Here is a 57671-nt window from a genome sequence, read left to right on the forward strand (position 1 = left end):
TGGATCATCAGTCGCAAAATCACCATAATCATCCTCATCATAATTCTCCATGGTTATGGCTAGTTTTTTACTAACCTTTACTAAATATTTAGTATCTTTAGTCGTTACTTCAACAGCCTCAATGATCTCATTACTAGCGTTTTTGAATGATATAATTTGATCTTCGTCATAACCATCAGGATATTTTTCAACCAATAAAGCCAAAATTTCTGGGGTTAGCTTTTTAAAGTCTACGATAACTCGCTTTAAATTGTCGTTTCTGTTTTTCATTTATCAAAAGTTTGAATATAGCATTTTTTTTACATACCCAAAAGGTAAGCAAATATTAAAGGAGCCACAATAGTTGCATCACTTTCTATTATAAATTTTGGGGTATTGATATCAAGTTTTCCCCATGTAATTTTTTCATTTGGCACGGCACCAGAATAAGATCCGTAACTTGTTGTAGAGTCGCTAATCTGGCAAAAATAACTCCAAAAAGGGATGTCGTGCATTTCCATATCTTGATAAAGCATTGGCACAACACATATTGGAAAATCACCAGCAATACCGCCGCCAATTTGGAAAAAGCCAACACCTTTCCCTGTTGAATTTTTTGGATACCAATCTGACAACCACATCATATACTCTATCCCGCTTTTAGTAGTAGATGCTTTAAATTCCCCTTTAATACAGTAAGAAGCAAAAATATTTCCCATAGTACTGTCCTCCCATCCTGGCACTATAATGGGCAAGTTTTTTTCGGCTGCAGCAACCATCCAAGAATCTTTCGGATCAATCTCATAATACTGTTCTAAAACACCCGAATTCAACATTTGATACATAAACTCATGCGGAAAATAACGTTCTCCTGATTTATCCGCTTTATTCCAAATATTATATAAATGTGATTGTAATCTTCTAAATGCTTCTTCCTCTGGAATACAGGTATCGGTAACGCGATTATAATGATTTTCCAATAAATCCCATTCTTCCTGCGGCGACAAATCCCTATAATTAGGCACCCGTTTATATGAATTGTGTGCTACCAAATTCATTATATCTTCTTCAAGATTGGCACCTGTACAAGATATAATGTGAATTTTATCTTGACGAATCATTTCTGCCAACGACTTACCTAGCTCTGCCGTACTCATGGCGCCTGCCAAGGTGACCATCATTTTTCCACCTTCTAGCAAATGTGTTTCATACCCTTTTGCTGCATCAACCAAAGCCGCTGCATTAAAATGTAAATAATGATGTTCTATGAATTGTGATATGGGTCCTTTAGTAGTCATCGTCTTCTTCAAATTTAGAATTACTACTCTTATTTACAAATGAATTATCGAATGAATTATCGTAGCTATCTCCTGCATCTTCATCCTGAAATTTGTAACTAAGCATTTTATTATAAAGTCTGGCCACTAAAGCATCCGACGCTTTGTTATGTTCATTTGGGCAAAATTCCATAATATCAAAACCTACAACATTTTTTTCAGCAAAAACTTGTTTTAAGAAATCCAGAGTTTCGTACCAAAACAAGCCTCCAGGTTGTGGGTTTCCACTATTTGGCATGATGGAAATATCTAAAGCAGATACATCAAACGTAATAAAAACATTATCGGTCATTTGGTCTATAGCACTGTCCATCCAAGTATCATCCACAGCCATTTCATGGGCAAAATATGTTTTTTCCTCATCCATGAATGTTTTTTCCATAACATCCATAGAACGAATACCGACTTGAATTAAATTCGTTGTTTGACTGGCTTCGTAAGCTGCGCAAGCACTATTAAATGAAGACCCTTTATGGGTTTTATTTAAATTGGCATGGGCATCTAAATGTAAAACCGTTAAATTATTGAACGTTTCATTAAAAGCTCTGATAGTTCCAATGGATACGGAATGCTCACCACCAAAAATGGTTACGAACTTATTTCTTTTAATGTATTTTTTAGTGATTTCATGAACTGCTTTTACCATAGCTTCAGTAGAGCTATTTTCTTTAACGGCATCTGCTAAAAATATACCTTGTTTATAAACTTCAGTAGCTGTTTCAATATCATAAAGCCCCATGTTTTCTGAAGCCTCTAAAAATGCTTCTGGGCCTTTACTTGCTCCACTTTGCGAAGCACCTGTTCCCTCATAAGGCACTGGTATTAATACTACTTTTGCGCTTTCTAATTTTGCGAATTCTTCTGGAATTCCCGCGTAGGTTTTAATTTTCATTGCTAATTATTTTAATTTATTGGCTAATTGCATGTTACCATTAACAGATGCCGCTAATACGTCGGTTTCATAAGTTTGGCTAACATCATAACCTAAAATTTTAAGTAAGTCTTCACTTTTTTGTTGTTCACTAAATAATTCTGTAGTTAAATTGCCATCTTCATCCCTATCAATCAAAATATGTTTTGGTGCAGGAATTAAACAGTGTTGTAATCCGCCAAAGCCACCTATGGTTTCTTGATAGGCGCCTGTATTAAAAAACCCAATATACAAAGGTTTTTCCCTATTATACTTTGGTAAATAAATAGCGTTCATGTGTTGTTCACTATTGTAATAATCATCACTATCACAGGTTAAACCACCTAATAAAACGCGCTCGTAACTATCGTTCCATCTATTGACCGGCAGCATGACAAAACGTTTATTAATGGCCCATGTATCTGGCAACGTCGTAATAAAAGAGGAATTAATCATGTTCCACTTTTCCCTATCATTTTGTTGTTTTTGGTAAAGCACTTCATATATGGCACCACCACTTTCACCTACTGTAAAACTACCAAATTCAGTAAAAATATTTGGCACTTCTACTTCTTCTTCCTCACACATTAATTTTATTTGGTTGATAATTTCATCAACCATGTATTGATAATCAAAATCGAATGCCAACGAGTTTTTAATAGGGAAACCGCCGCCAATATTTAAACTGTCCAACGTCGGACAAATGCGTTTCAAACTTGTATAAACCTTTAAACATTTTAGTAATTCGTTCCAATAATAGGCATTATCCCTAATACCTGTATTGATAAAGAAATGAAGCATTTTAAGTTTTACCCTTTTGTTTTCTTTTATCTGAGACCTGTAAAAAGGCACGATATTTTTGTATCCAATACCTAAACGTGAGGTATAAAACTCAAATTTTGGTTCTTCTTCTGAAGCGATTCGAATGCCTATATTAAAGCGTCCTTTGATCTCCTTGGAAAGTAAATCAATTTCTTCGTAATTATCAATAATGGGAATACAGTTTTTGTGGCCGCCGTTTATTAATTTAGCAATGTTTGTAACATATTGCTCCCTTTTAAAGCCATTGCTAATCACATAAGTTTTATCGGTAATCTTTCCTTCTTTCTTTAAATTCTGAACTATATCAATATCAAAAGCCGATGATGTTTCAATATGGATATCATTTTTTAAGGCTTCATTTAAAACATGTTTAAAATGAGAACTTTTTGTACAGTAGCAATAATTGTATTTCCCTTTATAATGGTGCTTTTTTAAGGCACTGGCAAACCATGATTTTGCTCTATTTATATTGTTCGAAATTTGCGGCAAATAGGTAAACTTTAACGGCGTTCCGTAGTCTTCTACCAACTGCATTAAGTCAATGCCGTGAAATTGTAAATTTTTATCTTCTAGTTTAAATTCTTCTTGTGGAAAATAAAATGATTGATTTATTAGATCTATATACTTAGTATTCATCCGTTTTTTCGATATAATAGATTTATATTAATTTTTTAAAGTTATGAAACATATGTTTCTAATCAAATAATATTTTCTATTTATCAAATTTGAATCTGACTTTGGGTCGTAGGAATAAAGGCATATTTATGTTGGCTACCAACAATAGAATATACAGAAGTCAGCTTTAAATTTCGGTTACTTTCCCTGTAAGCAGCCTTTGAAAACAACTTCTTAATTTCCAAAAGCCCGAAGATACAAACACGTTTCAATTTGTTCAGCATTTACTTTACAAATGAAATACATTTTTTTTTATTTCATTTAAAAAAATGTTATTTTTTATCATCTTTATTTAAAGCATTTTGAGGGTGTTTAACTCTTGCTCGGTTAGGTGTTTCCAATGCCCACGAGGTAGGTCTTTTTTGGTAAGATGCCCAATAGCAACACAGTCTAAACTCACAATCTCATATTTTAAGTAATCAAATATGGATCGTATAATCGTATTACCTGTATTTTTTATTTTTAAGCCTATTTCATTTTTTGAAGCACCATCAATATAGCTGATTTCTTCAACTGCTATCAGTTTTCCTTCAATTTTAAAACCAGCTTGAATCTTTTTTAAATCTTCAAGCTTTAAATTTTTATCAAGTTCGATATGAAATAATCTAGCAATCCCATTTTTGGAATTTGTAAATTTTTCTACGATAGCATCATCATTGGTGAACAATAACAAGCCTAATGAGTTCCTGCCCAAACGTCCGATGGGTTTAATACGTGATGTTGTGGCATTGGCAACCAAATCCATAACAGTTCTTCCTTTGCCTTCACTGGTTGTGGTGGCAAATCCTTTTGGTTTATTAAGCAAAACATAGGCTTTTTTTTCTGGATTTACACGTGCGCCATCGTATTTAACCTCATCATCAAGCTTTACTTTATAACCCATTTCTGTGATCACCTTGCCGTTAACAGTTACCAAACCTGTAGCAATGTGCACGTCGGCTTCCCTTCTGGAACAAATACCAGAATTCGCAATATATTTATTTAAACGAATTTCATTCGGGTTCGATTTATGGACCGATGTAGCCTTAGTTGGGCTAGATGGTTTTGTGTAGCCTCCTTGATTTTTTAAAGGCGCGTTGCCTCTTGAATAACTACTTTTGCGACTAGATTCACCTCCTCTTCCCGAAATTTTCCCATTGCCTTTATCGCCTTGATGCCTACTCATAACTTAATTATTTTTTGCAAAGATATGTTTAAATTTATGATTGACGATTTTTTGGATTGATGATTTGTTACATGAAAAAACACTCTTCTTATATATGTTTTAAAATCACATTTACATCTATTAATAAAATACTTAAAACGCCCGAAAGAATAATAAGTTTTAAGATGTTATGAAGTATTAAATAATGCATTTTAGTTTTAGATTTCCATACAAACAGTATAAAAAACAACAACAAAATAAGGCTTAAATAAAAGTAAATATCCATACGTCCCACTTCAAAATTATACAATAAAAGATATATTGGAATTAACGTTAACCATGTTAAAATAGTCAGCATTATTTTTGATGCTTTTTCACCATACACAATTGGTATAGTTTGGTAACCAAGTGCCAAATCCCCTTTTATATTTTCCAAATCCTTGGTCAACTCCCTCATAGAAATGATTAAAAACAAGAACATGGCATGCACGAAAATAACAGGTTCAAAATTTTTATAGTAAATAAATATAATAAAAAAGGGCGTAATCGTTAAAATAGCCGATGTGATATTACCTATAAAAGGCATTTTTTTCAATTTGTGTGAATAAAACCAAATACCAAAAATATAGCCCGAAAAGAAAATCACGGCATTAAAAGACACGTAGCTTGCCATAACCGCAGCCATAAAATTCAATACAAAATATAGCGATAATTTTGTGTTTTGGCTCACCAACCTGTCAATCATGGATTTATGTGGCCTATTGATCAAATCCTTTTCCGAATCGTAAAAATTATTGATGATATACCCTCCGGCTATAGTGGCAGCCGATGCCAAAACCAACATTAATAAATTAACATCAAAAACAACTTGGCGGACTGGCTTATCGTGTGCAAAAATGTAAATAGATGTAACATATTGAGCCACAACAACCACAAGTATATTGTAACCTCTTACCACAGAAAACATACTAAAAAATTTAAGTAGAATATGTTTCTGTCTTCGGCTTAGCATAAGAAAAATTTAAATATACCCTTCGACTGCGCTCAGGGTGACAGAAGTTTAGAAGTTGTAAACGACCTCTAATTTATAATCTTTAAGGACTTGTTTCGCTTTATCTATATCTTCAGTAAAACCAAGTATATAACCACCGCCGCCAGAACCGCAAAGTTTTAAATAGTAGTCATTGGTCTTAATACCTTTTTCCCAAAGCTCATGAAATTCCAGTGGAATCATCGGTTTAAAATGGTTGATAACCACTTTTGATAATCGTTTTGTGTTTTTAAATAACGATTTTATATCCCCTTTTAAAAAATCATCAACACAGGCATCCGTATGTTTTATAAATTGGTCTTTTAGCATGTTACGGAATCCTTCTTGTTTCATATTTTCCATAAAAATACTTACCATTGGGGCAGTTTCCCCTATTATGCCACTATCTAATAAAAATACAGCATTTTTACCTTCGCTTTTTTGCGAAGGAATACCTGTAGCTTCAATATTATTTTGAGAATTTATAAGTATAGGAATGCTTAAATAACTATTTAAAGGATCTAAACCGGAAGATTTTCCATGAAAAAAAGATTCCATAGCCGAAAAAATGGCTTTAAGTGTCAATAGTTTTTCACGAGTTAAATTCTCTAAAACAGTGATCTTATTACTAGCATATTTATCGTAAATGGCAGCTACCAAAGCGCCACTACTACCAACGCCATACCCTTGCGGAATCGAGGAATCAAAATACATTCCTTTATTAACATCTTGCCGAAGTTGTTCAATATCAAATTCCACCAACCCAGAATCCATAGTCTCTAAGTAACCAACAAAACGTTTTAAACTTTCATTGGATTTTATGGCAATTTCTGAAGGATGCTCGTCTACTTTTAAAGCCCCATTATAAAAATTATAAGGAATTGATAAGCCTTTGGAATCTTTAATGATTCCATATTCTCCAAAGAGTAGAATTTTCGAGTAAAATAAAGGTCCCTTCATAAATTAATTAATAATATGCAATGAATAATCTACAATTATTTCGTTTTAATACTTTAATATCTATCTGAATACTAAGATACTCCGAATTATTTAAATATCCTGTTTCTCATAATAAATCTCGAGGCAAAGATATAACATTTGGTTTTGCTATGTTATCTTTATTAAGTAAACAATTAACACTAATCCATTTAATCATTCATCGAAATTCTACTTGCCTAGCTCCTAAACCAATTTTATCGGCAATATATTGTCCATTCTCGATATACGCAACTAACTCATTATTAATAAATTCAAGAATCCGTGCATGTTCATTTTCTGGGTACAACACATGTACATTGGCGCCAGCATCTAAAGTAAACCCTACGTGCAGTCCGGTTTCTTTTCTAAACGACCATATTTTATTAATAATTTCAAGTGTATTAGGTTTCATTAAAATAAAATACGGCATGCTGGTCATCATCATGGCATGCAATGTTAGTGCTTCACTTTCAACAATGGCTATAAATGCATTTAAATCTCCAGACTCTAAAATGCCCATTAACGTATTTAGATTATTATGGGCTTGTTTGAACCGTTCTTGAGCAAATGGATGGTTGTGCATTAAATTATGTCCCACAGTGCTGCTTACTTGCTTTTCTCCTTTATCAACCAGCAAAATAGTATCTTGGTAATTCCTGAAATTCTCATGGACTTTGTAAGGATATTTTACACCGAACAAATCACTACTTCCTTCAATGTTGCCGTGTTTTCCCCAAACCACCAAATCACCTTCTATGCTTCTACAGGCACTTCCTGAGCCCAATCGTGCCAAAAATGAGGCTTTATTGTTAAAATAGGTTTGCTCCATATCGCCAACCAACTGCTTTTCCATGCTCATTAAGCACAATGCCAAAGCACTCATACCAGATGCGGAGGACGCTATGCCAGAGCTGTGTGGAAAGGTATTGGTCGTTTCAATTTTAAAATGGTAATCTTTTAAGAAAGACAAATAAAGCTCTATCCGTTTGAAAAATGTTTCGATTTTTGGTTTAAAATCGTCTTTCGGTTTGTTATCTAAAAACACGTCAAATGAAAACACATTGGTATTTTCCTTTTTATAAAAATGTAATGTCGTAATGGTTTTACAATTGGTTAACGTGAAACTTATGGAAGGATTTTCTGGAATTTGGTCTTTCTTCTTTCCCCAATATTTTACCAAAGCAATATTGCTAGGCGATTCCCAAGTAACTTTACCGCTTTCAAGGGTTTTGGCATCGTCCTTATAGCTATCTGGATTAGGAATGAATTGTTGTTCGGTCATTTAATCAATTTCTCCTGACAAAGATAATAACTTTACCATTGTGTTGTAATTTCTTGAGGTTCCTATCACATTTAACTTTCGCTCAAACGTATTCATGTTGAATTTTGATTGCCCATAGCCTGTTGAACAATAAAAATAAAGAGCGTCTTTTTTGATGATGATTTCCTCATTTTCATAGGTAAGTTGTTGAACTTCCTTAACCAATGGCGTATCGGGAATTTTACTTAAGATAACAAAAAAGCTTTTCTCCATTTTGTCTTTTGGAAACGGACAGTCATTTAAAATAGTTTGTAATTCATTTGGTGTTTTTATAATCACGAAAACCTCAAATCCAAAATAATCCAAAATGCTTTTTTTAATGGTTTCCTCTAATTCGTGAGCTTCTTCTTGAGATTTAAAGATAACGTTACCACTTTGTATATAGGTTTGAACTTGTTTAAGCCCCGATGTTGTGAGTAATTCACGTAATGTTGCCATGGGCACTTTTTTATGTCCACCCACGTTAATACCCCGTAAAAGTGCGATGTATGTTTTCATTTTTAAACTTCCCTCCTAAAAAGGAGGGATTGAGGGAGGTGTAAAATCATTCTCTTCAAATTTAAAAATATAATCTTTGCATGAGTATATCCATATTTGGGTTTCCCTCCTAACAAGGAGTGACTGAGGGAGGTGTACCACCATTCTCTTCAAATCTAAAAATATAATCTTCAATCGCCCTTAAAACATTATCCATATCATTCATAATTTGATAATCCGAAAATCTCAAAACATGAATTCCTAACGCATTTAAGCGATTAGTTTTCTTTACATCTTTCTCAAAAACTTCCAAGATTTCATGAGAATAACCATCACATTCAATAGCTAATTGTAGTTGGTTACAAAAGAAATCTACAATGTATTCATCAATAGGCTTTTGTCTGTGAAAATCATAATTGTGCATTAGATTTCTTCTCAAAAAAGTCCATAATTTAATTTCAGACTTTGTTGAATTATTATGCAGTTGCCTTGCTAGTTCTTTAAGTTTTGGATTGTAATATATTTTCATTTTTAAACAACTAATTTATAAAAACACACCCCTTAATCCCCTCTTATTAGAGGGGAGACTTACCGTGACATATTTTGAGCGGCAATAAATGCACTGGTCCATGCATTTTGGAAATTAAAACCACCTGTAATGGCATCAATATTCAAGACTTCACCAGCAAAATACAATTGAGGAACCAATTTACTTTCAAAGGTTTTAAAGTTAACTTCTTTGAGTTCAACACCCCCTGCGGTTACAAACTCTTCTTTAAACGTGCTTTTCCCTTCTACATTAAAAATGGCTTGCGTTAATTGCGTTGCCAAACTCTCCAACTGGTCTTTATTTAAGTCAGCCCAACGGGTTTCATTGTCCATTTTAGAAGCCAAAACCAATTTTTGCCAAAGCCGTTTGGGCACATCGAATTGAGCGGATTTATAAACTGTTTTTTTAGCTATCTCAAGCTTTAATTCTTTTAAAACATCCAAACAGTCTTCAAAAGAGGTGTTTATAAAATTTATGTCTATTTTAAATTTATAATCCCGTTTTGCTAATTCCAAAGCACCAAAAGCCGATAATTTTAATATGGCTGGTGCGCTCATACCCCAATGCGTTATGAGTAATGTACCGCTACTTTCTAAATGGCTATCTGCAACTTTTACGAGAACATGGTTAACCACAACGCCTGGGATATCTTGAATGCGGTCGTCCTTTATGTTGAAAGTGAATAACGATGGTACTGGATTAGAAATGGTATGCCCTAAATCTTCTAAAAGCTTCCAGATTTTTGGATTGCTCCCTGTGGCAATCAATACTTTTTTAGATGTAAATAGGCCTTGATTGGTGTCCACTACAAATACATCTGATTCTTTTTGAATGGATTTTACCGAATGATTCATTAAAATGTCCACCTTATTTTTTTTGGCTTCGTTTAAAAAACAATCGATAATGGTTTGTGAAGAATCGGTTATGGGAAACATGCGTCCATCATCCTCCATTTTTAAAGGAACGCCACGTTTTTCGAACCAGTCTATGGTATCGCCCGTCATGAATTGATGAAACGGTCCCAATAATTCCTTTTCGCCTCTTGGATAATTTAATACGAGTTCCTGTGGAATAAACTCGGCGTGCGTCACATTGCACCTGCCACCACCAGACACTTTTACTTTGGTCAACACGTCTTTACCGCGCTCTAAGATGGCAACTTTTAACTTTGTGTTTTGCTCTGCTATGTTAATGGCAGCAAAAAACCCAGCAGCTCCACCGCCAATGACAAGCACGTCTTTTTCTGTCATAGTCTATCTGGAAAATCGGAGATAATACCATCTACCTCATACGATTTTATACGCTTTATTGGTTTTAAGTTGTTTACCGTCCATGTAAACACTTTAAATTGTTCCTTTAAATTGGCAACAATCTCTTGGGTTAACAGGGTGTAATCTGGATGTATGGAATAAGCGTTTATTGTTTTTGCGAAATTAACCGCCTCTTCCAGATTTGTATCGGTAATCACGCCCAAAGGAATGTTACTGTTTGTTTTATAAACCGTTTCCAATAAATCCTTTTGAAAACTGGACACAATAATATTGCTATAATCCCATCCCTTTTTTTCAATATAAAAATCGATTAATCTACTCGTTTCTTTTGGGGTGTCTTGTCCTTTTAACTCTATATTCAACAAACATTTGTTGTTTACAAAGGCCATAACTTCCGACAAGGTTGGGATTTGGGTATGTCCCTTCACCTCAACCTTTTTCAACTGTTTTAAGGTGAATTTTGAAATTTCGCCAGACGTATTCGTCATCCTATCCAAGGTAAAATCATGAAAAACCACCAACTCCCCAGACGCACATCGGTGCACATCTATTTCGATACCATCCACCCCTAATTGCAATGCTTTTTTAATCGATTCTAAGGTGTTTTCGGGTGAATGCCCTTTGGCGCCGCGATGTCCTATTTTTTTCATCTTTTTATATATATTTTTCTTTGGTAAGATAGAATACACATAGGATTTATTTGCTTATTTATTAAAATATTCAAAATATGCGCATTTCATTTGGTAAAAATACGAATATAGTCAGACGTTTAGGATAGCATTTTTATTACATGTTACATAATTTTTAATTTGTATAAAAAATATGCTAGATTTGATGTAATAGTAAACGGACGATGTGGGGTAAAGTTCTTCATATTATCCGTTAGAAATAATTTGAAAAAACATAATCGATGAGCGAATTAAGCCAAAAAGAATTAGAAGTTGTTACTTCAAGAGCAAGAGCTGATAAAGCAATCAACTCATTGAAAGGAATCTTACTTGGAATAAATTTAGACGAGCAGGTAAACCAAAAGGAAATCAATGAACTAAAAAAATGGGCAGAAAACCATAGGAGTTTAATAAACCGAAATCCTTTCAAAGAATTTATGACCATTATTGAAGAAACAATTTCTAGCAATATTCCTGCAACGGAAACAATAGAAGATTTATTCTGGCTTTGTCAGAAATACGAAAATGACAGCTACTATTATAATGCAGTGACAACTGATTTACAAACTCTTCAAGGAATATGTCACGGAATTTTAGCAGATGGAGTTATAAATGAAAAAGAAATTCATGACCTTAAGGAATGGCTTGAGCAAAATATTCATTTAAGTACATACTATCCTTATGACGAAATTAGGAGTTTAATTCTTTCTATAGTATCGGACGGAAAAATTGAGGAAGAAGAAGTTTTGATTTTAAAAGCTTACCTAAATCAATTTATAAATATCGAAAACAAGGATATTGCTGAAAAAATTGATAATGAAACTGCCAATATAAATATTTCTGGCCATTGCACTAGTGACCCAAATATAGACTTTGACGGTAAAACATTTTGTGTAACTGGAGTTTTGAAAAGTGGTAATCGAACTGAATTAGAAAATCTTATTTCCGATTTAGGAGGAATACCGACAAAATCAATTACCAAAAAAACTGACTATTTAATTGTTGGAGATAACGGAAACCCAGCTTGGGCTTTCGCCTGTTACGGACGGAAAGTAGAAAAAGCTTTGGAATTGAGAAAAGGTGGACATCAGATTTGTTTAATTCATGAATTTGACTTTATGGACGCAATAGAAGATTTGAAATAAAACTATTCCTTCACTAGCAAACGTTTAAATTTATGTTTTCCTATCTTAATTCTTAAACTACGCAAATGTCTGTTATACTAAACAAACTGAACCCATATAGAAAATGAAAGCATTTTTTAAGGAATTATTTCAATACAATCATCACTCAAACCAAAAATTATGGCATGTTTTTAATGAACATCCGGATAGAATTTCTGAAAAATCGATCAAGTTATATAACCACATACTCAATGCCCACCATATTTGGAATAGCAGAATTAATCAAATTCAAAACACGTATGGCGTTTGGGACATGCATCCCATTCAAAACTGCATGAATATGGATAAAACAAACTATGAGAATTCATTGCTTATACTTGACACCTTTGACCTAAACGACATGATCAATTATAAGAATACGAAAGGACTGGTTTTTAACAACAGTATTCGCGACAATCTTTTTCATGTCATAAATCATTCAACTTACCACAGAGGACAAATTGCAACCGACTTTAGGCAAAATGGCCTCGACCCTTTGGTGACTGACTACATTTTTCACAAGCGATGATTATTAGGTAATATATTTATGTGATATCAAAATAGCTTACGAAGTAGCAAAATAATGTTCCCATTCAAACTAAAAGCTTAAACCAAAACCAAACGAAAACCGAAGACCTTCAGCTCCCTGAAACAAATTAAAAGTACCTGATAATGTTTGGGCTGCCGTTACCCAAAAGCCACCTCCATAATCGTTGTGCCATGTTTTTGAAGGATCGTTTTCCAACCAAACCCTACCAACATCCAAACCGCCAAAAACCCCTAACTGTAAAGGCAAAACCCTGGTTTTAAATGATGGGAAACTATACCGTAAATCAGCACTACCGGTCAATGCATTTTTACCTGTAAAACGCTCTGTTCTATACCCTCTCATCCCATTATTACCGCCAATATTGGCTGCTTGGTAAAAGATGAGATTATCACCAAACCTTAGTTGACCTCTAACATCTGTTTTAAGGACTAATTTTTTGTTTGTGGTTAAAGCATTATAAAAACCCCATTCGGAATTCACAAAACCATACGTGTTTTTAGTTTCCTTAAACTCTGTTTTTCCACCAACATTTAAAAGAAACGTCATCCCTCGTGCTGGGTTTGTGGCATTGTCAAAACTTTTATAATGGTATTGTGCTTGAAGTCCGCCAAAAAAACGTCTTGTATAAAAATCATTGTTTGCAAGAGGCATAAAACTAGAAATATAACGATCTGGAGTATCTTCAATCTCAATCCCTTCAAAAAGGGCTTTAAAACCATAATCGCTTCCGAAATTTCCTTTTTTAATGACGCCTACATTAAGTGCATAGATTCCTGTTTTCACTCGATTATAATCAAGTCCGAAATCGTCATCGCTATTAACGGTTTCATTGCCATAGCCAAAGAAATTATTAGTAAAATTTTCAGATGTAAATCTTCCAGAAACCTGTAAGTTCCAATCTTGATGTATGTTAGCAAACTCGCCTTCATAATTTAGCTCATACCCATTAGTTGCAAAAAAATACCCCCCTTTAAAATGGTGTTGTTGTGAAAACGGATTCCGTTGAAATCCTTTTACCGTTTTAACAAAAGAAGCCCCTATTTTAAAACCATCGTCTGGGTTAAATCCAAAACTTGGCGTGATGGTGGCTGTTTTGGTAATGTTCTTTTGAAAATCGAAGAGGTTTAAGTTATAAATATCGGTGAATTTTATTTGGGCGCCATGATTCTGTTCTATGGTGTTCTTTTTCGATTTATGGTCATACACCTTGATGCGCCTACTATTTTCAATGACATAGGTATCATCACCTTGCCCACCGATAAGGCGCGTATAAATCATATTATTTGCCTTTCCTGATACCTGAAAAACATCTTTATCATCCAAGCCATACACCCAAATTTCCTTGGTAACCTCTCTATTAAAGGTTTTATCTACCAGCACATCAGCTTTTTTACCAGCTTTAATCCTTGATATTTTTATATGGGTTTCTTTATCACTTGTTCTAGTCACTTCAATGTAATCATCCTTATCGGTTCCCATCAAAATTACCAGTTCATTCATATGCTTGTAATACCGTGTCGCAATATCCAAAAGGTTGCTTCGTCTTCCTTTCAGATTTGTTTTAATGGCATCCAATGTTTCATCCTGTACTTCTTTGGGTACTTTTAAAAATGCCTCGTCAATTACGGCATCTGTGATATGTTCTTGTAGAAATGCCGCTTCCTGCAGCCAATCCTCTTGACTGGCTTTTTGGATTAAAACCCTATCTAGTTTAATACCGGCACTGTTCATCCAGTCAATATCCTTTAATTCTGAATCATAAACTTGCAGCTGTTTTGTTGGACCGGATATTATTTTCATAACATCCAATAATGCGCCATCAAAATTTGAAAATGCTTGATCTCTATCCCTTGGTATGGGCCTAAAAACCTTGTTGCCATTATCTACATCAAACTCCGCCCATTTCCACTGGTCTTGATGCCTATCCCAATCGCCCACCAACATATCAAAAAGACGGGCTTTAATAAAAGCATGTTCATCTATTTTATATTTCTCATCTTCACGAACCTTTTTAATGACATCGTAAGTGCTTCTAATATCATCGGCATTTTCCAGATGTTGCTCATTAAAAGAAATATCTTCGGGACGTTCTTCAACCATATACAATTCGTCTCCGAATTCATCATTATAATTCCCTAAAGCTTTGTGCTTAGGAATGTAAAATAACTTCGGATTGGTGTGGACTATTTTTGCGGCATGCGACAGATCTGGGATCACTGCAAACGCATACGGATGTGCGGCGGTATAAAAATCAAGAACCAAGTTTTCAACAGCCGTTTTCTCAAATTCATCTACAATATAGGTGTCTTTAAATAATACCGTTTGAAGGTATTGTGTTGCACTTTTACGGAGCGCCCGCATGCTAAGTTCCTTGCCCTCTTTGGTCTTTAAACGTAAGGAGCGTGTTTGGTGTCCGCCACCCTTTCTAATAACTTCCAATCCTCCATAAAGCGTATCTAAAGTGGCGACCTTAACCTTTATTTTTGTGCTGTAAACGTCTCTATAGTGACCGCCCCAAACCGATTCAAAAAAAACTGTTTTATCGGTTTCTTCTTTGGCGTAAATGGATGCCTCAACTTTTTGGGGAAAAGCGTCAGGCAGTTTGGAATAATCAAAAACCTGATTTATTTTTTGTACTTCTTTCTGAAATACCAATTTTGCTTTCCCGTTTTCCGCAGCAAACATATTAACCCAACTACTGCCATCTTTATAAATGACAAACTCAGCAAAACCTTGTTTGCCATAAGCAAACAGTCCATCTTTCCCTAATACAACGGGCGACTCTTTAGAACCTGAACCGGACACTATTTGCTTAATGGATTTATTTTCTATGTATTGCAACGCATGCTCATGTCCTGAAACAAAAACAACATTGCTTTCACCTAGTGCAATGGTTTCCAAACGGCTCATCAATTCATGGTAACGCTCGTTGTAAAGGTCTTGTGGTGAAACACCACCTTGTGTTCTTATTTGCGTCATTAAAGACCCAATTATGGGTAATGGAATTTTTTGTTGGAACGGAAAGATATGCTTACTTGCCGCAACATGCCCACCATGAGAACCATTAGTGTACATAGGATGGTGCATAGCGAAAACCACTGTTTTATTTTGGGCTTTTTTTATTTCGCCTTCAATGTCTTCAAAAAAGCGCTCTCGGGTTTTAATATCACAATCATCATTAATGGTTGGAGCATAGTCCCAATTTTCTAAATACCACTGGGTATCAATGATGATTAATTGAATCGTGTCACTAATGTCAATACTTTCCAAAGGACAACCATTTTCTGGTAAAAAGGTATTTTTACCTAAAGCGTCTTTAATATAATTTTCTTCACGTTTTAAGCCTTTTAACCCGTTAGCATACCAATCATGGTTTCCTGGAATAAAAACAGTTTTACCCTTAAAATCCCTTATTGATTTTATTTGGGCATTTAAACTATTTTCAGCGTTTGCCCTGCCATTTTCGTCTACATCGGGTAAGCCTGACGGATAAATATTATCGCCTAAAAAAATGACATAATCGCCTTCTGTATTTTTATCTGAGATATAATTTTGAAACGCTTGTAAACCATCGGACAATCCGTTGGTAGGTGATAAACCGGCATCACCTATCAAATAAAATGTTTTATCTACGTCTTTGTTTTGAGATTCACCAAGACTTGAATATTCATGGGCATATTGTGCTTTGTGAGTTGCACAAGCATTAACAAGCAGTAAAGTTAACAAATGAGGGATTAATTTGAATTGCAACTTCATGTAATGATTCGTATTTTTAACATAAATATACAAATTAGCAAATCATCTTTTTTAATAAATTTTTCAGTAATTTGTATTATTATTTACAAATGCAAAATATGCCAGATATTTTAAAAAAAACGCAGGAATTCGTTTTTAATTTATTTAAAGAAAAACTTCCAAGTACATTTCTATACCACAATTACACCCATACAGAATGTGTTTGCAATGGTGTTGACGAAATTATTGAAAACACCAATCTTAACGAAGAAGATCGTTTAGCCCTAAAACTAGCAGCACTCTTACATGATACCGGCTATATTAAAACTATTGAAGGTCATGAAAATGAAAGTGTAAAAATAGCCACTGGTTTTTTAAAAGAACATGGTGTTGACAACAAAACCATCGACAGTGTAAACCTTTGTATTTTGGCGACAAAGCTTGATAGCAAACCAAATACCACACTAGAAAAAATTATAAAAGATGCCGATACATCTCATTTTGGTAAAGACAATTTTAACGACGCTAGCGAATTTTTAAGAAAAGAGCTTGAAATATTGGACATTAAAAACTACTCTCCAAAAGAATGGTTGGACGAAAATATAAAATTACTTTCAGAGCAACATCAATTTTATAGTGATTATGCTCTTAAAAACTGGCAACCACAAAAAGAGAAAAACTTATCTAAGCTTATAAATAAAAAGGGGAAACTGACTTTGAAATCAAAAACCGAGGATCTTAAAACCCAATTCAAAAATGAAAATCCAGAACGTGGTATTCAAACATTTTTTAGGGTTGCTTTAAAAAACCACATAAAGCTTAGCGATATTGCCGATACAAAAGCCAATATTTTATTATCGGTCAATGCCATCATTATTTCGCTTGTACTTTCTAACTTGATTTCAAAATTAGACAACCCTTCCAACCACTATTTAATAATTCCGACAGTTATTTTTACCATATCAAGTGTTATATCTATGGTATTGTCCATTATTGCCACAAGGCCCAATATAACCAGAGGAGAATTTACCATAGAAGATGTTGAACAAAAACGTGTTAACTTAACCTTTTTTGGAAATTTCCATAAAATGGAACTTAAGGAATACCAATGGGCCATTTCAGAACTTATAAAAGACAAAGATTATCTATATGATTCTATGACCAAAGACTTATATTTTTTAGGAAAAGTTTTAGATAGAAAATATAGAATTTTAAGGGTTACCTACAACATATTTATGACAGGCATGATTATATCTGTTATTGCATTTGCTGTAGCCTTTAAAATAACCAAAGGAGGGTAAACCTTAACTATACTGGTAAAATCTTAACAGTTAAGCCTACGCCAAGCAAGATACTTAGGCTTTAATTTCATTCATTAGATCATTATAGGTAAAGAAATTTTTAGCGTCTTTTCCTTTATCTTTATAAAGTAAACTTACCCTTATGGCTTTTAAGCCGGTAACACCTTGAAGATTTTCCAACTCTACAATTTCTTCATCTATATCAAGCATTTTTTTGGATTGTAAAAACTTGATATAGCGTAAATATTCTATTTCATCTTCTTTGTGGGAGTAAACAATAGCGATTTTACCTTTACCTGTTATGCGTTCTTGGGTTCCTTTAATGAAGGCTTTGTCTACTCTCTTTTTAACGACCTCATATCTGGCATTATAAGTCCCATCTACATCAAATTTTTTCTCATCCATTCTAAATCTTATGGATAGGGGTTGATTAAAAACCAAAATCATGGAAGCAATATCTAGGCTTAATGGATAATTATCTTGGTTGCTATAATAGGCGTTTTCCATTTCGCACATTGCCTGAAGTTGCCATAGCCTGAGGTTGTATAGATATATGATGTTAAAACTATCTTCCTTTGTAATAGTTTCTCCTATATACATATTGTGCTCTACACCATCGGTTTTAAAACGTTCAAAAAAATGCGGGTACATTTTTTGTGCCTCAACTTGTTTTTCATCCAGCAGCCTAGCCATGTTTTTATTGATTAGTGCTACTGTGTCGTCATAATTTTTACGGTAATGGTATACTAGTCCTAGGCTTTCATCTATTTTACTAAAATAGTCGTGAATAGCTTCGTTAAATGAATGGTCTTGTTTTAAAAGAAACTTGAACAACGGTTCTATTTCATTTTTAAAGAAGAGAGAAAGTATCAATTCGCTATCAACTTTGAAATTAGATGTCAATTCTTCTTTAAAGCTTTCAATTTGAAATCGTATTTGACTGTAAATGGGTAACGCTCTTTCACTTTCTATTTTTTCAAGTATTTTTTCTGTCAAACTGAGCTGTAAAGTCAAATCTCTTTGGGTGGCTTTATTTCTGGCATCAGACGACCCTTTTATATCCATTTGACCAAATAAAGGATACACATTTTCGAACACAATTTTTTTGAAGGTCGCATTGCCTTCTTGCTTTTGTTTATCAAATAAAAATTTCTTTGCGGCATTTTTAAATTTCCACGATACACTAGGATGTATGGAAGTACATTCTTGTTGAATAACAGCCTCTATCAAATTATGTTCTTCCTTTTTAGATCTCTCTACAGTAGACACTATAAATGGCATGATGTCCACTAGTTTATTAGCATTAATGCTATTTAAAACTTTTGGTTTACTTGAAACAAGTTCTAAAATACCCAACAATTCACCATTACTGGCTATAGGCGCTAAAATGGCACTTTTAATGCCTTGGTCTTTTAAAATTTTAAACTTAGAACTATCCGAAAGCTTATCAAACTTATCAACATCGGATATGGAATAGAACTTTTTTTCATTCAGAAGCATATCATAACACTCATGGCATAAAGATGATTCACAAAGTAAGCCCTCGTTTTTATTAACAAGAAAACTTACCATGTCCTCTCCCAAAACCCGCTCGAAGCTATCTTCTTCTTTATTATAGACCGAAAACCCAACTTTTAAATCTTTTAAACCCAATAGTGATTGAAAAACATTTTGAAACTCTTTTATAAAATTTTCGTCCTTTTGTTTTACCTCACCAATTAAACTGGATTTTATGTTTGAAATAGATTGATCGTCCGTCACATCAAAAATATTGGATATAACAAACCCTTTGAAAATATGGCTATTGGGCGGGAATTTCGCTTTCCAAAGCTCTATATTTCCAAAATTATCCAACAGTTCTTCATAATCATCTTGGGTAATTTTTACAGCTTTATCTGTTGGCACAATTTCACAAAAATCGGCATTGTACAATATTTTATAATAGCGCTTAATACCATGAGCATCTGGTATCTCGTAAAACATGGGGCGTTTTAAGCTTAAGTTGTAACCATAACAAAAATTTAAGATGACCGTACAAGCAATAATGTAGGTGTCATCTTCGGGCATATTTTTAATTTTAAGCTCAAAATCCTTTCCTGCTGTTTTAATAATATTTTTAAACCTTGCGGAAGCATTAAATATAATATTTTGAAAAGGAACCGATGCCGTTTTAATTTCGTTGTATGTTAAGAGCGGACTAAATGAATCTTGCAATATGGTTTTTATTGGTTCCTTGTATGTTTCTAACAATGAAAAATCCGTAAAACCTTCCCTAAGCGCAGGGTATTTTTCCTGAAACTCTAAAATATGTTTTGCTTTTGTAATCATAAAATCGTCTCCACTGCCAAGCAGAGCTTCATACTGCTCCAATAACTTTTTAAAGCTTATTTGCAAAAGCATTGGGGATTCAATAGGTTGGTACATAACAGTTAAACGATTTTTTTTATGACTATAAAAATACAAAATATATAGAATAGACGACCGTAATTGGTTTTTATTACAAAAAAACTGAATTATTTTATCCTTGGGTAATACCGACTATATTTTAGGTATATTGAAAGTTGAAAATAGATAGGATATCCATTAAACGAGTGGAAACAATTAGTTCTCTGAGTCTTTAAAAGAATTAAAAAAGTCCGCATAAAAATGCAGACTTTTCGAGTTAAAGTGGGGAGAGCAGGATTCGAACCTGCGAAGACGTAGTCAGCAGATTTACAGTCTGCCCTCGTTGGCCGCTTGAGTATCTCCCCAAAACCGAGGGCAAATATATTACTCTTCCCTAATAACGCAAAATAAAAAACACGGATTTTACAATTGATATATCAATCTAAACGACACAAATAGTGGTTGTATAAAATACTCTGTGGCACTAATAGATATATTATTTGCATTGGTGTTACTTTGCGATTTTGTATTAAATAAGTTAGTCGCTCTAAGCTCATACTCCAACTTGGAATCAGCGTCTTTTCTATAAGACAAAGAGGCATTCCAAAATTTAAAATTATTAAGCGTTTTTACTCCATCGCTATAGTTATTATAAGAGAAATCGGTTTTAAACGTAAAGGACTTTAAAATAAGGGCATCTACCAGTATAGATGGTGATTTTGTATAGAATGTATTATTGTTATTTTCTTGAATACTGTGGCGGTATGCAATTTCAACATTGGGCGCCGTTTTAAAATTGGTTCTTAACTCACCTCCATAGGTTTGAGTGAAGCTCTCGTTTACAGATTGAACACCATTAAAAAATTGGTTGAATTTTGAGTAATTAAATGTGCCATTTACAGACGCTCTAATTTTACCAAATGTTCGTTGATATCTACCATTGGCACTCGCACTTTCATCAGCAAATGGAGAATTAAAAGGGGTGTTTACAAATATGACATTATCTGAAGCTGTTTGGTCTATTTGGTTTCTAATGTTATCAATACTTTTATTATAGTTAAGCCTAGCGGAAATGTTAGTGAAATTAAACATACTGAAACTATTATAATTTAGGCTTACGTTATGGGACAAAGCACTTTCTAAATCTGGATTACCCGTAAACAATGAACTGTACCCGTTTAAAACCAAACCTGCTGCAAATTGGGACACATCGGTAAACTGTGTTTGAACACCATAGTTTAAAGTAATTTGTTCGCTATTTTTTATTTGCATCAATACATTTACATCTGGCAATACCCTAAAGAAATTATCGGTAACAGTTTGACCCAACTGTGCGTTTTTAGTACTATAGGCATGTGCTGAAAAGCCTGGTGTGAGGGTAAAAATACCGGATTTTAATCTGTAATGAAATCCTAAATAGATGTCACTAAAATTATATTTAATGATATTATCATCCAGACCACCATTTAATGTTGGTGTGGGATTGAACATGGAATCATTATCTAGAAATTGGAAGATATTAGAATTGAATTTTTGTGTACTCAATATGGTTCCTAAAGTGACATTGATATTACTTGTATTATTTAAAATATTCCAATAATCTACTTTGGCATCAATTTGATTACTTTTTACTCGTTTATTTTGATTAAGGTTATAACTCAATTGATCTCTATCTAATCCTAAACTCAAAGCTGTACCATCATAAGAATCTGAATCAACATCATCGTTATTTGTTGGATCATTAGCTAAAATAGCATTATAGAATGGATCTTCATCCTGCAATAAATGCAACACTTCTAAAGCAAAAATATTGGTATCATTAAGCGTATAATAATACTTTAAATTTTGGTTAAGGCTGTAGGGACTTGAGCCTTCCGCCTGAAGAACGTCACCATTTATACTTGAGAAAAACCCTTGATCTTGGGATTCTTTTGACAAGCGACCCATAATATCATAATCTAGTTGATTACTACCATTGGGTTTATATTTGGCCGACAATTTTAGCATCCCTAAATCACTACGTTGTACCGTGTTACTTTCAGTACTCTCATCAGGTATGGCAGAGTCAGGGGCTAAATATTGGACAAACCTATTTTCTTGCATTTCTGTTTTATTATTAGAGAAAATAGCAAACCCACTTAAATCCAATGTTTTTTTAGGAGACCAGCTAAAATTAGCTGCTGCCAGTTTTGAAACAATATTTTTGGCTCTATTATTCTGGGCCGTTAAAAAAGCCAGATTGTTGGATCCCAAATTTATATTGGTACCACTTTGCTGGCTAGGATTGTTAAACCCACCCGTAAAGTTAAAATAATCTCGACGGGTAAAAGCAACTTCACCTAAATTGTTCAAATCGGTAATAAGATTAATGCTATAAGTTGGGCTGTAATAAAATAGTTTGGGCTGTAATAAATACAATCCATCTTGATTTGAATACCCACCACCGGCGGTTACTGTACCAAACCAGAAATTTGTTTTACCTTCCTTTAATTTAATATTGATGGCAACATTGTCTTGGTTGTTGGTTACACCACTTAACTGACCAACCTCAGCATAATTTTTAAGCACTTGTACTTTGTCAACAACATTGGAAGGGATGTTTTGGGTGGCCAGTTTGGTATCGCCATCAAAAAACTCCTTGCCATCCACCATGATTTTAGAAACTACTTTCCCCTCTATCTCTATTTGACCGTCATCATTAATCTGTACGCCAGGTAAATTTTTGAGAACATCCCCAAGTTTTCTTTCTGTTCCAGTATTAAAAGAATCGGCATTATAAGCAATAGTGTCGCCACTAATGGTTACTGGCATTTCGTAAATTAATTCAATTTCATCTAGGGTATTATCATTTTCTAAATTAATATCTAAAAAAATGTCTTGATCTGTTGTGGTTACATCTTTTTGAAAGGTTTTCATACCAATATAACTTACCTGTATTTTGTAAATTGTATTTTTATCTAAAGCCAACCTGTAACGACCGTCTGAACTGGTAATTCCGTAAGAATCCAACTTTTGTGTTTGTTGATTAAGGGCAATTACACTTGCCAATTCTAAAGGTGTTCCAATACTATCCTTTACAATACCTTCTAGTTTTACTTGTGCATACGTAGAGCATGCAACTAAAACAGTTACTATTAAAATTAATTTTTTCATTAAATTATCTTAAGATTGGTTTAATTGGTAATATTTTTAGAAAGGTCCACGTCCGCCGCCGCCCATATTTCTGCCTCCAGAATTTTCACGCATTTCCGCTTCTTTTTCTTGAGCTATTTTTTCATATTCAGCCGTAGTGACTACTTTACCTTTAGATGGGACTTTTAACTTTTCTTTCTCTGTCGGATTTAGGACAATCTTAGAGCATAAAATAACCGTATTGTTGTCATGAAGTTCTAATATCAATCCTGGTAAGCCCCAATAATCACTTGGGCCTTGGCTAACAGGTATTTGTGGGGTGTACCAAGCAGTAACCGTATATTCGGTTGGAGCTTCTACTTGATTTTCGTTATTGTTTCTTCCAAAAGGCATAGCTGTTCCACCAACAACCTTTCTAACTGCAGTAGCTTTAAAACATAAGTATTGTCCAATCATTTTAGATTCTGACCCCATGTCCCAATTCAATTTTGGCAAACTATCTACTATTAAAAATTGTTTACCATATAAATCTGCCTGTTGGATTAACTTTCCTTCTTTTACATTTTTATAATATTCTCCACCCCCGGCACCCATCATTCTAAAACGCATGTTTCCACCACCTTGCGCAGGAGCTTCTAATTTTTCTTCTTCCTTATAAAAAGATTCTGATTGATTAAATGTAAGAATGAAGATTTTCTCCAATGAGCTTCTCATACGTTCTGCTATTTGCTTTTTTTGCTCCTCACTCATTTGTCTGCCACCAAAATTCATATCTAACGATGTTTTGGTTTGGTAATAAGCCTGTCCTTGAAAGTCTTTTTGAGCAAAGGATAAAACTGTAGCAAAAACTAATAAGACTGTAATAACTATTTTTGAAGATATAATTTTCATATGTAACTATTTATTGTTTTTTAATGGTCATATGGTATCGCCTTATTTTGATTGGTGTTCTTTTTTGCAACTTATTATTAATGGCGATTTCATAACTTTAATGTTAATGTTATTTATGAACTTGGTTTAATGGCATTTAGACTAACTTAAATTCATTTCGTTTAATCACATATTGTTAAATTTTTATTGAATTACTTAATTAAATTTTTTTTGCAGAATTTTGATTAGGTTTTTGTATTTTCAAACCCACTATGAAACACCTATATTATATTATCACATTTTTCTCTTTATCAATAGTTCTTCAAGATTCTATAGAACCAACATTTATAGAGAAAACCGAGTTTACTGCCGATACTTTAGTGAGCATAAATGATTTTAATACTACATTTTATATCGTAGAAAACATCCTGTTTAAAAAAAGTGAAGAGGTAAAAGGCATTGATATTGGTTACAACAACTTTCAATTAGGGAGTATTACCTCTGTAAATACATTTAATCCTTTAAAAATTAATGTTTTTTACAAAGATTTCAATACAGTTGTAGTTCTAGATAACAGACTAGCTGAAATATTTAAAGTTGATTTCAATGCGGTTCAGCCATATAAAAACGTTACACATGTATCAACTGGATTCGATAATACCCTTTGGGTTTTCAATCAAGACACACAAGATTTAGAGCTTTATGATTATAAAACTAATGCCGCTCGTGCTAAAACGTTACCAATTAATGGCAGCGTTTTAGATTTAAAAAGCAATTATAACACTTGCTGGTTACTTACTAAAGACTATTTATACGTGTATAATTATTTTGGAAGTTTGTTAAAAAAAATGGATAATGATGGTTATACCCAAATAGTTGAAAACAATGGAAATCTTATCTTAAAAAAAGATAACGAGTTGTTTTATTTGAAAGACGGTACAGAAACACCTAACACCATTAAACTCCCTAATTTGTTAATAAATCAGTTTTTTGTAACCAACGAAACCTTGTATATTTACGATGGTAAATTTCTTCATAAATTTAAAATAAATTAAAACATGCATATTGCAATTGCCGGAAACATAGGAGCCGGAAAAACCACACTTACCAGATTATTAGCAAAACATTATAAATGGGAAGCTCAATTAGAAGATGTTGTAGACAATCCTTATTTAGATGATTTTTATAATCAAATGGAGCGTTGGAGTTTTAATCTACAAGTTTACTTTTTAAACAGCAGATTCAGACAGGTATTGCAAATTAGAAAAAGTGGGAAAGACATTATTCAAGATAGAACTATCTATGAAGATGCCCATATTTTTGCTCCCAATTTGCATGCCATGGGGTTAATGACCAATCGTGATTATGAAAATTATAAATCCCTTTTTGATTTAATGGAATCGCTAGTTCAAGGTCCTGATGTATTGATTTATTTACGAAGCTCCATCCCAAATTTGGTAGCACAAATTCACAAACGCGGTCGTGATTACGAAAACTCTATAAGTATTGATTATTTAAGCCGATTGAACGAACGGTATGAAGCTTGGATTCACGGTTACAAAAAAGGAAAACTTTTGATTATTGATGTTGACAAACTTGATTTTGTTGACAAACCAGAAGATTTAGGACATGTCATCAACACAATTGATGCAGAGATAAATGGATTGTTTTAGAAGGCTTTAGAATAAAATTGTTACTTAGATTTTCAATACATGCTAAATTTTAAAACTTTAATAGCACTCTCTACTTATATTTTATTTTCAAGTAATAGTCTTGCCCAAGAAGACACAACTACAACAAAAAACAAAATCTGGAAGCAACTTGCCTATGATGGCAAATTCACCTTGCAAAGCGTGGGTAATGGATTCACACAACCTTTACGATGGCAAAAAGATGATTTTATCACCGCGGGCGGCATAGTTGCTGGAAGTGGAATTCTTTATCTTACAGATAACGATGCACGAGATTTTTTTCAAAATCATCAAAACGACGTTCCCCAAGTTATAAAAGAGTTTGGTTGGTACTTTGGTAGTCCGCAAAACTTCTTTATGATTTCCGCAGGTGTTTATGGGTTCGGACTCATAACAGATAACGAAAAAGTACGTCACACTGGCGTTTTAATTATTTCGTCGGCGGTTTCATCGGGTATTATTCAATCTGTTACTAAAACAGCTGTTGGACGCGCACGCCCCTTGTCAGGAAACCGGGACGATTTTAAACCTTTTGATGGCACTCCAGGATATCATTCATTTCCATCAGGTCATGCTATTTTATCATTTTCAATGGCGCATGCTATTGCTAAGCAGTTTAATAATTTTTGGGTAAAAGCAGGTATTTACACCGTTGGTTCCATTGCTCCTATTTCAAGATTATGGGAAGATGCCCATTGGCTAAGTGATGTTGGTCTTGGCATCGCTATAAGCATTGTGGTAGTTGATGGGGTAGATAATTTCATGAAAAAGAAAAACGCCTACAACTATTCTAAACCCAAACAAATAAACTGGCAAATGAAAGCTGGCTATGGCACTTTAGGATTCGTGGGAACATTCTAAAAACCAAAAAAACCACGCTAATGGCGTGGTTTTGTTTTTAATAAAGACGTTTATTATTTAACAATAACTTCTTCTACAATCTGTGCATTTGTTGTTTCCGATTTATCAGTGTTATCTTTATTTTTAAAAGCTTCAACATTTGCTTTAACGGCTTCTTCTGTTCCAGTAAAGCTTTCATAGCTGGTAGAGGTTTCTCCATTTTTAGATATTACAGTTGTTACAACCGCTTTATAAGAACCATCTTCATTTTCCATCATATCAACCTTAACTTCTTTAGAAACCATTTCTTTTTGTATCTCATTATTTGAAACATAAGCTGTCATAATATCATCTGAAGGCAAAGCAATACTTGGCGCAATGACCAATGCTACAACCGACATTAATTTTAATAGAATGTTTAACGAAGGCCCAGAGGTATCTTTGAATGGATCCCCAACAGTATCACCTACAACAGCTGCTTTATGGGCATCTGTTCCTTTACGTCCGTCAGCCTCAATCATTTTTTTAGCATTATCCCAAGCACCACCTGCATTTGATTGGAAAATAGCCATTAAAACTCCACAGGTAGTAACTCCCGCTAATAAGCCTCCTAACATTTCAGCACCACCAATGAACCCTACAGCTACTGGAACAGCAATTGCCAATAACCCTGGCAACACCATCTCTCTTATAGATGCTTTTGTTGAAATGTCAACACATTTTTCATACTCGGCATAACCATCGGCAGCATCAAAAATAGCTCTATCCTCTTTGGAAGCTTTGCTCATATCAGAATCATACTTACGCATTACTGCCAAAGCCGCTTTTAACTGTGGAATATCCCTAAATTGACGACGCACTTCTTCAATCATGGCCATTGCAGCTCTACCCACTGCATTCATGGATAAGGCAGAGAACACAAAAGGCAACATACCGCCGACCAATAAACCTGCCATAATATTTGGTTTAGATACATCAATAGAGCTAACATTAGCCACTTTCATAAATGCAGCAAATAAAGCCAAAGCAGTTAAAGCTGCAGAAGCAATAGCAAATCCTTTACCAATGGCAGCCGTTGTATTACCAACAGCATCTAATTTATCGGTACGCTCACGTACTTCGTGTGGTAATTCAGCCATTTCAGCAATACCCCCAGCATTATCAGAAATAGGTCCGTAAGCATCAACCGCTAATTGAATACCTGTATTGGCTAGCATTCCAACGGCAGCAATTGCAATACCGTAAAGACCAGCAAAATGATGGGAAACCAAAATAGCCGCCGCAATAAATAGTATTGGGAACATAGTAGACATCATACCAACACCTAAACCCGCGATAATATTTGTAGCAGCACCCGTTTCCGATTGTTTAACAATAGAATTTACCGGTTTGGTTCCAGTTCCTGTATAATATTCGGTTATTTTACCAACCGCTAAACCAGCAAGTAAACCTGCAATAGTTGCCCAAAATACACCCATGGAAGAATATGTAACTTCATCATAAATCCAAGTTTGAGGAATTAAAATGTCAATAATAAAATAGGATGCTATAACCATTAATCCTGCCGAACCAAATTCACCAATATTCAAGGCCGACTGTGGATTACCGCCATCTTTAACCTTCACGAAAAATGTTCCGATAATGGACATAATAATACCAACTGCAGCTAGTACCAATGGTAAATATACGGCCCCTAAACCCGCAAAGTCTGGCGTAATTATAAAAGCTCCCAACACCATGGTTCCTATAATAGAACCTACATACGATTCAAATAAATCGGCTCCCATACCGGCAACATCACCAACATTATCACCAACATTATCTGCAATAGTTGCAGGATTTAAAGGATGATCTTCAGGAATTCCAGCTTCCACTTTTCCAACTAAATCGGCTCCAACATCGGCTGCTTTGGTATAAATACCACCACCTACACGCGCAAACAACGCAATGGATGATGCTCCTAAAGAAAATCCAGAAAGCACATTTAAAACCAAACCTAAATTATCTGCCCCAGGCCATATTTCTTGATATATAGCAAAAAGTCCGCTTAAGCCTAAAACGCCTAAACCAACAACTCCTAATCCCATGACGGCACCTCCAGCAAAAGCAACTTCAAGAGCTTTGCCTAAAGAGGTTCTTGCAGCTTGAGTGGTTCTAACATTAGCTTTAGTGGCTACCTTCATGCCTATAAAACCTGCCAAAGCCGAACAAATGGCCCCGACAACAAAGGATAAGGCAACCATACCATTTGAACCTGCTTCATTGCTTCCTTTAAAAAACAACAAAATAGCCACAGCAATGACGAAAATTGATAAAATTTTATACTCCGCTTTAAGAAAGGACATAGCACCATCGGCAATACTTTTGGCTATCCTTGTCATTTTTTCATTACCTGCCTCTTGCTTGGTAACCCACGCGCTTTTCACAAAAACAAATAAAAGTCCTAAAACACCAAAAAGCGGTAAAAAGTTCACTATTAATTCCATATTAAGTTTAGTTAGTTTATGAATATTTTTTTAACGTGGCTAAAAATAGTAAAATATAAGTGATAAAAAAAACCACCTTAAATTTAAGATGGTTCATTTTTTTGGTAATTTTTTATTAATCCTTCATTTAGATAGTAAATGTTCTCTTTTTCTTGTGTTCACTTTCATCATATCGTTGAACACATCTATGATAAATCTCAATGGCTTCTTCAGCATTACCCCATCCACCGGTATCGACCTTTTTCTTTTCCAAATCTTTATATACTTGAAAGAAATGCTCTATTTCTTTTAATCTATGCGGATTTAAATCGCTTATATCATGATTTTTACTCCAAATGGGATCTGATACTGGCACACAAATGATTTTTTCATCTGGTCCTTTTTCATCTGTCATATGGAATACGCCAATAGGCCGTACTTCCATAACTACCATAGGATACGTTGGTTGATGTCCCAATACTAAAACATCCAATGGATCTTGGTCTAACGCCAAAGTTTCTGGTATAAATCCATAATCTCCTGGATACATCATTGACGAAAACAACATACGGTCAAATCGGATTTTATGTAATGTGAAATCGTATTCATATTTATTTCTACTTCCCTTTGGTATTTCTATTAATACATCAAAAGTTACTGGTTTGTTTTCGCTCATAGCTAATATTTTTTAATATTCTTGTAACCTAACTCAAGGTAACACATATTTAAGACTGCAAATTTACTGAAGACTAATACGTTTAACAACAAAATGAACTTGTTTTCTATGTAATTATTATAAGTTAGCAAAGTATCACTTATAATGCCAAATTATTGACTTATATATAGAAAAAACACCCAAAATGGGTGTTCTTTCTATTTTTATGGATGTTAATTAATAATAGTCATTATGGTTATTATTCATATGGTAATTAAAAACATTTGTAAAAGTATATTTATTTGAAATCCACACAAAAGATTTTATTGCCTTTTAGATTATAAGATGAAATACTCGTTTAAAAACTCGAGAGATTACATTTGGTCGGTAAAATGGAACGCAACAAATTCATGTTTGTTTTTTATGAAAACAAATTAGTCTAAAATATGGAGACTTCTTTAAGCTAAATGTAACAACGCTTCTAAATAATCACGATTGTTTGAGAGTCTAGATATTTTGTGCTGTCCCCCCAATTTATTATTTCGTTTTAACCAATCATAAAACAAATGTTCTCTTGCTACATGTATAATGGGTTTGTTAAGCGTTATATTATTATAACGCTTTGCTTCGTAATCTGAATTTAATGCCTTTAAAGCATTGTCAAATAATTCATTAAAATAATTAATGTCTTCTGGTGGCGTTTTAAATTCTATAAGCCACTCGTGGCCTCCCTTTTCTTTACCTTCCATAAAAATAGGCGCTGCGGTATAATCTATAATTTCAGCATTGGTAAGCTTACAAACCTTTTTTAAAGCCTGTTCGGCATTTTCAATGATCAGTTCTTCGCCAAACACATTAATGTGGCTTCTTGTTCTTCCTGTTATTTTAATTCGATACGGACTTAATGATGTGAATCTAACCGTATCTCCAACTTTATAGCGCCAAAGTCCGGCATTGGTTGTAATGATTATGGCATAATTTTTATTTAATTCCACCTCACTTAGCGGAATGGCTTTTTCTTCACTTAAACCATACAATTCCATCGGGATAAACTCATAGAAAATACCATAATCCAACATCAATAATAATTCATTGGAATTATTTTGATCCTGAATGGCAAAAAATCCTTCTGAAGCATTATAAATCTCATAATATCTAAATCCCTTTTTAGGTAATAGTTTTTTATATTGATTAGCATAAGGTGTAAAGCTTACGCCTCCATGAAAATACACTTCTAAATTTGGCCAAACTTCAGTTAAATTTTGTTTCCCGGTAGTCTCCAAAACGTTGTTAAGCAATACCAACATCCAGGAAGGCACGCCAGCCAAACTGGTGACATTTTCAAGGATGGTTTCATCTACAATAGCTTGCATTTTATGTTCCCAATCGCTCATTAAAGACACCTTGTTGCTTGGTGTGCTGCTAAACTCTGCCCAAAAAGGCATGTTGTCAATTAAAATAGCTGACAAATCACCAAATATGGTCCCGTTTTCTTTATATAATTCCTTGCTTCCTCCTAGTCTTAAACTTTTCCCTGTAAATAACTGGGAATTTTCATTGTTATTTAAGTACATACATAACAAATCCTTGCTGGCTGCATAATGGCAATCTTCCAAAGATTCTGCACTTACTGGAATAAATTTGCTTTTAGATTTTGTGGTGCCGCTGGATTTCGCAAACCATCTTATGGGTGTTGGCCAAAAAATATTGTTTTCACCATTTCGAGTACGCTCAATAATATGTTGGCATCCTTCGTAATTGGTTATTGGTATTCTTTCGGCAAATGTTCTGTAGTTATGAATGGAAGCAAAATCATATTGCTTTCCTAAATAGGTATCCTTAGCAACATCTATTAAATTTAAAAGTAATTCGTTTTGTACTTCATTGGGGTATTTTAAAAACAATTCTATTTGATGAAATCGCTTTTTTAAGAACCAAGAAGCAATAGAATTTACTAAAGGATTCGACATATTTATTTTATCTTTAATTTTTTAAAAATAATACTTTTTTTCATGACTTTTGAAGGTGTTTTAACAAAAATGGAAAGTGAATTTTCACACCCTATACAATATTATTTGGTATTTGAGACTGACTTTTTGAATATGAACCAGTTAATTGATAAAACCATAACCATTCAATTTATTAAATACCAATGCTTAAACTGTGGATTGGACAAATCCATTTACCGACAAGGTTTTTGTAAAAGTTGTTTTTTTGATATTCCACAGGCGGCGGATTGGGTGATACGCCCAGAACTAAGCACTGCTCATCTAAATAAAGAAGACCGGAATTTAGAATATGAAAAGAAAGTACAATTGCAGCCCCACGTTGTGTATTTGGCAAATTCAAGCAATGTAAAAGTGGGCGTAACCAGAAAAAGTCAAGTACCCACGCGTTGGATAGACCAAGGTGCACACGAAGCCATTGAAATTGTTGAAGTTCCAAACAGATATTTAGCAGGTATCACCGAAGTCGCTTTAAAAGATTATGTTAGCGATAAAACCAATTGGCGTAGCATGCTTAAAAACGATATCAAAGATGAAGATTTGGTTGCCTGGAGAGAGCGATTAAAACAATTTATTCCTGACGAAGCCAAAGACTATTTTATTGCAAGCAACTCTGAAACCAATATGGAATTTCCCGTGCATAAATATCCAACAAACCCAAAAAGTTTGAATTTGGAAAAAGAGCAAGCCTTTACAGGAAAACTAGTTGGCATAAAAGGACAGTACCTTATTTTTGAAGATGATACCGTTTTCAATATTCGGGGTAATGAAGGATTGTATGTTGGTATTGCAATAAATTAAAAATCCCATTTACAAGTATCTGTAAATGGGACATATTTTTTAAATTAAAAAACTAAATATCTTCCTGATCTCTAATATTTTGAATGTATTCTGCCTTTTGAATTTCTCGACGTCTTTTTACAGATGGTTTGGTAAAAAATTGTCCTTCCCTTAAATTTTGCATCACTTTAACATTTCGGTGCTTTCGCTTATAGCGTTTTAAAGCCCTTTCAATATTTTCACCTTCTTTAATAATAATTTTTAACATCTATAATTTTTTAATGAATTGATTTGTTTCAGGATTATCCTAAATACGTTTTTAAGATTTTGCTCTTTGATGTATGTCTTAATCTTCTAATGGCTTTTTCTTTTATTTGTCTCACACGTTCGCGTGTTAAACCAAAAGCCTCTCCTATTTCTTGAAGACTCATGGGTTGTTTTTTATTGATTCCGTAATAATGACTTATGACCTCCGATTCTTTATCCGACAATGTCTTTAAAACCCGATTGACTTCAACATTTAAAGAATCATTCATTAAATGAACGTCGGGCATAGGCGATTCGCCAGATTGCACAACATCATACAAATTGGATGTTTCCCCTTCCTTTAAAGGTGCGTCCATGGAAACATGTTTCCCGGAAATCTTCATGGATTGTTTTACATTGCTAACCGTAAAATCTAAACTATTGGCAATTTCTTCAGCACTTGGTGGTCTTTCGTGAGTTTGTTCTAAAAACGAATATGCTTTATTTATTTTATTAATAGACCCTATTTTGTTTAAAGGAAGCCTGACAATTCTAGACTGTTCGGCCAAAGCTTGAAGAATGGCTTGTCTAATCCACCAAACAGCATAAGAAATAAATTTAAAGCCTCTGGTTTCATCAAAACGTTTTGCCGCTTTTACCAAACCTGCATTGCCTTCATTTATTAAATCTGGCAACGCTAATCCTTGATTCTGATATTGTTTTGAAACTGAAACCACAAAGCGCAAGTTAGCCGTGGTGAGTTTATCTAAAGCCTTTTGATCGCCTGCTCGTATTTTTTGAGCCAGTTCTACTTCTTCATCAGAGGTTATTAAAGGAATTCTACTGATATCCTGAAGGTATTTATCAAGCGACTTAGATTCTCTGTTGGTAACTTGTTTTGTAATTTTTAATTGACGCATTTATTTTATAAAAGTTTAAAGTTATACACACTACAACTTAACTTTTTAATTGAAAAAACCTAATAAATACGGCATTTTATTTTAAAAACGTAAACCGTCAATAGAAAGTTTACTTAACTGTATCTTTCTTCTTTGTGCCTAACAACCCGCCCAGAACATTTTTAACGGCGTCCTTTGTTGGATTGGTTTTGGTTGAATCTGTTTTTACAGCAGTGGTATCTGTGCTGGTTTTATTACCACCAATAATGCCTCCCAAAACATCTTTAACCACATTATTTTGTTGCGTTTTAATAGAGTCTGTTTTAGATTTATTGCCACTTATTAAATCTCCCAGCATGTCCTGTACTTTGTCTTTTCCTTGAGTTAATAATTTTTGTTTCTCAATCTCAATAAGTTGCTTGGTTAAATTGGTGACACCGCTTGTTAAATCGGTTTGAACCGTTGGGTTGGTGAGAGTACCGCCAATATTTGCTGTTACGGGAATGGTTATGTTATTGGCTTGTTCATTATCTATTTTACCAATAAGCCTATTTATATCACTTCCTAAATATTTTGCAGGAACATTAAATACGGCACTATAGCCTATGGCTTTATCAAAACCATGTGAACCAGAAACATCAATAATGATATCTTCATACTTTAGTTGAAACGGTTTAACACTCACTTTTCCGTTAGCAAACGCAATGCTGGTTTTAAAATTTTTTAAATCCAATTTATTAAAATCAATAAATGATAATGCGCCTTCAAGTTTGGCCAATAATTCACTTTGATTTGAATTTAACTCTGTACCCAATAATTCTGCCAAAAGATTCCCAGAAACCGTGGTTAAATTTGGTGTGAATTCTTTATCTAAATCTCCAGATAAGCCAATGGTTGTGTTTAATTTTCCTTGTAAAAATTTCGCAATAGGCGCTATATTTTGAAGCAGATCCAATCCTTTAAATGCTTCGGAAATATCAAACCCATTAGCTCCTAAATTAAAGCTAAATGTAGGTGTTTCGTTTTTCGTTGATACATTCCCGTTCACTGCCAATTTTCCATTAAACAAACTAGACGTTAAATCTTTTACGGTTGCCTGTTGATCTTTTATTAAAAGCGTTCCCATAACATCCTTTAAATTCAGATTATCGTACACAACTGTTTTTGCTACCGCATTAATAGTACAATCCAAAAACTGAGGGATTTTTAACGTTTCGGTATTTGTGTTGTTGGTTTCCGCATTGGATTCTGTAGTTTCATCATCAGTAATAAAATCCTTTACCACAAAATTGTTTGAATATAAATCAAAATTACCTTGCAAGGTTTTATCACTCATAATAAATCCTAATAAATTCTGAATGGTTCCTTTGGCACTCAAATCACTTTGCCCCGTTTTTGCATCAAAATTATTAAGAGTTACGGTTGACGGATTAAATGTCATATCCATTTTTGAGATGTTCATTGGCTGATTCATGGCATCGGAAGCAAACACAAAATTGGTGATATTCATATTTCCAGATGCTTTAATGCGATCATAGGCATTGGTTTCAACAGCATCCATATCGAAAGAGGTATTGACATTGGCTTTTAAAATCCCACTTAAAGGCGTGTCTAAATCCAACGGATACGCTTTGGTTAAATTCCCAAGATTTAAAACACCATCAATCACGGCGTTTACAAGCATATTGCCGGTCATATTTTTAAGGGTCATAGACGATTTAAAAACATCATTATCAATTTTAAAATTCAATGCCGTTATATCAACATAGGTATCATCAACGTTACCTGTGGTATTTTTTATGGACGTATTAATAACAATATCTTCCACCTTTTTCGGCAAGTCTGGATACTTAAATGATGCGTTGTTTGAGGTAATATTAATATCTAAAGTCGGAATGGTTTCCTCAGTCACCATGCCTTTTATAATCCCTTTAACTTTAAAATCGCCCGTAGTTTCTACATTTTCAATATTTTTTGAATAGGCTTCTGGAATAACAGCCAAAAAGCTTTTAAAAGACGATTCCGGGTTTTCAAAAGTGATATCCACATCTTGTCCGTCTTCCAAAAGTTGCACATAGCCTTTAAATTCTATGGGCAATTTATTAATGTAACCTGTATTATCCTTAAAGGTATATTTACTATTTGGTAAGTCCATCCCAATTAAGGCATCTAACTTAACAAGATTATTATTTAGGTAATTGGTGCTGTCTATAGTCAGACTTAAATGGGCCTCGGTTTTGGTGTCTAACTCCGATTTATCAGCAGAAAAAATGCCTTTCCCTTCATGATTCAATTCTGTAATTTGAAGGCTTATATCAGATTCTTCACTTAAATACATGATGGCACTGTTATTTACTTTATAATCTTGAATATCAAAAGAGAAATTGCCCGAACTTGTTTCTTCAGCAGGATTTTCATCTTCTTTTGTAATATCGTAATTGTTATTTCCGTATTTATTGGTTTTTAAGGTAAGCAACGCTTCATCTACAGAAATAGAATTGATAACGATGGGTTCTTCATCCGCATTTTTAAACAATTCTTTAACCGACATGGTAAATGATATGTTTTTTGATGTCATAAACGTTTCGTCTTTAAAAGGCTCGAAATTGGTAATTTTCATATCGCTTACACTAACATGTGCCATAGGAAAACTTCTTAAAAAACTTAAACTGACATCATTAAATTCCACATGCGCATTCAAGTTTTGGTTAATAAACTTTTTGACCATATTTTGTATCTGCGATTGAAATAAAAACGGTGCAGCTATCAATAGTATGATGATGGAAAGTAATGTTATGCCCGTAATTTTTAAAGCCTTTTTCATAGTAGGTATTTGTTTTTAAGTTTCGCCAAGAAAAACACATCTAAATAAGATACGTAAAATTGGTGCTAAAAGATGAATTACTATAGTTTTTTATGTTAAGTTTAGTACATGATAAAAATCAAAATATATATAGATGTCAGTCTGAGTCTTTGTCTTCGCTCAAGATAAACTAAAGTCGAAAACATTAGAAATATTGCTTTTAATCGCATTTCGACTGCCCTCAATGTGACACTCTTCAATTTTTGTCATGTACTATGTTAAGTTTAATAAAATACTGTATCCTCAATTTTACAACAACTCAATTTCTTCGTTTACCTGCAATTTAAATCTTTTTCTAAAAATATAAACGCCCAAATACATAAAAGGTGTATCGAAAAGGGCGATTAACCATTTAAACACAACACCACTTATCAATAAGCCGTTAAATTTTCCCCATTCAATAATATCAAAAGAACATAGTAAAAACACAATGGTAAAGGTATCTATAAATTGCGAACAGAACGTCGATCCATTATTGCGTAACCACAAGTGTTTCCCGTTAGTAAGCCGTTTCCAGAAATGGTAAATTTGAATGTCTATAAACTGTGCAAATAAATAGGCCAACATACTGGCGGTTACTGCAATGGCGGTGCTTCCAAAAACCATTTTAAACATACTGTCTGAAACCGGCGACCAACTGGTTGCTGGTGCGGCATCTGACACCAAAACGATGCCCAATGAAAAAAGGGACGCAAAAATACCGGCAACCACCACTTGATTAGCTCGCTTTTTACCATAGATCTCGCTTATTAAATCGGTTATTAAAAAGGTGATCGGATACGGCAGAATACCAACGGAAAGCTCAAAAAGTTTCGTTCCAAAAACCTCAATATCGAAAGGATACCAATAGAAAAATTTCTGGAAAATTAAATTGGAAACCACCAACGAGGTTATAAATAACGCACCCAAAAGCATGTAAATGCGTTGAGCGGCTAGTTTGTCTTTTAAGGTCATATTAAATTGTTAGTATACGGTTTTTTGTCATTTCAAAATACTTCTCGATACAAATTTGTTCCGTTGCACTTCACAATCCCGATAACTATCGCGACACCGAAGTGACATTTAGATATGCTGTTTATTTATAGTTGAATTGTCAGTTCGAGTGCTTCAAAATTTTCTTTGAAGTGTATCGAGAACAATTTGTGAATAAATACGCCTTGTAAATATAAAGGAAACCATTTACTTTTTATTATTTTGCTACTGAACTCATTTTGACTTTTTGTTTTTAACCGAAAATGAGATAAAATTTGTTCAGATGAGTTCAAAACTTATGAAGCTACCAACAACATTTTATATTGCCTTAGGAAGCAATAAAGGCAATAAATTCAAAAACCTACAGGATGCTGTTAACGCCATTCATAAAACCGTTGGGCAAATAAAACACATCTCCAGAGTTTATAAATCGCCCGCATTTGGTTTTGATAGTGACGACTTTTTAAATGCCGTGTTGGTTGTGGAAAGTCTTTTGGTACCAGAAGATTTATTAAAAGACTTATTAGCCATTGAAAAAAGCTTGGGTCGCATAAGAAACAACAAAGGTGTTTATGAAGCACGCCCGATAGATTTGGATATTATTTTTGCTGACGACCAAATAATTGATTCCGAAAACCTGAAAATCCCGCACCCACAATTAGGAAAACGCCGCTTTGTATTGCAACCGCTAAACGAGGTGGACCCCAAAATGAAACATCCCGAAAACGGCAAAGAGATTTCTGAATTGCTTAACGAATGCGACGATAAAACCGTTTTGGAGTTCATTAATATGTGGTTGAAAAACCCAAGTAAAGCTTATAATTTTTCAAAATACAATTACATCGCCATTGAAGGCAATATTGGCGTGGGCAAAACCAGTTTGTCCACCCAAATAGCGCACGATTTTAATGCCAAACTCATTTTGGAACGCTTTGCCGACAATCCGTTTTTAGCCAAGTTTTACGAAGAACCCACACGCTATGCCTTTACCTTGGAAATGAGTTTTTTGGCAGACCGTTACCAACAAATAACAGACGATTTATCACAACTCGATTTATTTAAGGATTTTATTATTAGCGATTATGATGTGTTTAAATCGCTTATCTTCTCAAAAATTACGCTGCAAGAAGATGAGTTTAATTTGTACAGAAAACTGTTTTACCTCATGTACAAAGACTTGCGGAAACCCGATTTATATGTGTTTTTGCACCAAAGCACCGAACGTTTGCAGGAAAACATTAAAAGCCGTGGGAGAAGTTACGAACTAAACATTCAAAACGATTACCTAGAAAAAATAAACGCTGGCTATCTGGAGTTTTTAAAAAGCCAACAAGATTTTAACGTGAAGATTATTGATATTTCCAATAAAGATTTTGTTGAAAATAGAGCGGATTATTTATGGGTTTTGGATGAGATTTGTGGGTGAAAAAATGAGTGAAAAATGAATGGTGAAAAGTTAAAAGTTCATAACATGACTGTTTTTAAATTTTTTCAGTTTTTAAATTTTTTGAGTAATGAAAACAGTAAAGGGAGTAGTGTGATAATGATGAGTCCGATAAAAATGAGCCCATAATTATTCTTTACCCATGCTATCTCACCAATAAAGAATCCGAGTAATAGAAATATTGATATCCATGCAACTGCTCCAAAAATGGTGTTTTTTATGAACAACTGTTTTTCCATTTTAACAACTCCTGCCAAGAATGGAATATAGGTTCTAACTATTGGTAGGAATCGCCCAAAAATAATCGCTCTTTCACCATGCTTGTCATAAAATTCTTGAGCCTTAGGCAAATGTTTGATTAACCAATTTTTTACAAAATAATTATCGCTTTGTTTAAATTTGTCACCGAGCAAATTCCCAATATAATAATTCGCCATATTTCCCAATGTTGCCGCAATCATAAGGGAAATTAGTAATATCCAAACATTTAAATCTGTTGAAGCTGCTACAACTCCCGCTGAAAATAACAAACCATCTCCTGGTAAAAAAGGGAAAACTATAAATCCCGTTTCCAACATAATAATCAAAAAAAGTAATGAATATGCAAATAATATATTTTCTGCCACGAGGGCTAAAAGCGCATCATCCGTATGCACTATTATTTCAATTAATTCATCTAACATGATTTGGAATTTTATTTAAAAAAATTAGGGAATGAAAAATACACTATTAATGGTGTTGTATGGCACACGACGTTATGGCTATAAATCGTTTCAATACTTCCTATTCGCTCTGTACAAGTTAATCATCTCAGCCGATACTGAAACAATTCCAATTGCTATCGGAACAGAAAAGGCAGACGAATGTAGATATTTAAAAAATAAGAATCAAAAAAAACCGTGGGTTTAATCTGTTTGTTAAAATGACATTTTTTTTTAAGGATTTTGTATCTATGACCACAGCTAGGGATATTAATTGAGGACGCAGAAATCCATATTTTAGTTCTAATTATTTATCGATTCCGTGTCAAGCGCGGAATGACAAAATAACTTTATTGGAAAGAAATTCCTTTTTGATTATTACTATAATTAAAAGGTTCAAAATACTCTCCCGTGACTTGACAGTTTACATACACATTGGTACCTATGGCATTGCCAAAAATGCTCGCAACAGCAGAATCTGCCGCATCCCTACCATTGGATATTTTTACCAATCCATTTAGGGGGGCTAATTTTGTAGAATCAAAAATAATCCAATTACCATCTATATACACTTCCATACAGGCATGAAAATCCTGTGGATTTAATTGATAGGCATATCCCGTAAAATATCTTGCTGGAATGGATAATGCCCTGCACAACGCCATACCTAAATGGGCAAAATCACGACAAACCCCTACCCGTTCTGTAATGGTATTTATGGCAGAGGTTTGCGAATTGGTGCTACCAAGGGTGTATTCAATATTGGCATGAATCCAATCTGTTATTGCCACAACTGTTTCGTAAACCGAGCCATAATTCCCAAATTCTTTAAAAGAAAACTTCATTAGTTGATCGGACTGGCAATATCTACTTGGGTAAAGAAAGGACGCAATATAACTATCCAATTCTACTACGGGTACTGTTTTAGCCGAATTGCTTTCATCAATGATGGTATAATTCATCTCCACAACCGCAGAATATGTTAATGTAAAATTAGTTGGTTGTTGTACTTTAAGTCGAATAAATCTAGAATTGCCATCGTGTGAGGTATATTGCTCAAAATTCATTTGCGGCTCAATTTCAAGCTTTTCCTCCAAAACCCGTTGGTTATTTGTGTTTAATGCTTGAATATTAAAAATGAATGTTGTGGGTCCGTTTACAACATACGAAAGTGAACTGTTTACATTGAATGTCATATCAACTTTTATTTATTATTTTACTGACGGAATCTTTCATCCAATCTTCTGGAAGTTCATTCAATACCTGTTTTAATTTGGTGTCCCATAATTGGGACATCTCTTTCATATCGCCTGAGGTATATCTATTTTCACTCATATGATAGGTATCTTTTTCATAGATTACCACATCAATAGGAAATCCCACATCATTAGAACTTAATCTTGTAGAATCAAAGGAAAGGAAACCTGCCTTTAATGCTTGTTTCACTGTAAAATCACTATTTAACACTCTATTTAACAATGTTTTACCATACCCCGAATTTCCAATGATTACAAATGGTGAATCATCGTTCACTTCCACCCAGTTTCCTTGGGAATAGATTAAAAACAATTTATGCTCTTCATCATTTTCTAACTGGCCTCCAATAATGGTATTGAGATTAAATTTAAGACCTGCTTTTTCAAGTGCTTGTTCATCTTCTGCAGCGACCCGTTTTACTTGTTCGCCAAAGGCATTCACTGCTTTATACATTTTATTGTGATTTATGGTGCCTTCATGAAACAGTTCTTCAAAATACAAAACAGCTTTATCCCGAACGGATCTCAATCCACTTGTCATTATAAACAAAGAATGTTTTTCTCTTTGTTGGACATATATCTTTTTTTTAGTGGATTTGTTTGTTCCAGAAGTTATTCTTGTGTCTGCAATGGCAACCAATCCTTCTTTGGTTTTAATACCTAGGCAATACGTCATAGCATTGAATTTTCTTTATAGATTTATCTTGCGCTAAATATATATTATTAGGCTTGGCAAGAATTATACAATTCTCAAAAAATATAACATGATTCATGGTAAGAAAATATAACATATTAGGATGGAGTTCCATAAAAATTACTCTTGTATAATTTAAAATGTGATTCAGAAAAGGCAAAAAAATCTATTAATAATGGAAAGTGAAATGTGGATTCCGTGTCAAGCGGGGAATGACAAAACAAGAAGCTTTTAACTTGTACTTTCAACTTCGAACACAACCAAAGGTTAAGCAACGTTATATTTTTTTAAATTAAAAATCAAATTCAATAATATATAACGAACTACAATTCAAGTATTTAGTATGGTTTTTTTTAATATCTTAGAAACCACTAACTAAACCAACCAACATGCAAAAATTGAATCAGATATTTTGCCAGCCATATTTATACATTATTATAGCTTTAATTGGCATTTCACTAAAATTTTACAAGCTCGACCAGCAATTTTTTTGGGACGACGAAATTGCTACGATTCTCCATACATCTGGCATCACAATGCATGAATATGGAAGTAATATTCCTGTAAACAAAATAATTAATAAAACATATTTTGATGATATTTTGCGCTTAAATGACAGGAACCTTAGTTTTTCTGATCAATTTATTGGGCTTTTAAAAATGCCTCAGTTAACACCCGGACATTATTACTATTTTATTTTTTTAACACGGATGCTTGGCGACAATTACATGGTGTACCGTGGCTTTTCTGTTTTTCTCTTTTTAATATCCATATTGTTTCTCTTTTTACTAACTAAAAAGATATTTAAGTCTAACACAACCGCATGGATTGCAACCAGTATTTATAGTGTATCTCCCTTTTTCCAAATATATGCTCAAGAAGCTAGGTATTATATTTTATGGTCGGCTGCCCTTTTCATCATGCATTACGTGTTTTTATTAGCTATAGAAAAACAAAGAATAAAATGGTGGATTTTGTATGCTGCCGTTGGGTTTTTTGCGGTTCATACTACCATTTTATTTTATATAACTCTTCTTGCCCATTTTATATATATAATCATTTGTTATCGAGACAAATGGAAACCTGTAGTTTTAAGTCAGTTTGCCATATTTTTATCGAGCCTCCCATGGCTTATTTATGCCTTTATGAGTCGTAACCAAATTATGAATAGTTTAGAATGGCATAAAATACCTGTAGGTTCAGGGGTTAATTTTTTGGAACTATTACACACTCAGTTTAACAGCTTTAATGAAATTTTGGTATATTTTGAAAAACTTCCAATAAATGAAACATTTTATAACATAGGTATTTGGTTTTATGGTTTGGCTTTGTTGGGAGGCATTATTTTGTTTTTCTTTAAGGCAGAACATAAACTAAAATGGTTTGTAGGCTTAATTACTTTTTTAGGTGTAATAATCCTTATTATTTTAGATTTAATAAGATCTTCAGGTAGTTCTTACCTTAGCCGATACCTCCTAATTAACTTTGTTGGAATGATTATACTAATAAGTTTTGTGTTCCATAAAATAATGGAGAAAAGACCTGTATTGTTCGGTGTCCTTTTTCTTTTGATAATTAGTGTAGAAATTATATCCTCTTTGGGTTTTGCTAATAATCTCTCCGATGGAAATAGAGCTGATTCTCTATACCATGTAAAAGACGCCAAAGAAAAATTTTATGGAAATGAGCATATTCTTATAATCTCTGATTTTAACGTGCTTAATTCAAGAAGTCCTACAACATTTATGTCCCTGATGCATGCGAGCAAAAACAATAATATAGATGTTATTTATGCCACACCAGATTATCCGAATTTTAATGAGAATTTTCCGCTTGAAACCTATGATAAAGTTTATGCCATGTACGTATCAGATGCTTTACTAAAACAATTAAAAAACAATTTCACAAAAGATGAACTTATATTAAAAGAAGAAAGAATAATGTATGGGTTTGATGTTTCTGTCTATGAAATAAAAAATGAATAAATTAAACTTCCTTCACTATTCACTTTTAACTATTCATTTTTAACTTTTAACTTACTAAACAAGTCCCAAATAACCACCCCGGCACTCACCGAAATATTCAAGGAATGCTTGGTGCCATATTGCGGAATTTCAATCACCAAATCGCTAGCATTAACAACCTCTTGGGCAACCCCTTTAACTTCATTACCAAAAACCAAGGCGTATGTTGTTTGTTGTTGAGGCGTAAATTCGTTTAGCATGGTGGCGTTTTCTGCTTGTTCAATAGCACAGATTTTTACGCCTTCAGCTTTTAATTTGTCCAATAATGTTTTTGTGTTTTCAACATATTCCCAAGCAACGGTTTCGGTACTTCCCAAGGCTGTTTTATGAATATCTTTATGTGGTGGTTTAGCGGTTATGCCGCAGAGATAAATTTTTTCAATTAAAAAAGCATCGCTGGTCCTGAATACCGAACCAATATTGTTTAAGCTTCTTATATTATCGAGAATAATAATGAGTGGTGTTTTAATAACCTGTTTAAAGTCGTTTACACTCAATCGATCTAATTCGCTGTTTTTTAGTTTTCGCATATTATTTTCATTTTCCGTCATCGCGAGTATAGCGAAGCAATCTGTTTGTTTTTTATTCTATCTTAAAAAAGATTACTTCTGTCTTGCCTCCCTCATAATGATAAGTAATTTTATTGTGCCTTTAAATCAATACATTGTTAATAATTGTAGATAACTTCTATTATTTCCATTTCAAAAAAAATCAAAATAATGTTACATTAGCAATCTTACATTATTCGCAAAAATAACACTTAAAAACCACTTGACCATTGGCTAAAACCGTAAAAAAAGAAACGCCTTTAATGAAACAATACAATGCTATTAAAGCAAAGTATCCGGATGCTTTACTATTGTTTCGTGTGGGTGATTTTTACGAAACCTTTGGTGAAGATGCTATAAAAACGGCTGGGATTTTAGGTATTATTTTAACCAAGCGTGGTGCTGGTAGCGATAGTGAAATTGAATTGGCCGGTTTTCCGCACCACTCCATAAACAACTATTTACCGAAACTTGTAAGAGCTGGAGAACGTGTTGCTATTTGCGATCAACTAGAAGATCCGAAACTGACAAAAGATATCGTAAAACGTGGTGTGACCGAGTTGGTAACGCCTGGTGTTGCTTTAAATGACGAAGTCTTAATATCAAAATCCAATAATTTTTTATGTTCGGTTTATTTTGATAAGAATTATATAGGCGTGTCTTTTTTAGATATTTCTACGGGTGAGTTTTTAACCTCGCAAGGAAACGCTGAATATATTGATAAACTGTTGCAAAATTTCAGTCCCAGTGAAGTCTTAGTTTCTAAACAAAAACGAACGCTTTTTAACGACACGTTTGGGAAAAATTTCCATACATTTTATATGGAAGATTGGGTATATCAAACCGATTATGCCTATGAAACGCTTATAAAACATTTCAACACAAAAACGCTTAAAGGTTTTGGCATTGAGGATTTGTATGAAGGCATTATTGCATCGGGCTCTATTCTTCATTATTTATCGGAAACACAACATCATAAACTTCAACATATTGCTTCCATTTCTAGAATTGCGGAAGACGATTATGTTTGGATGGATAAATTTACCATCAGGAATTTAGAGCTTTACAATTCTACAAACAACAATGCGGTCACGCTTTTAAGTGTGATTGATAAAACCATTTCGCCTATGGGCGGACGCATGTTAAAGCGTTGGTTGGCGTTACCTTTAAAAAACCTTGATAAAATTAAGCAACGCCACGATGTTGTTGGTTTTTTTATGAATGAACATGCCATTCTTCAAAAAATCCAAAATCATATCAAGCATATTGGTGATTTAGAACGGTTGATTTCCAAAGTGGCTACGGCTAAGGTAAATCCGCGAGAAGTCATTCAGCTTAAAAATTCTTTGGAAGCTATTGTTCCCATTAAAGCGTTATCTGCCAATTGCCATAATGAATCGCTTAAAATTATTGGCGACACGCTACAAAGTTGTGATGTACTTCGAGCGAAAATTAAAGAGATGCTTAATGAAGATGCGCCCGTGAATGTTTTAAAAGGACATACCATTGCTGCTGGATTTTCTTCTGATTTGGATGAGTTACGTGGTTTATCAAAATCGGGGAAAGACTATTTAAACAAAATGCTTCAGCGCGAAAGTGAACGCACGGGTATTACATCACTTAAAATTGACTCCAACAATGTTTTTGGATATTATATTGAAGTCAGAAATACGCATAAAGACAAAGTGCCTGCCGACTGGATTCGGAAACAAACCCTGGTAAGTGCCGAACGCTACATAACCGAAGAACTTAAAGAATACGAAGCAAAAATTTTAGGTGCCGAAGATAGAATTCTAGCCATAGAGCAGCAATTATTTTCAGAACTTGTGATGTGGCTCAATCAGTATATAAAACCCATACAACAAAATGCGTATTTAATTGGACAACTAGATTGTTTGTGTGGGTTTGCGCAATTGGCAAAATACAATACATATGTGCGCCCAACAATTGATGACTCTTTCGATTTAGATATTAAAGATGGCCGCCATCCTGTTATTGAAAAACAACTTCCCATTGGTGAACCTTATATATCCAACAATGTTTTTTTAAATAGAAGCACCCAACAAATCATCATGATTACGGGTCCTAATATGTCTGGGAAATCGGCTATTTTACGTCAAACCGCCCTTATTGTTTTGTTGGCTCAAATGGGAAGTTTTGTACCTGCTGAATCGGCAAGGATTGGTTTGGTAGATAAAATTTTCACCAGAGTTGGCGCCAGTGATAATATTTCGATGGGAGAATCGACCTTTATGGTAGAGATGAATGAAACAGCCTCTATTTTAAATAATATTTCCGATAGAAGTTTGGTATTGCTCGATGAAATTGGCCGTGGCACCAGTACCTATGATGGTATTTCGATTGCGTGGGCTATTAGCGAGTATTTACACGAGCATCCATCAAAACCCAAAACGCTGTTTGCAACGCATTACCATGAATTAAATGAAATGACCGAAACGTTTGGTCGCATTAAAAACTTCAACGTTTCCGTAAAAGAATTAAAGGACAATGTGCTATTTTTAAGAAAATTGGTTGAAGGGGGTAGCGAACATAGTTTTGGTATTCATGTCGCTAAAATGGCTGGGATGCCGCAACAAGTTTTGCATCGTGCCAATCAGGTTTTAAAGAAATTAGAGAAATCGCACTCCAGCGAAGCGCTCACAGATAAGGTAAAGTCCTTAAATAATGAGATGCAATTAAGCTTTTTCAATCTAGACGACCCGCTACTTGAAAATATTAAAGAAGAAATATTACATATTGATATTGACACACTTACACCTGTGGAGGCACTTATGAAATTGAATGAAATTAAACGCATGCTGGTAAAGAAAAAAAGGGCTTAGAAATAAAAAATATTATTTTAATAAAAAGCCTTTGGTTTTAGTATAAAAATTTTAAATTTGCATCCGCAATCGAAAGATTGTATACGTTCATAACATATACGCGAAAATAGCTCAGTTGGTAGAGCGCCACCTTGCCAAGGTGGAGGTCGCGGGTTCGAATCCCGTTTTTCGCTCTGAAATTTATAAAAATACCATGCTGAAGTGGTGGAATTGGTAGACACGTTGGACTTAAAATCCAATGGCCATTAGGCTGTACGGGTTCAAGTCCCGTCTTCAGTACTAAAGCCTTTACAAGAAATTGTAGAGGCTTTTTTTATTGTCTTTATTTAAAGAATTTAGTTGAGCAAATATCTATTATAGATTTTTAAAGTTTTCTCTGCCATAGCTTTGGATGTGAAATTTTCACGTGCATAATCCCTCCCCATGTTGGCTGTTTTAGCAATTAATCCTGGCGAATCAATTAAATTTGATAAAAGCGTAAAAAGTTCAAAATGATTTTCATTAGAAAAAATAAAGCCAGTAATGTTATTTTCAATTTGCTCCGCTGCTCCCGACACATCACTTCTTATCACACAACACCCTGAAAGCATGGCCTCTATAATACACAAGGGGAATGCTTCCCTTCTTGATGGCAAAATGAATACATCAATCATGTCATATATAGGTTTTGGGTCTTGAAAAGCCATTCTAGACACTATTCCTTCTAAATTATATGAATGTATCAACTCGCTTAGCCATGTTTCATCTTCCTCACTTGCATCTCCAAGAATAATTAAGTGGATATTCGTTTTCTTAACGTCATCCAGTAAACTAATAGCTTTTAATAAAATATCATGCCCTTTTCTGTGCTGTATAGTCCCCACAATACCTAAAACAATTTTATTTTTAGGAACCCCAAAATTGTGTTTGAGACTATTCACTTCAATCAATGAAGCTAGCTCATAAAATCTTTGCGACACGCCATTATGCACTATACTAATTTCATCCGTTGTGTAATTATATTTCTCCACACTTTCTGAGTAAATTTCTTGACTCAATGCTATTTCGTGATTTGCTTTTTGATTAAAAAAAAGCAATTTTAGGTTTGATTGATGTGTCGTTTTTATAAACTTAAAGCCTAATATTTTGGGAATAAACGATAATACGGGAGTATGAACATGAATAACATCAATGTGATATTTTAAAATTTGTTTTCTTGTTTTGATAACTGAAATTATATACTGCCTAATTACTTTGAAAATATTTTCATAGATTATTGGATATGGTAATATTACAATAACAGCGCCTAACCTTTCTAAATTTTGCTGTAAATCCAAATTAATTTGTTTATCCGGAAATTCCGGTCCTGAAGTAAAAATATAGACTTTGTGTCTTTTTTTAATTAACTCCATTGTCAAATCTATTATATGTGTTGTTACTCCACTTAAATAAAGTATTCTAGAAAATATGGCTATATTCATACCTGTGGTTTTAACCCTGATGGGAATCACTCTTAAATTTTTATGGATAGTTATTTAATAATGTAGTAATCTACTTTTTAAATGCTTCGAAATAGACCCCATTTGAATTATAATATACCTCATTTGAATTATAAATTCATTAGTCACCATTTTTTCAAAGGAGTTGATTTTATGTTTCAATTAAATTATTACTAAATCGTTTTTAGTTCTAAAAAAGTTAACTTTTCAATAATATTAACCTGCAAGAATAGATTTTCGCAGGCATTGTTGGGGCCATGGTAGCGCAAAGTAAAGGTGCAAACCTGATTTTATTACCTTCAGATATTGAAGCGTTTATACATCCAGAATAAATAATACTTAAAAAAAAATCAAATTTTCTTGCAAAATTAGAAATTATAGTTATTTTTGCGTACCAGAACAGAACAGAACGGATTAATGAATTTAAATATAAATTTCAATAGCGATATTCCAAAGTATCAGCAGTTAGTAAACGCCATCAATGATGCGCTTTCTAACAATACGCTGACTAGTGGAGATGCTTTACCTTCTGTTAATAGTATATGTAACAACCATAATCTGTCAAGAGACACGGTTTTTAAGGCTTATACCATTTTAAAGGAAAATAGCGTTATAGAGTCTGTCCCAAACAAAGGTTATTATGTTGCCAACGACACTCGAAAAGTACTTTTGGTATTAGATACTTTTAAAGCTTATAAAGAAGTTTTGTACCATTCTTTTGTAAATAATTTACCTAAGAATGTTATAGTAGATGTGCAGTTTCATCATTACAACATCAACAACTTTAAAACCATTTTATATAATGGTAAGGGTAAATATTATAAATTTGTAGTTATGAGTTTTAATCATAAAGATGTACCCATGGTATTATCTGAATTTGATAACGAAAAACTCCTGTTAATAGATTGGAATGTTCATTCAAATGAAACTAAAAATTTTGTGTTTCAAGATTTCGGAAAATCCTTTTATGAGGCTTTAAAAGAAGCCATGACGCCTTTTAAAAAATATAAGAAACTCGTTTTTGTTTATCCTTCATTTACAAACCATCCAACAGAATCGCTTACTTATTTTAAAATGTTTTGTGAAACCTATAATTTTAAATATAAAATCATTACAAACACAAACGAATTTAGCGTAACAAAAGGCGAAGCTTATATTAGTGTGAGTGATAGAGTTTTAGGAATGTTTTTAGAACAATGTAGAGCCAAAGAATTCGAACCAGGAACAGACGTAGGTTTTTTATCTTATAATGAAACACCCATGAAACAATTTATATACAAAGGCATTTCTGTTATTTCAACCGATTTTCAAGAATTAGGTGCTAAAGCAGCATCATTTATAAAACAAGATAAACCAGTACAAAGTTATATACCAACAACATTAATATTAAGAGAATCATTATAAATTATGTATTATTTAGGATTAGACATAGGAAGTTCTTCCATTAAAGCAGCTATCGTTGAAATAGCTACAGGAAAAAGTATAGGTGTGGTTCAAGAACCAGAACAAGAAATGGGCATGTTTGCTCAAAAAAATGGCTGGGCAGAACAAAAACCTGAAGATTGGTGGGTGCATATATGTAATGCCATTACCCGTTTAAAAAAACAATATAATATCTCAAGAACCCAAATAAAAGGTGTTGGTATTTCTTATCAAATGCATGGTTTGGTCATTGTTGATAAAGAAGGCAAACCACTCCGTAAAAGTATTATTTGGTGCGATAGTAGAGCGGTAGAAACTGGCAACAAAGCTTTTGAAGATATAGGTGAAGACACATGTTCGTCGCAATTACTTAACTCGCCAGCAAACTTTACGGCATCTAAATTAAAATGGGTAAAGGATAATGAACCCGAACTGTACAAGAAAATTTACAAGTTTATGCTTCCGGGCGATTATATAGCTTACAAGTTTTCGAACGTTATAAACACGACTATTTCTGGACTTTCAGAAGGTATTTTTTGGGATTTTAAAAACAATTCCGTTGCCGATTTTCTTTTAGAATATTATGGTATAGATAAATCATTAGTACCAGATATTGTGGACACATTTGGCTTACAATCTGTTGTGAATGAAAAAGGGGAATCCGAAAGTGGTATTGCAGCAGGTACGCCTATTTATTACAGAGCAGGCGATCAACCAAACAATGCTTTATCCTTAAACGTATTTAATCCTGGTGAAGTGGCAGCAACAGGAGGAACTTCTGGTGTTGTTTACGCAGTAACCGATAGCTTATCTGTTAAAGAAAGTGCACGTGTTAACAATTTTGCACACGTTAACTATAAAAAAGATGAAGCGTCTAGAATTGGCAAATTATTATGTATCAACGGTGCCGGTATTCAATACAGATGGTTGCTAAATAATCTGGATGTAGATTCTTATGAAGAAATGAATAACTTGGCATCCAATATTCAAGTAGGGTCTGATGGTGTTTGTTTAATACCATTTGGAAATGGTGCTGAACGGATGCTTAACAATAAGGAAATAGGTACTAGAATAGTTAACATAAACTTAAATAATCATCATAAAGGGCATATATGTAGAGCGGCTTTAGAAGGCATTGCGTTTTCATTTGTATATGGCATGGAAATCTTAAAATCTGATGGCATAGAAGCTAAAGTTATTAGAGCTGGTAATGATAATTTATTCCGTTCAGATATCTTTGCAAATACAGTAGCAACATTAATTGAGCAAGAAATAGAAATATACAATACAACAGGCGCTATAGGAGCTGCACGTGCAGCAGACTTACATAAAGGTGATTTTGAAAGCTTTGGAAAGGCTATTATTGATAACGATCATGTGATGACTTTTATGCCATTTAAAGATAAAAAACCGTATCTTGAAGCCTACCAAAATTGGAAAAACGAATTAGAAATCATATTAAACAACAAATAAACATTAATTAAATTATAATTACAATGGCAATTATAGGAAACAAAGAATACTACAAAGGTATTGGAGACATCAAGTTTGAAGGAAAAGAATCAGACAACCCATTAGCGTTTAAATACTACAACCCAGATCAAGTGGTTGCAGGTAAAACCATGCGTGATCATTTTAAATTTTCAGTAGCATACTGGCATACATTCTGTGGAACAGGTGCAGATCCATTCGGCCCTGGAACACAAAATTTTGAATGGGACAAATCTTCTGACGCTGTACAAGCAGCAAAAGACAAAGCAGATGCTGCGTTTGAATTTACAACTAAAATGGGATTTGGATACTACTGTTTCCATGATTTCGATTTAATTAGAGAAGGCGCCACTTTTGCTGAATCTGAATCTAGATTAGCAACTATTACTGAGTATCTAAAAGAAAAACAAGCAGCTTCGGGAGTAAAATTACTTTGGGGTACTGCTAACTGTTTCTCTAACCCCCGTTACATGAACGGCGCATCTACCAATCCAGATTTTAATGTGGTTGCTAGAGCTGGAGGACAAATAAAGTTGGCTCTTGATGCTACTATAGCATTAAATGGAGAAAACTACGTGTTCTGGGGAGGTCGTGAAGGTTATATGACGCTTCTAAATACAGATATGGGACGTGAATTAGACCATATGGGACAGTTTTTAGCTATGTGTAGAGACTATGCGCGTTCGAAAGGATTTAAAGGAAATTTCTTTATCGAACCGAAGCCTATGGAACCATCTAAACACCAATACGATTTTGATAGTGCTACTGCTATCGGTTTCTTAAAGGAATATGGCTTGGATAAAGATTTCAAAATAAATATTGAAGTTAACCATGCTACTTTAGCGCAACACACTTTCCAACACGAATTGGAAGTAGCTGCAAAAGCAGGTATGTTAGGAAGTTTAGATGCTAACAGAGGTGATTACCAAAATGGTTGGGATACCGATCAATTCCCAAATAACATTCAAGAAACAACCGAAGCCATGTTGGTTTTCCTTAAAGCTGGAGGTTTACAAGGCGGTGGCGTTAACTTTGACGCTAAGATCAGAAGAAACTCTACCGATTTAGATGATGTATTTCATGCCCATATTGGTGGTGCAGATACCTTTGCAAGAGCGTTGTTGATTGCAGATAAAATCCTTACATCTTCTCCTTACGAAAAACTTAGAAAAGAGCGTTATGCTTCTTTTGATTCTGGTAAAGGAAAAGATTTTGAAAATGGCAAATTGAGTTTACATGATTTATACAAAATAGCTCAAGAAAATGGTGAACTATCTTTAAAAAGTGGTAAACAAGAGTTGTTTGAGAATATTATAAATCAATATATATAATCAATAATTGATTCCGTTGATTAAAAAAAGAGAAGCTTTTAGCTTCTCTTTTTTTGTTTATTTAAATTTCAGTTTCTGTCAAAAACGACTGTATAACAACCAATAAGATACATTTGGTGCCCTAGTGAATCAATAAAATACATATATTTACGGCCAACTAAACTTAATCAATTTATAATATGAAACATTATTTTTTAGCTATGCAATCCGTTATGGAAAACTTGGATTGGGTGGTTTTAGGAATTTATTTCCTTGCTTTGATGGCTGTAGCTGTGTGGGTTGTTCTTCAAAAAGATAAAAACACAGAAGATTATTTTTTAGCAGGCAGAAATGTAGGGTGGTTTGTTATTGGGGCGTCTATTTTTGCTTCCAACATTGGGTCTGAACACGTAGTGGGTCTTGCTGGAACTGGTTTTGAATCGGGTACACCTATGGCGCATTATGAGTTGCATGCCTGGATTGTATTACTTCTAGGATGGTTATTTCTACCATTTTATATTAGAAGTGGTGCTTTCACCATGCCCGAGTTTCTAGAAAAAAGGTTCGACAGTCGTTCGCGATGGTTTTTATCTTTATTTTCATTAGTGGCCTATGTGCTTACTAAAGTGTCTGTCACCATTTACGCTGGAGGTATTGTGGTTTCTGAATTATTGGGAATTCCATTCTGGTACGGTGCCATAGGTATTGTTCTTTTCACAGGTGCATATACTGTGATTGGTGGTATGAAAGCAGTGATTTACACCGAAACTTTACAAACTGTTATTTTAATTTTTGGGTCGGTCATTATAACATACCTAGGCCTAAAAGAAGTTGGAGGATGGTCTCAATTACATGAAACGGTAACTGCTGTAAGCCCCGATCATTTTAATATGTGGCGGTCAATGAATGACCCTGATTTCCCATGGACTGGATTACTATTTGGAGGAACAGTTGTAGGGATATGGTATTGGTGTACAGACCAATATATTGTACAGCGTACTTTGGCTGCAAATAATATAAAAATCGGTAGAAGAGGGGCTATTTTTGGTGCTTATTTAAAATTACTTCCCATTTTAATCTTTTTAATTCCAGGCATAATAGCATTTGCTTTAACCATTCAAAACCCAGATGTGTTTTTTGTTGAGAAAGCAGATAGAGCATTCCCTATGCTGGTAAAAACGTTATTGCCAGTAGGATTGAAAGGATTAGTTGCTGGAGGTTTAATGGCTGCTTTAATGAGTTCTTTAGCCTCTGTTTTTAATTCATGTTCTACCATTTTTACTATTGATATTTATAAAAAATTATATCCAGAAAAAACCGAAAAGGTTTTGGTTAAAACCGGTAAAATTGCCACAGGCTTCATTGTTGTTTTAGGTATTATTTGGATTCCTATTATGGAGAAAATTGGAGGTGGTGTTATGTATCAATATCTTCAAAACGTTCAATCGTATATTGCGCCTCCCGTAACTGCTGTTTTCTTATTGGGAATCATTTGGAAGCGTGTGAACGCTACCGCGGCCATTTCAACATTGATGGTAGGATTGGTGCTCCTAATTTTAAGATTGGGAAGTGAAATTTACTATCAACCACAAATAGCAGCTGGCGACATTGTTAATAACATCGCTTTTAGTTTTGCCACTATAAACTTTGCCCATATGGCGATATTTATGTTTATATTTTCGATTATTTTCTGTATTACCGTCAGCTTAGCATCTCGAGCTCCAAATTATGAACACATAAAAGGTTTAGCTTTTGGAACACTTTCTGAAGAGCAAAAAGCCGCTAATAAAGATAGTTATGACACAATTGATGTTGTTCTATCTGTCATATTAGTGTTAATTGTGATAGGTGTACTCGCATATTTTACATAGCATAATGGTTTTAATTAAATCATCTAAAAAGGGAGGCTGTTGCCTCCCTTTTTTATATGAAACAGAACTAATCTTTTTTTATTTCATTTACTTTTTTATCCACTGCCTCACCTGCAGTTTTAATAGCATCTACTGTAGCTTTAACAGCATCATCCGTAGCATCAACAGCGTTATCAATAGCTTTACCAGCTTCTTCTAGTGCGCCTTCTGTTGCCTTTGCTGCTTCTTCAGCTGCATCTTCTATAGCATCTCCTGCGTTTTCCATTGTCTCCTCTACAGAATCGACTTTTTTGTTATCCCTACAAGAGGTGAAAATTAAACTTAAGACAAATACTAAAACGGAACATAATAAGAATTTTTTCATTGATATTATTTTTAGTTATAAATTAGTTATACGTTAACAATTACATATTTAGATGATATTTACTTAAAATTTTAGTTTAAATCGATTTTTAAATAAAGAAATGTAATTTGTTTTTAAAAATGTATATTTGACTTATTTTTTTTATTAATATGAAAAAAAACACAGAAGTTACTATTTATGATTTAGCAAAAAAGTTGAATTTAGCAACTTCAACTATTTCTAGAGCTTTAAATAGTCATCATAGTATTAGCCAGAAAACCATTGATAAAGTAAAAAAAGCAGCAACCGAGATGGGATATCGCCCAAATAATTTAGCTGCTAGTTTAAGAAATAAAAAAACAAAAACCATCGGGGTTTTATTACCTACCATAGCTCAACCTTTTCTTTCCGCATTAATTAGTGGTGTTGAAACAACCGCTCAAGAAGCAGGGTATAATGTAGTCATTATGCAATCCCATGACTCCTATGAAGAAGAGGTTAATTTAACCCAGTCATTATATAGCAGTAGGGTTAGTGGTGTTATTTGTTGTTTAGCGATGGAAACTAGTGATACTGCTCATTTCAAAATATTTACAGATAATAACATTCCTTTAGTTTTTGTAGATAGAGTTCCAAAACATGCTGACACCTACCGAGTCATGATTGATAATTATGCCGCAGGTTATAAAGCAACCAAACATCTTATAGACCAAGGATGTTTAAAAATTGCCCATATTACAAGAGCATCCGAATTTGGAAATATATATAGTGAAAGAAAAAAAGGTTATCTAGATGCTTTAAAGGACAATAATCTGCAAATTGACGCCAAACTTATAGTAAATCTTAAATCAGTAAGCTATGAAGAAACCGAAACGGCAGCCAACAAACTATTTAATTTAAAAAATCCGCCGGACGGTATTTTTGCAGCAGGAGACATGATGGCAATCATTGCTATTCAATGTGCTAAAAAAAGAGGCATTAAAATCCCCGAGGAATTAGCTGTAATTGGTTTTAATAACGACCCTAATTCAAGAATTATAGAACCTAATTTATCGACCATTTCACACCCTGCTGAAAAAATGGGACAAGCTTCCTCTGAAATAATCTTAAAAAATCTGGAACAATCGACAAAAGATGATATTAGAGACATAACGGTTTTAAACACCGAAGTACTTGTTCGAGAATCTTCAAAAAGAAAATAATTTACATAGGGTTGTTACCCGTAATTACCTATTTCACTATTTTACAGCAATTAAAATCTCTGACATTGTTGCCGCACCAAGTTCAGTACTACGTTTCATTGGACTTGAACCACCAACATAAATTTTAAATTCCCCTGATTCTATAGTTCTTGTACCGTCTTCTTTTACAATTTCAAAATCTTTAGGAGCAAGTTCAAATTCTATGTTTTTAGACACTCCTGGTTCCAAAGTAACTCTTTTTGTTTTGATAAGTTGAAAATTGGGAACTGTTACAGATGCTTCTATATCTGATATATATATTTGGGCAACTTCATCTGATGTTACTTTTCCAGAATTTGTAATTTTCACTTGTACTTTAACAGTATCGTTTTTTGAAATTGCTTTATTTGAGACATTTATATCACCATAAGTAAAATTAGTATAGCTTAATCCAAACCCAAACGGATATAAAGGTTCCTCATTCATGTATTTATAAGTCCTTCCTTTCATGGAATAGTCATCAAAAGCTGGCAACTGGTCTAAAGATTTTGGGAATGTAATTGGCAATCTACCAGAAGGTGATACGTTCCCAAAAAGAATATCCGCAACAGCCGTTCCGCCTTCTTCCCCAGGATACCAAACCAATAAAACGGCATCTGCCAATTCTTGTACATCAGCTAAATTCATAGGGCTTCCACCGGTAATTACAGCTACAATAGGTTTTTTATCTTCCGGATTTTTATCGGCTGTTTCTCGTAATTGTTTAAGGTAATCGACTTGGTTCTTTGGTAAATCGTAATCCAATCTATCTCCTGCTGTTGAAGAATCAATAGAATCCCCTTCCTCTCCTTGCAAGGTGCTCGATAAACCCAATACTACTATGGTTACATCACTACTTCCTGCATGGCCAATGGCATAATTTATAGGGTTTATAGATTTCTGATTTAGCATAGCACCTAATCTATATTGTAATTGACTTGTTGGAAGTATAGCGGCACTAATACCTTCTAAAATGGTGACCATGTTTGAATTTACACCATAATAGTTTCCTAAAAGTATTTCTATGTTAGATGCATTGGGACCAGTAACAAAATATTTTGATAGGTCATTTTTTAAAGGTAAAATACCATTGTTTTTTAAAAGTACCATACTCTTTTGAGCTGCTTCTTTAGCCAATGCTCGATTGGTTTCTCCGTTTACAACATCCATAGAAATGGCATCATAAGGATTACTTCCTTTAGGATCGAACAAACCTAATTTAAATCTAGTTCTTAATAAAACAGCTAATTGCGTATCAATGTCTTGTTCAGTAATTAAACCCCCTTTAACGGCATCGAATAACTGCTCATA

At 33.9% G+C, this 57671-nt stretch carries 46 protein-coding genes and 3 tRNA genes (2 of these 49 cut by a window edge); 18 read left to right on the forward strand and 31 right to left on the reverse strand.

Annotation, left to right across the window (positions count from 1 at the left end):
* The 12 genes from CSW08_RS16835 to CSW08_RS16890 all read right to left on the reverse strand — a co-directional run.
* On the reverse strand, positions 1 to 270 hold the 5' portion of the coding sequence (locus CSW08_RS16835) for a hypothetical protein (RefSeq protein WP_106661088.1). Its footprint begins 177 nt before the window's first position; 270 of the gene's 447 nt are visible here — the first part of the coding sequence; its start codon is at positions 268 to 270; the stop codon falls past the left edge of the window.
* Positions 271 to 299: 29 nt separating this feature from the next.
* Complete coding sequence (locus CSW08_RS16840; protein ID WP_106661089.1) at positions 300 to 1277, reverse strand: deoxyhypusine synthase family protein; 978 nt, start codon at positions 1275 to 1277, stop codon at positions 300 to 302.
* Positions 1267 to 2208, reverse strand: coding sequence for an agmatinase (gene speB / locus CSW08_RS16845; protein ID WP_106661090.1), 942 nt, complete (start codon positions 2206 to 2208; stop codon positions 1267 to 1269). The genes CSW08_RS16840 and speB overlap by 11 nt, the downstream gene beginning before the upstream one ends.
* A 6-nt stretch (positions 2209 to 2214) precedes the next feature.
* Positions 2215 to 3684, reverse strand: a complete 1470-nt coding sequence (locus CSW08_RS16850) for a type III PLP-dependent enzyme domain-containing protein (RefSeq protein ID WP_106661091.1) — start codon at positions 3682 to 3684, stop codon at positions 2215 to 2217.
* A gap of 331 nt (positions 3685 to 4015) precedes the next feature.
* Positions 4016 to 4888 carry a pseudouridine synthase gene (locus tag CSW08_RS16855; protein WP_106661092.1) on the reverse strand — a complete coding sequence of 291 codons (873 nt, stop codon included), beginning with the start codon at positions 4886 to 4888 and terminating at the stop codon, positions 4016 to 4018.
* Between the two features lie 88 nt (positions 4889 to 4976).
* Positions 4977 to 5879, reverse strand: a complete 903-nt coding sequence (locus CSW08_RS16860; protein WP_106661093.1) for a geranylgeranylglycerol-phosphate geranylgeranyltransferase — start codon at positions 5877 to 5879, stop codon at positions 4977 to 4979.
* Positions 5880 to 5927: 48 nt separating this feature from the next.
* On the reverse strand, positions 5928 to 6857 hold the full coding sequence (locus CSW08_RS16865) for a mevalonate kinase family protein (RefSeq protein WP_106661094.1): 930 nt from the start codon (positions 6855 to 6857) through the stop codon (positions 5928 to 5930).
* A gap of 196 nt (positions 6858 to 7053) precedes the next feature.
* Positions 7054 to 8157, reverse strand: coding sequence for a diphosphomevalonate/mevalonate 3,5-bisphosphate decarboxylase family protein (locus CSW08_RS16870; RefSeq protein ID WP_106661095.1), 1104 nt, complete (start codon positions 8155 to 8157; stop codon positions 7054 to 7056).
* Positions 8158 to 8694, reverse strand: coding sequence for a DUF1697 domain-containing protein (locus CSW08_RS16875; protein ID WP_106661096.1), 537 nt, complete (start codon positions 8692 to 8694; stop codon positions 8158 to 8160).
* 109 nt (positions 8695 to 8803) lie between these two features.
* Entirely contained in the window at positions 8804 to 9202 is a 399-nt protein-coding gene (locus CSW08_RS16880; protein WP_106661097.1) for an endonuclease domain-containing protein, read from the reverse strand.
* A gap of 59 nt (positions 9203 to 9261) precedes the next feature.
* On the reverse strand, positions 9262 to 10473 hold the full coding sequence (locus CSW08_RS16885; protein ID WP_106661098.1) for a BaiN/RdsA family NAD(P)/FAD-dependent oxidoreductase: 1212 nt from the start codon (positions 10471 to 10473) through the stop codon (positions 9262 to 9264).
* Positions 10470 to 11144, reverse strand: coding sequence for a glycerophosphodiester phosphodiesterase (locus tag CSW08_RS16890; RefSeq protein ID WP_106661099.1), 675 nt, complete (start codon positions 11142 to 11144; stop codon positions 10470 to 10472). Before CSW08_RS16890 ends, CSW08_RS16885 begins: the two co-directional genes overlap by 4 nt.
* A gap of 260 nt (positions 11145 to 11404) precedes the next feature.
* Between CSW08_RS16890 and CSW08_RS16895 the strand changes: the two genes are divergently transcribed.
* Both CSW08_RS16895 and CSW08_RS16900 read left to right on the forward strand, forming a co-directional pair.
* Positions 11405 to 12307 carry a BRCT domain-containing protein gene (locus CSW08_RS16895; protein WP_106661100.1) on the forward strand — a complete coding sequence of 301 codons (903 nt, stop codon included), beginning with the start codon at positions 11405 to 11407 and terminating at the stop codon, positions 12305 to 12307.
* A 103-nt stretch (positions 12308 to 12410) separates the two neighbouring features.
* Positions 12411 to 12854 (forward strand): DinB family protein, encoded by a 444-nt coding sequence (locus CSW08_RS16900; protein ID WP_106661101.1) that lies wholly within the window; start codon positions 12411 to 12413, stop codon positions 12852 to 12854.
* A 69-nt stretch (positions 12855 to 12923) separates the two neighbouring features.
* Here CSW08_RS16900 and CSW08_RS16905 read toward each other — a convergent pair whose 3' ends face one another.
* Entirely contained in the window at positions 12924 to 16631 is a 3708-nt protein-coding gene (locus CSW08_RS16905) for a metallophosphoesterase (RefSeq protein WP_106661102.1), read from the reverse strand.
* A 98-nt stretch (positions 16632 to 16729) separates the two neighbouring features.
* Here CSW08_RS16905 and CSW08_RS16910 point away from each other — a divergent pair, with 98 nt between their 5' ends.
* Entirely contained in the window at positions 16730 to 17911 is a 1182-nt protein-coding gene (locus CSW08_RS16910; protein ID WP_106661230.1) for a Pycsar system effector family protein, read from the forward strand.
* A 54-nt stretch (positions 17912 to 17965) separates the two neighbouring features.
* On the opposite strand, the gene CSW08_RS16915 is transcribed toward CSW08_RS16910, so the two are convergent.
* The 4 genes from CSW08_RS16915 to CSW08_RS16930 form a co-directional block, all read right to left on the reverse strand.
* On the reverse strand, positions 17966 to 20335 hold the full coding sequence (locus tag CSW08_RS16915) for a GAF domain-containing protein (RefSeq protein ID WP_106661103.1): 2370 nt from the start codon (positions 20333 to 20335) through the stop codon (positions 17966 to 17968).
* A 244-nt stretch (positions 20336 to 20579) separates the two neighbouring features.
* Positions 20580 to 20661: transfer RNA gene (locus CSW08_RS16920), tRNA-Tyr, on the reverse strand.
* Positions 20662 to 20719: 58 nt separating this feature from the next.
* Positions 20720 to 23449: a TonB-dependent receptor gene (locus tag CSW08_RS16925; RefSeq protein ID WP_106661104.1), complete on the reverse strand. Its 2730-nt coding sequence runs from the start codon at positions 23447 to 23449 to the stop codon at positions 20720 to 20722.
* A gap of 36 nt (positions 23450 to 23485) precedes the next feature.
* Positions 23486 to 24319: a GLPGLI family protein gene (locus CSW08_RS16930; RefSeq protein ID WP_106661105.1), complete on the reverse strand. Its 834-nt coding sequence runs from the start codon at positions 24317 to 24319 to the stop codon at positions 23486 to 23488.
* A 251-nt stretch (positions 24320 to 24570) separates the two neighbouring features.
* Here CSW08_RS16930 and CSW08_RS16935 point away from each other — a divergent pair, with 251 nt between their 5' ends.
* Genes CSW08_RS16935 through CSW08_RS16945 form a run of 3 tightly spaced genes read left to right on the forward strand, consistent with a single transcriptional unit; the run spans position 24571 to position 26850 of the window.
* A complete protein-coding gene (locus CSW08_RS16935; RefSeq protein WP_106661106.1) occupies positions 24571 to 25353 on the forward strand; it encodes a hypothetical protein in 783 nt (260 codons plus the stop codon).
* Positions 25354 to 25356: 3 nt separating this feature from the next.
* Positions 25357 to 25971 (forward strand): deoxynucleoside kinase, encoded by a 615-nt coding sequence (locus CSW08_RS16940; protein ID WP_106661107.1) that lies wholly within the window; start codon positions 25357 to 25359, stop codon positions 25969 to 25971.
* A gap of 39 nt (positions 25972 to 26010) precedes the next feature.
* Positions 26011 to 26850, forward strand: coding sequence for a phosphatase PAP2 family protein (locus CSW08_RS16945; RefSeq protein ID WP_106661108.1), 840 nt, complete (start codon positions 26011 to 26013; stop codon positions 26848 to 26850).
* A gap of 53 nt (positions 26851 to 26903) precedes the next feature.
* Here the strand turns inward: CSW08_RS16945 and CSW08_RS16950 are convergent, their stop codons facing one another.
* From CSW08_RS16950 to CSW08_RS16960, 3 genes are all read right to left on the reverse strand, one after another.
* On the reverse strand, positions 26904 to 29315 hold the full coding sequence (locus CSW08_RS16950; protein ID WP_106661109.1) for a sodium-translocating pyrophosphatase: 2412 nt from the start codon (positions 29313 to 29315) through the stop codon (positions 26904 to 26906).
* Positions 29316 to 29442: 127 nt separating this feature from the next.
* Positions 29443 to 29970, reverse strand: a complete 528-nt coding sequence (locus tag CSW08_RS16955; RefSeq protein ID WP_106661110.1) for an inorganic diphosphatase — start codon at positions 29968 to 29970, stop codon at positions 29443 to 29445.
* A 437-nt stretch (positions 29971 to 30407) separates the two neighbouring features.
* The gene (locus CSW08_RS16960) at positions 30408 to 31919 is read right to left on the reverse strand and encodes a GH3 auxin-responsive promoter family protein (protein WP_106661111.1); all 1512 of its coding nucleotides are present in this window, start codon (positions 31917 to 31919) and stop codon (positions 30408 to 30410) included.
* Between the two features lie 42 nt (positions 31920 to 31961).
* On the opposite strand from CSW08_RS16960, the gene CSW08_RS16965 reads away from it, so the two are divergent.
* Positions 31962 to 32756: a DUF2797 domain-containing protein gene (locus tag CSW08_RS16965; RefSeq protein ID WP_106661112.1), complete on the forward strand. Its 795-nt coding sequence runs from the start codon at positions 31962 to 31964 to the stop codon at positions 32754 to 32756.
* Between the two features lie 52 nt (positions 32757 to 32808).
* On the opposite strand, the gene rpsU is transcribed toward CSW08_RS16965, so the two are convergent.
* The 4 genes from rpsU to CSW08_RS16985 form a co-directional block, all read right to left on the reverse strand.
* Positions 32809 to 33003, reverse strand: coding sequence for a 30S ribosomal protein S21 (gene rpsU / locus CSW08_RS16970; protein WP_106661113.1), 195 nt, complete (start codon positions 33001 to 33003; stop codon positions 32809 to 32811).
* Positions 33004 to 33037: 34 nt separating this feature from the next.
* Positions 33038 to 33901 carry a sigma-70 family RNA polymerase sigma factor gene (locus CSW08_RS16975; protein WP_106661114.1) on the reverse strand — a complete coding sequence of 288 codons (864 nt, stop codon included), beginning with the start codon at positions 33899 to 33901 and terminating at the stop codon, positions 33038 to 33040.
* A gap of 109 nt (positions 33902 to 34010) precedes the next feature.
* On the reverse strand, positions 34011 to 36704 hold the full coding sequence (locus CSW08_RS16980) for an AsmA family protein (protein WP_106661115.1): 2694 nt from the start codon (positions 36702 to 36704) through the stop codon (positions 34011 to 34013).
* 288 nt (positions 36705 to 36992) lie between these two features.
* The gene (locus CSW08_RS16985) at positions 36993 to 37697 is read right to left on the reverse strand and encodes a queuosine precursor transporter (RefSeq protein WP_106661116.1); all 705 of its coding nucleotides are present in this window, start codon (positions 37695 to 37697) and stop codon (positions 36993 to 36995) included.
* Between the two features lie 301 nt (positions 37698 to 37998).
* Between CSW08_RS16985 and folK the strand changes: the two genes are divergently transcribed.
* Positions 37999 to 39141: a 2-amino-4-hydroxy-6-hydroxymethyldihydropteridine diphosphokinase gene (gene folK, locus CSW08_RS16990; RefSeq protein ID WP_238987302.1), complete on the forward strand. Its 1143-nt coding sequence runs from the start codon at positions 37999 to 38001 to the stop codon at positions 39139 to 39141.
* Between the two features lie 65 nt (positions 39142 to 39206).
* Here folK and CSW08_RS16995 read toward each other — a convergent pair whose 3' ends face one another.
* Positions 39207 to 39842, reverse strand: coding sequence for a VTT domain-containing protein (locus CSW08_RS16995; RefSeq protein ID WP_106661117.1), 636 nt, complete (start codon positions 39840 to 39842; stop codon positions 39207 to 39209).
* Positions 39843 to 39873: 31 nt separating this feature from the next.
* Between CSW08_RS16995 and CSW08_RS17000 the strand changes: the two genes are divergently transcribed.
* Positions 39874 to 40068, forward strand: a complete 195-nt coding sequence (locus CSW08_RS17000) for a hypothetical protein (RefSeq protein ID WP_106661118.1) — start codon at positions 39874 to 39876, stop codon at positions 40066 to 40068.
* 142 nt (positions 40069 to 40210) lie between these two features.
* Here the strand turns inward: CSW08_RS17000 and CSW08_RS17005 are convergent, their stop codons facing one another.
* Both CSW08_RS17005 and CSW08_RS17010 read right to left on the reverse strand, forming a co-directional pair.
* Entirely contained in the window at positions 40211 to 41056 is an 846-nt protein-coding gene (locus tag CSW08_RS17005) for a transglutaminase-like domain-containing protein (RefSeq protein ID WP_106661119.1), read from the reverse strand.
* A gap of 1 nt (position 41057) precedes the next feature.
* A complete protein-coding gene (locus tag CSW08_RS17010; RefSeq protein ID WP_106661120.1) occupies positions 41058 to 41792 on the reverse strand; it encodes a peptidase in 735 nt (244 codons plus the stop codon).
* 407 nt (positions 41793 to 42199) lie between these two features.
* Here CSW08_RS17010 and CSW08_RS17015 point away from each other — a divergent pair, with 407 nt between their 5' ends.
* A complete protein-coding gene (locus tag CSW08_RS17015) occupies positions 42200 to 43795 on the forward strand; it encodes a glycosyltransferase family 39 protein (protein WP_106661121.1) in 1596 nt (531 codons plus the stop codon).
* 29 nt (positions 43796 to 43824) lie between these two features.
* Here CSW08_RS17015 and CSW08_RS17020 read toward each other — a convergent pair whose 3' ends face one another.
* Positions 43825 to 44364, reverse strand: a complete 540-nt coding sequence (locus CSW08_RS17020; RefSeq protein ID WP_106661232.1) for an RNA methyltransferase — start codon at positions 44362 to 44364, stop codon at positions 43825 to 43827.
* Positions 44365 to 44612: 248 nt separating this feature from the next.
* On the opposite strand from CSW08_RS17020, the gene mutS reads away from it, so the two are divergent.
* The 3 genes from mutS (at position 44613) to CSW08_RS17035 (ending at position 47504) form a co-directional block, all read left to right on the forward strand.
* On the forward strand, positions 44613 to 47225 hold the full coding sequence (mutS, locus tag CSW08_RS17025; protein WP_106661122.1) for a DNA mismatch repair protein MutS: 2613 nt from the start codon (positions 44613 to 44615) through the stop codon (positions 47223 to 47225).
* A gap of 100 nt (positions 47226 to 47325) precedes the next feature.
* A tRNA-Gly gene (locus tag CSW08_RS17030) sits at positions 47326 to 47398 on the forward strand.
* A 22-nt stretch (positions 47399 to 47420) separates the two neighbouring features.
* Positions 47421 to 47504: transfer RNA gene (locus CSW08_RS17035), tRNA-Leu, on the forward strand.
* A 56-nt stretch (positions 47505 to 47560) separates the two neighbouring features.
* On the opposite strand, the gene CSW08_RS17040 is transcribed toward CSW08_RS17035, so the two are convergent.
* A complete protein-coding gene (locus CSW08_RS17040) occupies positions 47561 to 48685 on the reverse strand; it encodes a glycosyltransferase family 4 protein (protein ID WP_106661123.1) in 1125 nt (374 codons plus the stop codon).
* A gap of 435 nt (positions 48686 to 49120) precedes the next feature.
* Here CSW08_RS17040 and CSW08_RS17045 point away from each other — a divergent pair, with 435 nt between their 5' ends.
* The 4 genes from CSW08_RS17045 (at position 49121) to CSW08_RS17060 (ending at position 54797) form a co-directional block, all read left to right on the forward strand.
* On the forward strand, positions 49121 to 50107 hold the full coding sequence (locus CSW08_RS17045; RefSeq protein ID WP_106661124.1) for a GntR family transcriptional regulator: 987 nt from the start codon (positions 49121 to 49123) through the stop codon (positions 50105 to 50107).
* A gap of 3 nt (positions 50108 to 50110) precedes the next feature.
* Positions 50111 to 51598, forward strand: a complete 1488-nt coding sequence (locus CSW08_RS17050; protein WP_106661125.1) for a xylulokinase — start codon at positions 50111 to 50113, stop codon at positions 51596 to 51598.
* Between the two features lie 23 nt (positions 51599 to 51621).
* Positions 51622 to 52947, forward strand: coding sequence for a xylose isomerase (gene xylA, locus CSW08_RS17055; protein WP_106661126.1), 1326 nt, complete (start codon positions 51622 to 51624; stop codon positions 52945 to 52947).
* A 179-nt stretch (positions 52948 to 53126) separates the two neighbouring features.
* Positions 53127 to 54797: a sodium:solute symporter gene (locus tag CSW08_RS17060; protein WP_238987303.1), complete on the forward strand. Its 1671-nt coding sequence runs from the start codon at positions 53127 to 53129 to the stop codon at positions 54795 to 54797.
* Positions 54798 to 54864: 67 nt separating this feature from the next.
* Here the strand turns inward: CSW08_RS17060 and CSW08_RS17065 are convergent, their stop codons facing one another.
* The gene (locus CSW08_RS17065) at positions 54865 to 55161 is read right to left on the reverse strand and encodes a hypothetical protein (RefSeq protein WP_106661127.1); all 297 of its coding nucleotides are present in this window, start codon (positions 55159 to 55161) and stop codon (positions 54865 to 54867) included.
* Positions 55162 to 55310: 149 nt separating this feature from the next.
* Here CSW08_RS17065 and CSW08_RS17070 point away from each other — a divergent pair, with 149 nt between their 5' ends.
* Positions 55311 to 56342, forward strand: a complete 1032-nt coding sequence (locus CSW08_RS17070; RefSeq protein WP_106661128.1) for a LacI family DNA-binding transcriptional regulator — start codon at positions 55311 to 55313, stop codon at positions 56340 to 56342.
* 36 nt (positions 56343 to 56378) lie between these two features.
* Here CSW08_RS17070 and CSW08_RS17075 read toward each other — a convergent pair whose 3' ends face one another.
* Positions 56379 to 57671, reverse strand: the 3' portion of a protein-coding gene (locus tag CSW08_RS17075) for a glycoside hydrolase family 3 C-terminal domain-containing protein (protein WP_238987304.1). It continues 978 nt past the right edge of the window; the window shows 1293 of its 2271 coding nt (coding positions 979–2271); its start codon lies off the right edge, out of view; its stop codon occupies positions 56379 to 56381.

This window comes from Confluentibacter flavum (genome assembly GCF_002843175.1).
Classification (GTDB): domain Bacteria; phylum Bacteroidota; class Bacteroidia; order Flavobacteriales; family Flavobacteriaceae; genus Confluentibacter; species Confluentibacter flavum.

Coding starts and splice junctions, on each gene's coding strand:
- CSW08_RS16975 (WP_106661114.1), bottom strand. CDS start 33,901: ATGCGTCAATTAAAAATTACAAAACAAGTTACCAACAGAGAATCTAAG.
- CSW08_RS16935 (WP_106661106.1), top strand. CDS start 24,571: ATGAAACACCTATATTATATTATCACATTTTTCTCTTTATCAATAGTT.
- CSW08_RS16980 (WP_106661115.1), bottom strand. CDS start 36,704: ATGAAAAAGGCTTTAAAAATTACGGGCATAACATTACTTTCCATCATC.
- CSW08_RS16900 (WP_106661101.1), top strand. CDS start 12,411: ATGAAAGCATTTTTTAAGGAATTATTTCAATACAATCATCACTCAAAC.
- CSW08_RS17040 (WP_106661123.1), bottom strand. CDS start 48,685: ATGAATATAGCCATATTTTCTAGAATACTTTATTTAAGTGGAGTAACA.
- CSW08_RS16965 (WP_106661112.1), top strand. CDS start 31,962: ATGACTTTTGAAGGTGTTTTAACAAAAATGGAAAGTGAATTTTCACAC.
- CSW08_RS17060 (WP_238987303.1), top strand. CDS start 53,127: ATGAAACATTATTTTTTAGCTATGCAATCCGTTATGGAAAACTTGGAT.
- CSW08_RS16940 (WP_106661107.1), top strand. CDS start 25,357: ATGCATATTGCAATTGCCGGAAACATAGGAGCCGGAAAAACCACACTT.
- CSW08_RS16945 (WP_106661108.1), top strand. CDS start 26,011: ATGCTAAATTTTAAAACTTTAATAGCACTCTCTACTTATATTTTATTT.
- CSW08_RS17000 (WP_106661118.1), top strand. CDS start 39,874: ATGAAAAATACACTATTAATGGTGTTGTATGGCACACGACGTTATGGC.
- CSW08_RS16910 (WP_106661230.1), top strand. CDS start 16,730: ATGCCAGATATTTTAAAAAAAACGCAGGAATTCGTTTTTAATTTATTT.
- CSW08_RS16930 (WP_106661105.1), bottom strand. CDS start 24,319: ATGAAAATTATATCTTCAAAAATAGTTATTACAGTCTTATTAGTTTTT.
- CSW08_RS16915 (WP_106661103.1), bottom strand. CDS start 20,335: ATGTACCAACCTATTGAATCCCCAATGCTTTTGCAAATAAGCTTTAAA.
- CSW08_RS16985 (WP_106661116.1), bottom strand. CDS start 37,697: ATGACCTTAAAAGACAAACTAGCCGCTCAACGCATTTACATGCTTTTG.
- CSW08_RS17020 (WP_106661232.1), bottom strand. CDS start 44,364: ATGCGAAAACTAAAAAACAGCGAATTAGATCGATTGAGTGTAAACGAC.
- CSW08_RS16925 (WP_106661104.1), bottom strand. CDS start 23,449: ATGAAAAAATTAATTTTAATAGTAACTGTTTTAGTTGCATGCTCTACG.
- CSW08_RS16950 (WP_106661109.1), bottom strand. CDS start 29,315: ATGGAATTAATAGTGAACTTTTTACCGCTTTTTGGTGTTTTAGGACTT.
- xylA (WP_106661126.1), top strand. CDS start 51,622: ATGGCAATTATAGGAAACAAAGAATACTACAAAGGTATTGGAGACATC.
- CSW08_RS16875 (WP_106661096.1), bottom strand. CDS start 8,694: ATGAAAACATACATCGCACTTTTACGGGGTATTAACGTGGGTGGACAT.
- CSW08_RS16890 (WP_106661099.1), bottom strand. CDS start 11,144: ATGAAAAAAATAGGACATCGCGGCGCCAAAGGGCATTCACCCGAAAAC.
- CSW08_RS16960 (WP_106661111.1), bottom strand. CDS start 31,919: ATGTCGAATCCTTTAGTAAATTCTATTGCTTCTTGGTTCTTAAAAAAG.
- CSW08_RS16905 (WP_106661102.1), bottom strand. CDS start 16,631: ATGAAGTTGCAATTCAAATTAATCCCTCATTTGTTAACTTTACTGCTT.
- CSW08_RS16880 (WP_106661097.1), bottom strand. CDS start 9,202: ATGAAAATATATTACAATCCAAAACTTAAAGAACTAGCAAGGCAACTG.
- CSW08_RS16850 (WP_106661091.1), bottom strand. CDS start 3,684: ATGAATACTAAGTATATAGATCTAATAAATCAATCATTTTATTTTCCA.
- CSW08_RS16840 (WP_106661089.1), bottom strand. CDS start 1,277: ATGACTACTAAAGGACCCATATCACAATTCATAGAACATCATTATTTA.
- CSW08_RS16885 (WP_106661098.1), bottom strand. CDS start 10,473: ATGACAGAAAAAGACGTGCTTGTCATTGGCGGTGGAGCTGCTGGGTTT.
- CSW08_RS16865 (WP_106661094.1), bottom strand. CDS start 6,857: ATGAAGGGACCTTTATTTTACTCGAAAATTCTACTCTTTGGAGAATAT.
- CSW08_RS16995 (WP_106661117.1), bottom strand. CDS start 39,842: ATGTTAGATGAATTAATTGAAATAATAGTGCATACGGATGATGCGCTT.
- CSW08_RS17045 (WP_106661124.1), top strand. CDS start 49,121: ATGAATTTAAATATAAATTTCAATAGCGATATTCCAAAGTATCAGCAG.
- CSW08_RS16955 (WP_106661110.1), bottom strand. CDS start 29,970: ATGAGCGAAAACAAACCAGTAACTTTTGATGTATTAATAGAAATACCA.
- CSW08_RS17050 (WP_106661125.1), top strand. CDS start 50,111: ATGTATTATTTAGGATTAGACATAGGAAGTTCTTCCATTAAAGCAGCT.
- CSW08_RS16855 (WP_106661092.1), bottom strand. CDS start 4,888: ATGAGTAGGCATCAAGGCGATAAAGGCAATGGGAAAATTTCGGGAAGA.
- CSW08_RS17005 (WP_106661119.1), bottom strand. CDS start 41,056: ATGACATTCAATGTAAACAGTTCACTTTCGTATGTTGTAAACGGACCC.
- CSW08_RS16895 (WP_106661100.1), top strand. CDS start 11,405: ATGAGCGAATTAAGCCAAAAAGAATTAGAAGTTGTTACTTCAAGAGCA.
- CSW08_RS17015 (WP_106661121.1), top strand. CDS start 42,200: ATGCAAAAATTGAATCAGATATTTTGCCAGCCATATTTATACATTATT.
- CSW08_RS17070 (WP_106661128.1), top strand. CDS start 55,311: ATGAAAAAAAACACAGAAGTTACTATTTATGATTTAGCAAAAAAGTTG.
- CSW08_RS16870 (WP_106661095.1), bottom strand. CDS start 8,157: ATGACCGAACAACAATTCATTCCTAATCCAGATAGCTATAAGGACGAT.
- folK (WP_238987302.1), top strand. CDS start 37,999: ATGAGTTCAAAACTTATGAAGCTACCAACAACATTTTATATTGCCTTA.
- CSW08_RS16860 (WP_106661093.1), bottom strand. CDS start 5,879: ATGCTAAGCCGAAGACAGAAACATATTCTACTTAAATTTTTTAGTATG.
- CSW08_RS17065 (WP_106661127.1), bottom strand. CDS start 55,161: ATGAAAAAATTCTTATTATGTTCCGTTTTAGTATTTGTCTTAAGTTTA.
- rpsU (WP_106661113.1), bottom strand. CDS start 33,003: ATGTTAAAAATTATTATTAAAGAAGGTGAAAATATTGAAAGGGCTTTA.
- CSW08_RS17010 (WP_106661120.1), bottom strand. CDS start 41,792: ATGACGTATTGCCTAGGTATTAAAACCAAAGAAGGATTGGTTGCCATT.
- speB (WP_106661090.1), bottom strand. CDS start 2,208: ATGAAAATTAAAACCTACGCGGGAATTCCAGAAGAATTCGCAAAATTA.